Below are 51,003 nucleotides of genomic sequence, written 5' to 3'. Positions count from 1 at the left end.
GTGAGCCGCCACATCCGCTTGTCGGCTGGCCGGGTCGACGTAGAGCGCGACGTGGACTCCGGCGACGGTGATCGTCGGCCGTTCGTCCTCGTTCGTCATCGGCTCGAAGGTGGCTTTACGGTTGGCCGTATCGGCGATGGTGGGCAGATCGGTGTTGTCGGTGCTGTTCATGATGATCTCCTCGGAAGGCGGGCGGCCGTCATCGCCGGCCCGCGCGGACGCGGGTCGGTGTGGCGTGGGTGCGGGTGGGTAGTCCGGCCGCGTGGCCGGGGAACTGCGGTGCCTGGTGCTAGCGGGCGGCGTCTGGGCCGCGCTGCGCCGTGGTGATGTCGCGGTGGTCCGTGCTGCGGTAGCTGGTGTCGCGGTCGGTCGTGGGCGTCCAGCCCAGTGCGGCCAGCAGCGGCCGGACACCGGCCCACCAGCCACCAGGAAACCGCCGGAAGACCCATTCCTCTGCGGTGTAACGGTCTAAGTCGGCATTGGGCCGCGGGATCACGATCGAGGTGGGACTCAAGCTGAACAGTTCGATCGTGATCACGAGAGCGCGGAAGGTGCCACCCGACGCGGTGCCGACCGTGGTGGCGCTGGGTGCTGCGTTTATCAGCGTGGCGTGGTACCGGGTGGCGTCACCGGGGCCCACCAAGCCCAGCGCGGGCGTTCCGCGGGGACGTTGATCTCGGCGATGAGTTGCCGGGCATCGTGAATGTCGTTGGTAGTCATGGCGGTTCGAGCTCCTTCGGATGTGTGTCAGCCCATGCAGCGCGATGCCCTCCCCGTGGCGAGTTGGTGCTGAGGAGGGCATCTCGCTGAGTTGCGTAGCTGGTTGCCGGAGTGGCCAGGAGTGGCGGTGTCTCCGGATGGCATGCTCGACAGCGTTGGTGATCGTGTCGCCATTGGTCTGCGCGTTCGCGTGCTGGTAGAGTGGCCAGGACCAGACGCAGTCGCGGCCGTCGCAGTAGATGCGGACGTGCCCGTCGTCGTTTTCCTGGAGTACCAAGGGAAGTCGGTGCCGCTCGGACTCCGGCCACCGGGGCGCGCTGCCCGGCAGGGTAAGGCGTGAGCCGTCTTGAAATCCCACGTCGACCCCGCGCTCGGCGAGGTGCTGCACGACGTGGCTGACCAGGTCTTGCGCGTTGACCTTGCCGACGGCCGAGCCGGGCCGAGCGGGATTTTCGAGGTAGTTGTGCACCAGGTCTTCCAGCGTTTCGACCAGAAACATCGGATGAGTCCTTTCGCGAGAACGGGTTGCCTGACGGGAGCGATTAGCCCCAGTTGCGGTGTTCGCGGTTCCACTTGGCTTCGACCTTCGGCGCCAGTTCGGCGCGCAGGTCGTCCACGGTCCGGCCGTGTTTGGCGGCCAGCGCGGCCAGGATGAGCTGCGCATCCTCGCGGTACTCGGCGATGGTGTCTCGGTGGTGGGCGATGCTTGCCCTGGTCAGATACCGGGCGTAGGCCAAGGCGTCCGCGTAGGAGCGCCGCGCGGTGAACTCGGTGTCGATCTGCCCATACCCCTTGGTGCGCAAGGGCGTTCCGTCGGGTGCGGTGATCGCTTTGGCGGCTTTGGCCTTCGCCCGTTCGGCCTTCTCCGCTTCCCGCGCGAGTTGCTCGGGGGTCTTGATCCGGCTGGGCCGGTTGCGGACGTCGACCGGCGCGCTCGGGTAGCACTCGGTGCACGCGGCCTTGCCAGCCTGCTCGACGATCTCGGTCTCGTCGTGCCCGGAGAGCTGGGTGAGCCAGGCGAACCGGGTGGACGGGAAGCAGGTGCGGCACGCCATGGTGCGGTGCACGTGGCGACCGCTGTTGTCGACCAGCCAGGCGCGGGTCCAGCCGCCCCGACGCTCGAACTCCGCATCGAGGGGCCGCGCGGCGGCCTCGCACCCGGCGATCGTCTGGCGGGCCTGCTCGATCCGGGGCCGCAACTCAGTCGCGTACTCGGCCATGCCGTCGTTCACCAGACGCTGGACGCGGGCGGTGAGCCCGTTGAGGGTGTCGGTGGCCTTGGCATGCTCGATACCGAGCCGGGCGAGCTCTTCGTCGATCTCGGACGGGGTTGCGGTCGTGGGGTCGTCGATAGGCATGGTGTTCACCTCGGAACGGGTTCGGGCCAGGCCGTGTCGGCCAGGCGCGGGCGTGGGAAGGCGTCGCCGGTACGCCAGGCACGGACGGCAGGCGCGAGTTCACTGGTGACGGCGCGGTCGAGGTCGCGGATGTCGATCGCGGGCCGGCCGTTGCGGCGGGCGTCGGCCCACAGGTCGAGGACCTTGGTGAGGCTGTCGGCCAGCAGCGCGGTCAGCGCGGTGGGCGGGTAGTCCTCGGCGACCGCGGCCAGCAGCCCGGCCATCTCGGTCAACGGCATGCCGGGGGTGGTGTAGTGGTCGAGCTGGCGGACCGGCAGCGTGACCACGTGCTCGGGTCCGGGCTCGGCGCCGGCCAGGGTGACCGTGCCGAGCTGGACATCGGCGCCGAGTTGGAAGACGTAGACCCAGAAGCCCATGCGGGTGGTCGCGCGGGTGAGCGACTGGCGCGGCAAGTGGCGCTCCCGCGCCACGTCGAGCGCCTTGGCGCGGTTCGCGGGCACCGTGAGCACGTCGTCCAGGCGCGCCCGTGACAGATCGAGGCGGTCGTAGAACTTCACGAACACGAGGGACTCCTTTCCTTGTGGTGGCGCGGTTTCACGCGCCGGTCTGGGCGAGCGCGCGGGGTGACAGGGCGGTGGTGGTCCAGCCGTAGAGGTCGAAGACCTGGCGGGCGTGGGTGCGGCAGTAGAGGTCGAAGGCGCCGCCCTGGCCGGCGTGGGTGGCGCGGCGGTGGCAGTAGCGCGGGGGCCGGCCGTTGCCGAACTCGGTTTGCCAGGTGCACACGCGCAGCCGGTGGACGCGGATGACGAGGCCACGGCCGCCGTTGACGCCGGTCCAGCGGCCTCCGTCGACGTCGGTGGCGTGCCACACGTAGCGGGTCCACCGTCCGCCGAATGGGGTGTAGGTGCGCCGGCCGACCTGGTGGGCGTCGGCGGGGTCGATCGTGGCCAGGTGCCCGCCGGGCCAGGTGGTCAGCGCGTCGCCAGCCGAGGACACGTAGGCGACGAACGTGTTCGCGCGGGTCATCGCGTGGCGTTCGCGTTCGTTCGAGCACGGGTAGCAGCTCGTGGCGCCGGTGGTCGGGTCGATCGCACGGCCGGTGCCGATCCCGCTGGGGTCCGGGGTGGGCGGGTGGCCGCAGTCGAGAACGTCCGCCACGGGGGCGATGGTGGAGGAGGTGGTCATGGCGGTATCGGTCCCTTCGGGCCGGAGGTGAGCGGAATCGGCAAGGCACAGTCCGGCCGTTCGGCCACAGGAGGGGGTGGACCGAACGGCCGGAGGTGATCAAGGAAGGTGTCCGAACGTGGCCAGCAATCGGGCGAACTCGGCCACCCGGTCGTGCGGGACGCGGACGGTGAACACCGAGTCGGACGCGCCAGGCCGCACGCAGACGCGTCCGTGGACGCCTGCGTCGACCGTGCCAAAGTGGAAGTCGGTGTCCTGGTCTTGGCGCTGCACGCCCAGGCGTGCCGCGACGGTCGCCGCGAGTTGCTCACGGGCGGCGGCGATGCCGTCGCTGGCGTGCTTCTCGTCCCAGGCCGCGTGCAGCGCGGCCTCATAGTTCGGCAGCAGCCGGCGCCGGATCTCGTGGGCAATCACGTCGGGCGGTTTGCGCTGGTCCACGGTGATCTTGTGGTCCTGCTCGTGGTCCTGCGGGACGTGGTTGCGCAGGAAGCCGAGGTGACCGGCGATGATCAATCGGCCCTGGTCGGTCTTGCGGCCGGTGGTGGTGCCGTCGAACAGGTCGAGGACCTGATCGTTCGGTCCGGCGAGATGGGCTTCCGAGCCGTCGGCGGCCTTGCCGGTGTAGGCGCGCCACCCCGTGCCGAGGTGCTCGGCGACGGTGTGTGCGAGGTCGAGGGTGGTCATGGGGTTCTCCCGTGGTTGCTGGTTGACGGCCAGCCCGAGTCGAGCTGGCCGACCTAGTGGTGAGGTGTGGCGGTAACCGGCGCACGACGAGGCGCCGGCCGACCGTCGACGGGGACGGCCGACCGGCGGGAAAGGAGAGACGGAGGTCAGCGGCAGTGGCCGGTGATCTGGACCAGGTGGGCCATGTCGACCACGGGCCCGGCCCAGTAGCGGACGTGGGCCGGTTTGTTGCCGATGCCCCAGACGTAGAGCCGGAAATCGGGGTCGCTCGGGCAGGCCCACACGGAGCGCTTACCGGGCCCATCGGGCGCGGGGGCGCCGTGTTCGTCGCACCGATCATCGACAACCAGGCCCCCACCCCAGGACGACCGCAGGTGCGCGAACACCCGGACGTACGAGGCATCGAACGGCACCGTGTGCGCCTGCTGCCGGGCCGCGACCCACTTCATCAGCGCCTCCGCGGACAACGGCCGGCGGGAGGTGATCACGGCGCGCACGGCGTCGACGTCGGTGAGCCGGCCGTGGTCGCTGATGTCCGCGTAGGCCAGTGCACACGGTCCGGTGAACCACAACGTGATCCACTGCGGGCCGCGATGCCAGCCGCGCGCATAGCCGCGCCGGTCGCCCAGCTCGGTGATCGGGATCGGCGGCAACACGCCGTCCAGGCCCCGGTCAGGTCGGGGCGTCCACCCGTGTGCGCGGAGGTCATCGTCCACGGACGGGTAGATCATGTCCGTGGTCCGGGCGCCGGAGTAGCCGCGCGCCGCGCGGCTCAAGGTCTCCGCCAAACCGTCCATGCGGCCGGTGACGTTGCGCAAGCCCTGCACCGGCATCGGGCGCGAGCTCAGCGCATCGTCGTGCAGGTCGGCAACCTGGCAGCGGAGTTCCTCCGCGAGCCTGGCCAGGCCGGTGAGGCTGCCGGCCTGCACACGGTTCACCGTCTCCAGAGAATCGGCCCGTGCGCGCTCCCGGTCGAGCTCCGCGCGCAGCGCGTCCAGAGTGGTCGAATGGTCGTTGGTCATCGTGGTGCTCGCTTTCGTCGGTCGAATTGCGTGAATGTGCGGAGGTGCTGGGAAAAGGGAGTCACTGTTCGGCGAGCACGCGGTCGAGCTGATCAAGGAAGTAGTCGACGTCCGTGTTCGGGCGCATCGCGTCGCCCGACGGCATCCAGTCGGAGTCGTCGACGTAACCGGTGCCGGCGACCTGGTCGAAGGTGTCGACGTAGTCGGTGTGGTCGCACTCGCAGCAATCCGGCGCGGTCACCGGGTACAACTGACTTCCGACATTCAGGCAGGCGGTGGCCAGAGCGCGTTCCCGGAACGTGGCCGCGGTGTAGGTGGCGACCGCCGTAACCACACGGGCGGCCGGAAATCGGGCGAACAACTCAGCCAGCACGTCGTAGTGGGCGTGCCAACACGCGGAAATCGTGCGGCGCCTGCCGTTCGGACCGGTGCCCTTACCGAACGCGGACGCGCTTCCCTTCGCGCCGGAACCCGCTGTGTCGGTGGCGCGAAGGGTGAACGTGGCGCGGGGGCCTGCGCGGTTGCTGCGATCCTCGCCCGTGCGCACGGTGATGTTTCCGTCGTAGAGCGCGCTGGACACGTCGCGTACGACGCTGTGAATATCGGTGAGGGACACGCCGTACACGAACATGGTTGAACTCCTTTACTGATTCGGGAAACGGAGGTGATGACGTACGCGCGGATGAGTCGAACAATCCGCAACGGAAAGCCGAGCCGTTGCAACCGTTGCGCGCGGGTGAGAGCTGCGCGGCGCCCGTATGAACGGGCGCCGAGACACGCGGCTGACTATCAGTGAAATTTCCGGGGATGCGCTGGACGATTGCGCTAGATCCAGGAATCGACTCGGCGGACCGTGGCGCCGCACTTCTTGGCGACGTACTCCGCAGCGTCCGCCAGGCCCGAAAATCGGTACCGGTAGGCGGACAGCGGCACCGGACCAGCCGCGCCGTCGGTGGACTCGATACGCCAACGTCCGCGCGGTGCGCGCTCGCAGGCGACAAACGCACACCCGTCACGAGTGAACGCGACCGCGCTATCGGCGTCCTGTTCGCCGTACGTGTCGTCTGTCATGACGTAGCCGTTTTGGGCGTACTGAAAGTGAAGCTCTACGACGTTGTCCGTGTCGGTGGACATGTGATCTCCCTTGACGTTGGCCGATCGGGTCGGTTACGTGCGCGGGTTTCAGGCCCAGCGCGGTTGAAATTCGTCGCGCAGTCCGTCAAAGGTCCACGCGCCGAAGATGCGGAACTGTCCGCAACGCACGCGGACGTGTGCGCGCGGGACACAGCCACTCGGGGCGAATGTGGTGTGTTCGCCACGGCGGTAGGCGCCGCGCGTGGCGGTCACCAATACGGCGATTTCGCCGCGCGGGGTGTACCCGGTCACCTTGGCCGGTACGAGTCCGGAGAAACTGTCCAGAAAGATAAGGTCACCGACCCGAATAACAGTTGTCGGAATCGAACGGTTCTGCGTGTCAGTCATCGTGAGACCTCACTTAGGCAGCCGACTGGTAACCCGTACCGGGGCACGTGGCCAGATCAGGCAGGTAGACGGTCCGGAATTCGTTCCACGCGCGTTCGGAATTCGCGCGGGCATGGTTGCGTCCCCTGTCCAGCCGGTTGGGGCCGCGCCGTTGCTCGGCTTCCTGATTGAGCCGTTGACGGACCAACCAGGTCACGGCCTGCACCTGGTGCGCCGAGACCCGTTCTCCCCCGCGTGCGGAGATCAGCTCCGCGGCACGGCGGTACAGGCTCACCACGTGGTCGTACTGCCGACGGGAAACCGATCCGTCCTTACGGCGGAACCCGTTGACCGGCGCCGAGTCGTACTCCTCGGAGGTGAGCGCGCGACCGTGCGCCACCGACAGCGCGTGCCGATCGATCACCACGCGCGGGTCATCCGGATCTTGATCTCCGCCGAACTCGATCAGGTGGGCAAAGTCGCGGATTTTCGGACCGTTGAGGATGTCCTCATACCGCTCACCGACGAGCAGCCGATCCGCAGCGCGTTTCTGGCCGGTCGTGGCGAACATTCCGGAACCGGGCCCGCCGATTCCCCTACCCTCGCGCAATACGCGAGCGGCATTAAGGACGTTGCCGATCCATCCCTGTTGTGGTGAGTAAATCGCGAGCATTCCGGCGCCGAGATGGGCGTCACCGTTCGCGATGGCGGTTGCCACGTGGTGCGCGTCGGCATACCAGCGCATTCCTTGCGCGATTTCGTCGGGTGTGGCCTGTTCCCAGTGCCACACGATGTTTTCGTGACTCACAGGGTGCGCCCGGAACCATGGGTGATCGCTGGGGGCAGGCATGACAATTCAGTCCTCTTAGGTGTGATTCACGGTCACCGGCGAGTCGTCCCACAAGCGGGACCATCCCGATTGCGCGGGACGCGCGCCGGCCGTTCGTACGTACTTGTCCAGGGCGAGCAATTCGCGTCGCACTTCTCCGACGTCCAATTGCCACAGCTCGCGGGAGATCTCGTCCCGTACGCGGTCAAGGTCAATCGCACCCGATGACGCGAAGGAATACAGAGCGGACGACATACCGTCGTGCCAATCGGACGCAATCCGTCGCGCTTGCCCGTCGCTGATCATGACAATGACTGCACTCATCGGTTTTCACTCCTTGATTCACGCCGCGACCGTGACCGGAATGGATTCCATGGCGGAAAAATCGAAAACGGCGAGCTGTGCGGTTTCCCGCGCGAGGGTCATTGCGTCGGACAGGTCCGCGGTCACGACGGAAACGTCCAGGTAGACGCGACCGGTCGCAGGGTCGCGCTACCCACCGAGAACGCGACCGGGTAGCGAAAGAGCGTCTTTTGCTTGCGCGATGTACTCGTGAAGATCGTTACTGGTCACGGAACCGTCGAAAACGCGTTCGTGTTCCGGATGTACGGCAACCGCATAGCCCGTGCTGATGTCGGAACCGTCGCTCGGGTTGACGGAAAATCCGCCATCCGGAACGGACAGAGCGTCCGCCATGGCGCTAATCCGGGCGGACCAATCGATCAGAGTCGTAGTCATGGCGGTACTCCATTTCGTGTGCGAAAGTGGTTGACTGGCAGCGATTCAGGCCAGTTGTGAACTGGCACCGAAACGCGCAACCCTCGCCGTTGTGAGATCTCCGCAAAGGGGACAGATCCTGTATCCGGGCAATACGGCACTACTCACGGGTGAGGGTTGCGCGTTTCGATGGCACATTCCCTGAATCTCTAAAACACTGTTGGGATAAGCCGTTATGTCTAGCGCGCAACGCAAGGAACCATGCCCGTAAGGGTTTGGCGTGCTATGGGCAGGCGAGAGTGACGCTCTCAAGCCAGAGAAACCCAATGTCGGCAACCGCCTAAAACAACCTCGAACGCCTACACGTTGCGACGTTTTTCGGTGCTGGACCACCATTGACTTATCTTGGGGACACACCTGTGGCAGGCATGCCATTTATGCGCGCTTCTCCGCTTTATAGCAAGAACTTTACGTCGCGAAGCTGCAAGCGCAGTTACTACGCATTCCAGACTAGAAATGCGCGTTTGGCTACGCGTCGTTCTTCACGCTGCTCTGCACGGTTTCGCTGCTGTCCGCACGGCCCAAGCCGTTGCCCGCGCTTTACGGGACTACTGTCATCTCGACACCCGGAAGGAGGTACTGACCGAATCGGAGAGCTCGCAGGGACGCCGTGCCCTGGTCCTCACCCTCTCGGTTCGATCCGTTTACTTCCTGGTGTGGAGTCGACATGTAGAAGTACACACCTTGGGTCCACACTTTGCAAGCCCAAGAGGCCCCGTCGTTACCGTTCCGTGACCTTGCGGTGCAAAACGGCTGGTCAGAGTTGCGCAGCGTCAGCCGGGCCTCTCGGTCTCCACTGCCCAAACCGGGGCATAGAAGAGCCACAGCAGCCGGCACGGCGGAGCCCAGCGGAGCGGACAGCAGCCGGCACGGCGGAGCCCAGCGGAGCGGACAGCAGCCGGCACGGCGGAGCCCAGCGGAGCGGACAGCTCATCTCTTGCTTTTCTGGGTTTATGAATGGCGAAGTGCCGAGAAATGGTGAATCGCGAGCATGTTTAATCCAGCTTTCGGCTCATGCGATTCACCCCGAGAGAACTCAAACAAAGTTTGAGTATTGACACGCCGTCGAAATTGTGATTGTCAAGCGCAAGTGGCAATCCGATGCAAATTGATACAGCGTCGAATTCGAGTCAAGTTGATCAGCGGCGACTGCACAGCAGGAGGCTGCCACCGTAACGAACAGAGCAGCGAGATGCGGGCAATGCATGACGATCAGACAGCGGGAAGTGGGGTACGGATGGATGGTGACCAGCGCAACCAGGGGGACCACGGGGTCACGAGTAACGGCAGGTGACCACCCACCCAAGTCGACTGTTCATGTGCCTGCCGGCCACCGAGTCGGGCGTTACATCGGTAGCCCCTGCGGGGCCGGTGACCAGGCAGTTCGCGGACTCGGAGGGCTACCGCTCTAGTAGGCAGTTGAATCGGACCGTCGTCCGGTAGGTGACCAGGACACTACGAGGTGATCACTGATCGTACTGTTGATCTACTAGTTGGTCACTCGGTGTGGTGACGCCGGTTCGTCCTAAGTAGAAATACGCTGCACCGGGTACCCCGTTTGACGTAGCGTTGACAACCTTGACACTGATCAACCGAGGTGGCCGATGACGGAGACGATTATACGCCCTCTGGCCAGAAAGGAGGCGATTCTCACTTTGAATTTCAGGGCTCGCCTGTGCCGCGGGGGCGGAGTGTAGGCGAGCCGTCACGAACGATTATGGGGGCGTACATGGTAACGGGGGACGCTAGGTACCTAGCGCGGTCGCGGGATCTCCGTCACGTGCTGAACGGGGAATGGATCACGCACATTCTGGTGGCGTTGAATGCTGGGCCGCTGCATTACAACGAGCTTCATGCCGCCATCCAGGAGATGACCACGTTCGATCCGTGGACCGGGTTGGTCCGCAAGATTCAGAGCCGGGCATTGGGCCGGACCTTGCGAAGGATGGAGACCGCCGGCCTGGTGGACCGGGTCGAGGAACGGACGTTTCCGCGGTCGGTGGTGTACTCGCTGACGCCCGCGGGCGCGGATTTGCTGGTCCGGGCGCGGCCTCTGATCGACTGGGCGGAAGAGAACCTCGATCTGATCGAGCGCCTGCAGAAGGCGCCGGACGACGGCGATCAGCCGCAGGACGACGAGGATCAGCCTGACTGAGCTACCGCTGCACTGGCGGACGCGGTTCAGCTGGCCGCGGCGTTGTCGGTGGAGACCGGCCGCCGAGTGCTGCCGCGGCGTTGGAGGAAGTCGGCGAGGTTGAGCGTGTCGGGGCTGGGATGTTGGCCGATCTCGTCGAGCGTGGTGGTCAGCAGCGCGAGGGTGCGGGGGATGGCGGCGTACTGGTCGAGGCGGGCTTGGGTGCGGATGATGTCGCGGTAGACGCCCTCGTTGTAGCGGTCGAGCTTCCGGGTGCGTTCCAGGAGCGTGAGCATGGTTTCTGGGGCGCTGTCGCCGTGCGCGCGGATCAGGGCGCCGAGCGCGTCCAGGACGTCGCGTCGGGTGGCCTCGCGGACCGGTTCGATCCAGGGCACGAGCAGGTCCTCGGCGAGGTCGCCCTGGTAGAGCTCGACGGCGTCGTGCAGCTGGGCCTGGGCCGCGGCGTCGGGTGGGCGGGGCGCCTGCAGGGCGTGCTGGAGCTGCCAGTAGTCGACGACGGCGAGTTCGTCGTTGAGCTGGTAGCGGCCGTCGTCGTTGACGACGAGGTTGTTGATCCTGCCGTCGGTGGCGTCGGTGAGCGCGCGGCGCAACATGGACAGGGTGTTGTGGAACGAGTTGTACGGCCGCGGTGGCCGGCTGTCGGGCCAGACGGCCTCGTTGAGGACTTCGCGGCGGACGCCGTGGGGGTGCAGCGCGAGGTAGACGAGCAGTTCCCGTTGCTTCGGTGTCAGCGCGCCACTGAGCTCGCGTTCTCCCTCGTCGCCGCGCAGGGCCAGGTGCAGGCGTCCCAGCACACGCACAACCAGCGGGGTTTGCGGTGCTGCCACGTCACCGTTGTCCGGTTTCCGGGGTTCCTCGGCGGCCGGTGCCTGCTCGGCGGCCGGCTTGACGTCCTCGGCGGCCGTGCGGCGCTCGTCGGTGTCGTCCGGGGTGGCTGCGGCCGGGGCCTTCGGCGGGACGTCCACGGGGATGGGGTGGACGTCCAGCAGTTGCAGGCTCGGGGCCGGTGGGGTCTGCTGGTTGTCTTCCTGTTCCGGCGGGCGGGTGGATTCGAGCTGGGTCATCTCGTCGACCGAGCGCTGCTCGGGGACGGGCGGCGTGGGTGCAACGTCGTGATCGTCTGCGGGCGGTGCGAGTTCGTCGCCGGTGAAGCCGCTGGTTGCGTGGTCGGGTGTGGCCAGGTCGGCGGGGCCTTCAGCATCGCGGAGCACGGCAAGCAGTTCGGTGGCATCGGTGGAGGGCAGGCTGAACAGGCGTGTGTCGGCGAGGGCGTCGCCGAGGCCAGGGCTGGTCGCGCTGACGGTGCCGTCGTGGCGGACGCGCACGGTCGCGCCGGGGCGCCATTGGCCGAGGAGCACGCCGGCCAGGCCGAGAGTCGAGCCGTTGTCGAGGACGGCTTGCAGGCGGCGTTCCGCGTGGGGCGTGGGGCTGGCGAGCAGCACGAGCGAGGCCGGAGTGAGTCGGGTTTCGGTCTGCTCGATGGCGTGGCGGGTCCGGGTGAGCAGGGCCGCTTCCATCTCGTCGAGGGCAGCGTCGAGCGTGGCGACGACGTGGACGGTGGACGGCAGGTTCTCGACGTCGGTGCCGTCGAAGACGAGGTGCAGGTCGTCGGCGGGGACGAGCACGCGGATGCCGTCGCCGGGCTGCTGTTCGGTGAGCAGGTGCAGCAGCAGCGCGCGGGCAGCGGCGGTGGCGCCAGGTCCGGCGAGACCGAGGCCGCGGGTGCTGGCCAGGTTCAGGGCGAGTTCGCGACCGCCCCGCACGCCGACCTTCGCCGGTACGGGGACTGGTTTGTCGTCGGGTTCCAGGTCCCCGGCGGCGGTGATGTGGATCCGCGGTGGGGCCGGCGCGAGGTCGACGAACTCCACGTCGTCTACGGGCCTGCGGTCGCCGTCGTCCTGGTCGTAGGCGGCCCGCAGGGCGCGGACCACGGGCGCGATCGGGCGCTGCAGGTCGGCGCGGTCGCCGCTGCCGATGCGGTAGCGGCGTCGGCGCCACATCCGGACCGACACCATGGCCGTCGTGATCGCTCCGGCCAGGCCAAGGCTGACGAACACGCCGGTCAGCAGGTCCAGCCCCGGTTCGGCCTGGTCGTCGTGGTGCTGGCCGGCCTCGTCCGCCGTGGCCGGCGCCGGGGTCGTGTTCGGCGCGGGCTGTGTTGACGGAGGCGTGGTCGGTGCAGTGCTCGTCGGAGGAGGTGGCGGCTGCGGCGGCGGCACCTGCGGCTGCTGCTCGCCGGGAGGATGTTGTTCGGGCGGGGCCGGGATGTAGGCGGTGATCTTCCAGCCGGGGCGCACGAGGTTGGGTTGGGTCAGCGCGCGGCCGTCGGGCTGCTCCACGCCGCGGTTGAGCTGGAACAACTCAGGCCACCGGGTTCCGCCGCCGGGACCGTAGATGCGTTCGGCGACCCGCCACAGGCTGTCGTAGATCCCGTCCTCGGGGAGCCGGACCTCCTCGGTGACCTGGACCATGCCCGGCGGGGCCGGCGCTGCCCGATCGACCACCAACGTGGCGGCCGGGACGACGGCCGCCTGCGGAGCCGCGGCCTGCGCGGTCGGGCCTGGGGTCAGCGGTGCGACGACGGCGACCGGCGTGAGATCGGCGGCCAAGACTGCGGTGGCCGGGGTGGGAGCCGTGTACGGGGTCCGGTTGCCGAGCAGGGTCAGCACGATGGTGCCGATCAGAGCCGCGGCGAGCCCGTGCAGCGGGCCAGGCGGGCGGACCTGCGGCCAGGTGATCCCGCGCGCCGCGTCGACGGTGCAGCGCAGGACGTCGAGCGCGAAGAAGAACCAGACGATCCAGCACAGCACCGCCAGGGTGTTGAGCAGGAACTGCGCGCTCATCGGGTTGAGCAGCGTCGCCTGGATCTCGTCCCACGTCGGCACGTCGTCAGGCAGGGGCCACCCCACGAAGTGCACGAGGGCCCAGGGCAGGCCCGCCACGAGCGCGAGCAGGACGACGAGGGCGAGCAGACCGCGCACGAACCGGAGCACCGCGGCCAGTGCCCACCACGCGGGGCGGCCTGTCCTCGGCCGTATCGGCTTTCGGTGAGGGGAGTGCGAGTGTGCGGTCATGGCGTGCTCGATTCCTTGGACGTACAGGTTTACGGCTCCGCGGTCGCCAGCGGAGCAAGCGGCGTCATGTCACCGGCGTGGGAATCCGGGTGGAGGTGTCCGCCGCGCCGTTGCGAGGTCCGGCGAGCTCGGGTGACGCGGACTGCTGGGTGGTCGGCGCCGGGTTCGATGTGGACGATGCTTGGCTCGCGTCCCGTTTCGCGGTGGCGGTGCCGGCGGTAGACCGCTTGCGCTTGGGGCGAGTCGTCTTGCGGCCGTTGAGCCACTGGGTGAGGTCGGTGGCCGGTACGTCGGTGAACTTGGCCAGCTCGTCAACGCTGATGACGTCGCTGGACTCAGCGAGGACGTCGCCGAGTTCTCGCTCGACGTCGCCGAGTTTCTCGGCCACCTCTGCCCGCAGCAGTGCGAGTTCACCGACGCGCTTGGCAGCAGCTGCCCGCTTCGCGCTGCGGGCCGCGTCGGCTTGCTCGACGCGGCGTTCGATCTCTTCAGTCGTCGCCATCCTGGTCTCCTTCCCCGGTGTGGCACTGAACTGGGTACGAGCATGTGAAGGTCGTCATGGGAGTACTCCGGAGATTCCGCGTTGCGGTTGGGCCTGCCCGGTTCCCGTGACGGTGATTGAGCCGATGCTGACCAGCCCGAGCAGCTGGGTCGGCTGGTCGATGCTGACGGTCACGTTCACGGTGGTGCCGGCGACCGAGACGGTGCCGGTGTGGCCGGCGGCGGCGAGGTAGCTGCGGGCCGCGGCGCTGGCTTGGTGTGGGACCAGGCGCAGGGTGCCGTCGGTGCGGTAGGCGGTCAGGTCGATTTCCTGGGCGCCGGCCCGCGCGGCTTCCTGCGCCTCGCCCATCGCACGGACCTTGGCGGCCAGGGCGAGCCCGCCGTCGAGCACGAGCCCGGCGAACAGCAGCGCGGCGAGGGCGATGATGACGACGAAGGCGGTCACCCGGCCGTCCTGGTCTTCGCGCAGCCGGCCGGTTCGGCGGCGCAGCGATGCGGCCACCCTCATGGCGCACCTCCCGCTTGGGCGTTGGGGGCGGTGCCGCGCCAGACATCGACCGGGGAGGAGAAGCTGGATTGGAACGTCCGGCTGCCGGGCACGCCGAGCGAGGTCAGGTCCCCGAGGCCGACGCTGCAGGACACGGTGACGGTCACCGTGGAGCCCGGCTTGAGTCCCTGAGTGTCGGTAGACACCGACAACGACTGGCAGGTGATCCCCGCGGACGCCAGGGCTGCGCTGGCGGTGGCTTGGGCGTTGGCGGTGGCCTGCGATGGGGTGCGGGCCAGGGTGGCGGCGCGGGCCGCTTGGTGCGCGACGTCGTTGATCCGCAGCTTGGTGTCGGCCAGCCGACCGCAGAACACCACGAACAACAGCAGCAGGATCAGCAGCGGGGTCAGTAGAGTGAGCTCGGCCGCAGCGGAGCCTCGTTCGTCCCGGCGCAGCGCGCGAATACTCGCGCGCATCGAGCGCGCGAACGCGGGAAGACGGCGGGCCGCAGTCATGGTGCCACCGCCCCTGCACCGGTCGGCGGGGTGAATTTCTCAACGGGCCCAACGGCTTCGGCGTGCACCGTGAAGGTCGCGAACGGAATCACGTTGATCACGGTTCCGGTGACCGTCACGGATGCTTGGTTCGGTCCTCGCTGGACGTTGACCGATGTTCCTTGCAGCGGGCCACTTCCGAGTTGGGTGAGGACTCGTTGTCCTTCGGCATTGCCCGCGGCAGTGCTGCCGCCGTACACGCGTGCTGCGGACAGGGCTTCGGAGGCGGCGGCTTGGGCTATGTGGGTGGCGTGCATGTAGAGCGCGAACTGCGCGATCAACAGGATCAGCAGCAACAGCAGGGGCGTGGCGATGACGAGTTCGACCGTGCCGGCGCCACGCTGATCCGTCCGCAGCCGGCGCAGCGCCGCCCGCACACGTGTCCGGTGTGGACGCTCGCGTGTGTTCGGCGTGCGGGGTCGGCTGGGGCGTCGAGGCATTGTGGTCACCGGCCTACAGGTTGATGCCGTTGGCTTTCTGGGTGACCTTAATGACGATGATCGCGATGACCGCGATGGCCAGCGCCGCCAGCAGGGCGGTGACCACGACCGCTTCGGTGGAGTAGCCCGCCTCGTCGCGGCGCAGCCGCTCCAGCTCGCCCCGGATGCGGGCGATGAGGATCTGAACTTCGGTGAACATCAGCTTCTCCCCCGTGGTTCGGGGTCCGGTATGGACAGTTCTTGTGGAACTCAGAGACCTCCCAGCACGCTCGCGAGGGCTGGGAACCCGATGAAAATCAGGAATCCGCCGAACAGCATCACCACGGGAAGGCTCATGCGTTCGGTGGCTGCTTGCGCTTCGCCTTCAGCGTCGGTGAGTTCACGGGTGCGCAGCGCCGCGGCCTTGGCCGCGAGGCTGGCGCGAACGCGGGCGCCTTCGGTGCCGGCGAGGCTGACCGAGGCGGCTAGCTCGGACAGCTGATGCACGTCGAGCTCGGTGCCGAGCTGACCGAGGGTCGACCACGGTGTGGTGCGGGTCAGCTTGGCGGTGACCAGCGCGCGGCGCAGCTGTTGGAAGGCCCAGCCCTTGCCGATGCCGACCGCGTCCGACAGCGCGCCGTCGACTCCGGCGCCGCCGGCCAGCAGGACCCGGATCAGGTTCAGGTAGGCCGACAGCGCGTGCCGGAAGGTCGAGCGCCGCCGCTCGGCTTCCTGCCGCACGCTGATATCCGGCAACAGGAATCCACCGAGCGCGAAGAGCAGGCTCGCGACCGCGGGGACTTCCCAGCCGAGACCAACGTCGGCTACGACGAGCAGCAGTTGCATCAGGATCGGCAGCAACAGCCCGGTCAGCGCCAGCGTGGCCTTCTCGGCCAGGTGGTGCTCGATGCTCTTGCCGGTGACCGCGAGGTCGTTGCGCAGCTTGCGGTTGGGCAACCCGAGTGCGGCCAACGGCTTGATGAACGGCCGGCCCACGCGCAACGCCCAGCCGTCGGAGTCCGCGGTGAGGATCGGTGGCGGCGCGGGCGTCGCGTGCAACCGGTCGACCAGAGCGCGCAGCGGCGGCCTCGGCGGGAACACGTAGATCACGAGCGCCCACAAGCCGACGCCGAGCCCGGCGCCCCACAACAACGCGCTGATCATGACGACGCCCCCTTCCCGGTGAGCAAGTCATCGACGTCCACGTCGGCGTCGTGGGGCCGGATCGTGGCCAGCTCCGTGAGGAAGCGCTCCGGCTCACGCATCCGCGCAATCCTTGCCAGCCAAGCAAAAGCTGCCGCGAACAGCGCGCCGACGAACAGCAACATGATTTGCCCGAACGCGGAGTCGTAGGGGGCGAGGTAGCCGCGGTTGAGCAGCACCAGCCCGATCGCGAAGGACAGCGTGGTGATCACGATGACGCGCACGCTGGTCCGGGTACGGGCGCGGCCGGCCTCGACGCGCATCCGCATGGACGCCTGCTCGCGTGCCTCGCTGGCGAGTTCGCCGAGCAGGTCGGCCAGCTGCCGGGCCTGGTGCTCCGCGGCCAGCACGAGCGCGGAGATCACCAGGTCCGCGGTGGGGTCGCGCAGCTGGTCGGCGAGGTGGCGCAGCGACGGTGCGAGGCGTTCGCCGCGCTCCAGCCGGACGGCGAGCTCGGTGATCTCCTCGCGGATCGCCTCGGGGCAGGCCGGGGCGGTGGCGAGGATGGCCTGTTCCAGACCGGCCGCGGCCACCAGGGTGTCGCGCAGCATCTCGGTCCACCCGGCGATCGCCTCGATGCGTTCGAGGTGGCGCTTGTGGTCGACGTTCGAGCCGAGGATTCGCGGCAGGCCGACGACGGCGAGCGCGGTCAGGATGGCGGCGACCACCCAGCCGGTGACCGCGCCGACGGCCAAGCCGGCGAGCACGGCCACGACGAGCCAGCCAACCCGCTTGCGGTCATGCCGGGCGGCCAGCCAGGCGCTCAGCCGCGACGGCGTCGCCGGACGGGCGGGTCGGCCGCGCAGTCCGGCGGCGATGAGCAGGACACCGACGGCCACACCGGCACCGAGTAGGCCGAACAGGGCGGCGGTCGTGGTCATGGCGTCCACCACCCTTCGCGCCGCTCGAACAGGTCCGGGTCGTAGCCGGCCTCGACGAGCAGGCCGACGGTGTCGGTGCGCAGCGGCGCGCCCGGTACGGCGCGCAGGTCCGGGCCGGGGCGCCAGACCTCGTTGCTGATGATCTGTGCGCCGTCGGCGCCGACGACTTCCCGGATCGAGGACACCACGCGCTTGCTCGGGTCGTCGCGGGGCTTTTCCAGGTGCACCACGAAGTGCAGCGCCGCGGCGACGAGCAGGTTGGTCGCTTCCATCGGCAACCGCTCGGGGCCTTGCACGGCGTAGGCAGCCAGCTTGGTGAACGCACCCTGACTGCTGGAGGAGTGCAGGGTGCCCATGCTGCCGTCGTTGCCCATGGACATCGCGTTGGTCAGCGGGATGACCTCCGGGCCGCGAACCTCGCCGACGATGACCCGGTCCGGGCTCATCCGAAGGGACTGCCACACCAGGTCCGACAGCGAGATCTCGCCCTGCCCTTCGATGTTCGGTTCGCGGGCCTGCAGCGCCACCACATCCGGGTGCGCCTCGGCGTCCTCGCCGAGGCCGAGCTCGAAGACGTCCTCGATGGTGATCAGCCGCTCCCACGACGGGATGGCCGAGGCCAGGCCGCGCAGCAGGGTGGTCTTGCCGATCGCCGTGCCGCCGGTGACCAGGACGTTGCGCTTGGCCCGCACCAGGGCCTTCAGGAAGCTCTCCAGCGCGACGTCGATGGTGCCGTTCTCGCGCAGCTCGGCCAGCGTGACCTTGGCGAACCGGTGCCGGCGGATCGACACCGACGGGCGCGCGGTGACCGCCATGACCGCCGAGACACGCTCGCCACCGGGCAGCTGGAAGTTCACGATCGGGCTGCCGCGGTCGAAGCGGCGCTCCTCCACCCCGGAGCGGGTCGCCAGGTCGCGGATGAGGTCGATCAGCTCGGTGTCCGAGCCGACCACCGGGGGCAACCGCTTGCGGCGGCCGTCGGCGTACTTGACGAAGACACGGTCGCCGTTGATGTTGATGTTCTCGATGTCGGTGTCGGCCAGCAGCGGTTCCAGACCGGCCAGGCCGAAGACCTCGTCGAGGACCTGGCGGATCAGGCGCTGCTCGACCTCGGGCGCCACGAGCATCCCGCCGGTGGCGGAGTTGCGCAGCTCGGCTTGGGCGTGCGCCTCGGCCGCGTCGGTCAGGATCGCCTCGGCCAGCCGGCGGCGTGCTGGGGCGTCCATCGGCGGGCGGCCGGCAGTCTCATCAGCCCGGATGCGCCTGCTGAGTTGGGTGGACAACTCCTCGCGCAGGTGCTGCCGCAGCCGTTCCACCGCGGCGGCTTCCCCGGCGGGCCGGTGTGGCAGATCCGCCGGTCCAGGCGTGTGCTGGGCAGCCAGGTTCGGGCCGGCGCCGTTGGTCGACGCCGCCAGGCGCGGATCACCGACGTCAGGCCGCGTCATGGCGTCGCCCCGTTACGGGTTTGCGGCCCGAGCGGTTGCAGCGCCGCACCCGAGACCGGCTCACCCGGAACTGCCAGCCGCAGGTGCGGGGCACGGGCGCCGTTGCCGGTCGGCTGGTGCCCGTGCGCATAAAGGTTGAGCGCGATCCTGGCGGCAGCCCGCCCCAGCGCGGACTTGTCGGGCCCACGTCGGCCGGTGCCCTGGCCACCGAGCACCGCGGCGCCCTTGTCGTCGCGCGGCACGCGACCCATCACCGGGATGCGCAGCGCCTGGGAGACCTCCGCGGTCGGGTAGCCGTCGCCGACCAGGACGAAGCACGGGCGTCGTGACCACTGTTGGGCGGCCTGCAGCTTGAGCGCGACGTGCGCGAGCTCGTCGTCATGTGGGCGGGCGACCAGCAGCATCGCGTCCGCGCTGCGGATGATCGGGAAAGCGGGTGAGTCCGGATCGACCCGGCCGCAGTCGGCGATGACCGTGGTCTCCGGCTGGTCTGTGGCCCGACGCAGCGGCGAGGACGGGCCCGAGGCCAGCACCGTCAGGGCGGCGCGAGCTTGTTCGGCACCGACCGGGCCGAGCACCACCCGCAGGCCACCGGGGAGACGCTGCGTGTGCTGGACGAGCAGATTCGGATCGGCACCGCTGCGGCCTCGTGCCGCCGCGGCCAAGCTGACCAGACCCGGTGTGTCGGGCAACCGGAAGCGGGCCATCAGGTCACCGCCGGCAGGGTCGACCTCGACCACGATCGGGTTCTCCTGGCCCGGCCAACGGGCCCCGAGCGCGGTCGCCAGGGTGGTCACACCCGGCGACCCTTTCAGCGAGCAGACGGCGATGAGCATCAGCGGCCTCCTCCCGCGATCGCGACCAGACTGAGTTGCCCCGCCGGAGCCGAGGCCAATGCGCGAGCGTCCGATTCGGACAGTTGCAGCGACACCACCGTGGTCTGCTCGGTCTCGCGCGTGGCAATGCTCGTCACCACCGCGGTCCACGACGACGTCTGCCCGGAACCGGTCGACGTTCCGGTCGTTGTGCCCTGCCCTGGAGTCGTGAGCACCGCGACGGTGGTACCCGGCGACAGGTCGGGCGGGAACTGTCCCGGCTTCAGCCCCACCGCAGCGATTGCCTTGCCCTGCAACGGAATCTGCGGTGCGCCGAGCACCGAACGGGTCACCAGCGAGCCAGCGGGCAGGCTGAACGCAACCGGCTGACCCACCACTGTGGACGCAGCCGATGCGGGCATCACGTCCATGCCGGAGTCCGCGGCCATGCTAACCTGCTTGAGATCCTGCGCCGTCAGAACTTGGCCCACGGCAACAGGACGGGCCAGTGCGAGCACACTTTCCCGGTCACCCAGCTGTATTCCGGCGAACACACCGCCGGCCGCGCACACCAGGACCAGCAGAACACCGAGCAACAGGTAGGGCACGCTGCGTCGCCGGCCGCTGCCGCTCAAACGCGAAGGAGTCTTGCCGTCACGACCGGCCCACGCGTTCGGCGACGCCGGTTTCTGCGCCGTCGTGTCCGTGCTGGTCGAACCTGCGGTAGTGGTCACCACCGACCTCCTTCAGGCATGACGCCATCGCGACGCGTCGACTCGGGTGTTCGACGTGCCTTGTTCGCAACAGGGTGTTTCGTTGTGCACGCCCGCCCTCATGAGGCGGGAGGCTTCGCTCAGCCGGTCGCGATTCCCTGGCTCTCCGCCACGCGGAACGCCACCGAGGCCGAGGTCGTCATGTTCGGGAACGTGCCGCCCTGGCCCGCGCCCGACCACGTCACGGTCCAATTCACCGTGGCGGTCACCGGGAACGCGTCCGCGCGCTGCCCGGCTGAAGACGTCTTGTAGGTGTAGCCGCAATCCGGCGAGGCGCTCTTCGGATCACCACCGGCAGGGAACGGCGAGCCAGGGCCGGTACAGGTCACCGAGCCGCCATCACCCATCGACCACGTCACCGAGGTCGGCCTCGCGACCGCAGTCACCGACACGCCCGGCACCGACGCGGTGGCCGAAACGTCACCCCAACTGCTGCGGTCCAGCCACAACCACGTCGGCAGGCTGACCAACTGGTCGCCAGCCGGGTTCGCCTTGATCTTCGGAGTAGGAAGCCGCAGCTGGTTCCGCGCCTGCGCCGCGAGCTCAGCCGGCGACGGCAACGGCACCGGGCCGGGCTGGCCGTCCGTGATCCACACCGGCGGCCGGTACAGCGCATCCGCGAAGCCGGGCCCGGTGCACTTGTAGACGTACCAAGCGCCGGACGGCGGTTGGGCCTGCGCGAACCGCGGCTGCGCGACCGCGAACTGCGCGGTGGCCGGCGCGCTCTGCGGCCGGTACACCGCGGGCACCGCGGTGACCGCACCCGACTTGGGCGGCACGTGGAAGGCCGCCGGCTGCGCGCCTCCCGGTGGCGGGCCCTGATAGTCACTGCGTTCATAGCCGCACTGGGCCAGATTGTTGTTGCCGCCGATGATCGTGTCGCCGTTGGCGTTGGCCTGCCCCGTGCCGGGATTGGTCTGGCCAGGGTTGCTGGGCTTGCCGTTTCCGTTGCCCTGGTTTCCGGTTCCAGGCCGAGGGTTCTTGCCTGCGCCGAGCTCGCAACCAGGGTTGGGGTACTGGCTGCAGTCGGTGAATCCCCAGCCGCCGTCCGCGAACGCGGGTACCGCGGTCGCCACGAGCACGGCCGCAGACAGGCCGGCAACGACTCCTAAACGTTTCAACACGAGCCCACCGCCTCTACTGCGAAGCGGGTGACCCTCCACGTGCCGTCCTGCTGCTTCTTGACTTCCGCGGTGATCGAGCGTCGCCCGCCCGGTGTGTCGTTGACCAACTGGCCGTTCTTGTACTTCAGCCAGCCGCTGTCATCTCCGCAGTCCGAGATCATGACCGTGGTCGGGTTGTCCGGCGGATCCACCTTGGACACCTGGGGGTTCGTCTTCGGCTCGCCCTTCGTCACGACACCGTTGAGATGGTCCGTGTACAGGCTGCGGTTGATCACCCCGAGCGCGTCGCCGGTCGCGTACTTCGCGAGCTCAGGCGACTGCCAGTCGGCGGTTTCACCGGCCTTGGCCATCTGCCGCCACATGCCCGTGTAGGCAGCCGTCGCCTGCTGACGTGCCGTGTCCGCCGGAGAAGCCGACGACGGCGGAGCGCTGGTCGTCGATGGCGGCGTTGCCGCCCCAGTCGTGCCCCCAGGCGTCGAAGACGAGTTCGAACTACAGGCCGCGAACGTCAGCGCCGCGAGTCCAACTACTGCCAGTCCCACCCTGCGCCGGCCGTTGCGGCCGTGTACGTTGCCCCCGACCACGTGCACCCCCTCGGATCTGCGAAAATTCCTTTCGATCTAGTGTGGTACTCCTCACGTCTACCTGGCGCCCCCTAGGAGACCGCAATGTCCCTATGAAGGGACACAAGTGTCGGAACAGCAAAAACAGGGCAAAATTCACCCGAATGGGCTAATGACAGCGTGTCCAAATGGCGCTGAGTAGTAGGTTCGCTACACCGGAAGGCCGTAATCAGGGGGCTACAGGGGGTAGATCGTTGGCAAACTCCGTCACTCGTGCGAACCGGCGAGCGGCACGAGATCCACGGTGACGCCGGTCAGCATCGCCGGCTGGGGCCTGGTCGGGCTCGCACTTGCCAGCGTCCTGCGTATGGCCGTCCAACGGAGCTCGATCCTCCCAGCGAAGGGCGAGCGGCTGGCGCCACCAACCCTGCTGGAAGTGGTCACCGCCGCCCTGTTCTCGGTCCTCGCCTGGCGCATCGGCGCGGAACCTGACCTGTTCGCCTACTCCTGGCTTGCCGCTGCCGGTGTTCTGCTCGCCGCGGTGGACTGGAACTCCCGCACGCTGCCCACCAAGCTGATCTGGCCCAGCGGAATCATCCTGGCCGCGCTGTTCAGCCTGGCCGCCGTCCTCAACCGCGACGCGTACCCGCTCATCCGCTCCGCGGCCGGCATGCTCGCGCTCCTCGCGTTCTACGGAGCGCTCTATTTCCTTCAGCCTGGCCAACTCGGCGGAGGAGACCTCCGGCTCGGTGCCCTTCTGGGCCTTGCCCTCGGGTGGGCTGGCTGGTCGACGGTTCTGGGCGGCACGCTGTTCGGATGGTTCAGCGCTGCCGTCGCTCTGCTCGTGCTGCGTATCGCTCGGCGATCGGAGCCTGGCCGTGACGTGCCGCTAGGTCCGTTCCTGATCATCGGTGCCTTCGCCGCCTTGCTCATCCAACCGACGAATTGACGTCGTCCACGGTCGGTCTGTCGACCGCCTCTTGGCAACGCCTCTCCCGCGCTGGAGCCGGGCGTGTCACTCGGAATAGTCTGTGGCGCCTGTGGCGAGGGCATCGTGAGCACGGGCCAGTCGTTGCGCCATGTCGGGCCGCAGCATGGCCTTCGCCTCGGCAAGTTCGACGAACGCGAAGTCGCTGATCTCTGGATCGGAGATGCTGATGGTCTCCACCTGCGTGGCAGACAGCGTGCCTCCGTCGAAGATGAACACCAATTGGTCGTCCCACGGCCCGTGAGGTCCGATCCAGTCCAGAACGAGGACGCGGCCAGCGACCACGGTGAGCCCGAGTTCCTCGGTCAGCTCGCGCTCGCCTGCTGCCCTCGGCGGTTCATTGCTTTCCGCCATACCGCCAGGCAGGTCCCAATTCTCCTTGTAGGTCGGATTTACCACCAGGATGCGTCCGGCTTCGTCACGGATCAGCAGGTCGGCGGCCACACGCTTGCGTGCCTGCTTGGCGTTCCCTTCCGCCAGGTAGGCGAAGCGTGCCTCGTCGTCGGTCATACCGGCCACGACGAGACCGCGCCGTTGTGTTCACCCGAGGTGGCGGATAGGCCGGCCAACGCGGCGAGAAACGACGAGACCTGCCTCGACCGCGGCGCGAGGCTGAGCACGCCGCCGAGGGCACGGAGCTGGTGGACAACCCTGGCTGAGCTCAATGAGACGGTCGTGCTGCAAGCTTCGTGGCCGATCGCCGCTGCCTCGTCAACCCGGCCCGCATGCACCAGAACGTTGGCCAGGGTGAGCTGGGCAAAGGTCCGGCTTCGGACCCGATCGCCTGACCGCAGTCGGATGACCTCGCGGGCACGGCGCTCGGCTTCATCGAGTTCCGCCAGTTGCAGGAAGCACAGCGCGGCTTCGCTTGCGAGTGACGCTTCGTCGAACGCGGCGATCCATTGGGCGGGTTGCTCCGCCGTCGCTTCGTCCAGGATGCTCTCGGCGTCCTCCAACGCCTTACTGCACCCGGCGCGGTCACCGATGAGGGCGAGACCACGGGCGCGCATTGTGTGCAGTCGGGCGACGAGACGCGAGGTGCCGTAGGCAGCTGTGGCTTGCCCGAGCCCTTCGACGGCGATGCGGACAGCGTCGTGGGGCTGCCGCAACTCGATGGCCAGATGCGCCATCGAGGCGCAGCTGTTCGCTGCCAGAGCCCGGTCGTCTCCTGCCATTGCCAACCGGAAAGCGCGATCGAAGTACCTTCGCGCGTTTGCGTCGTTCCCGCTGTCATGTGCCATCCATCCGGCAATCTCGGTGACTGACGCGGCGGCTGCGAACAACCGAGGAACCGACACTCCGTGGGAGGGTGACATCAACTGCGGCCCGATCTGCTGCGTTAGGTAGTGCGCAACTGACGGATACAGTGCGCCCCCACCGATTCGGCGGTCGGCGATTTGCAGATCTTGAGCTGTCGTGAAGATGCTGTCGACGACTTCCGCGCCGTCGAGATCGCTCAACCGCGCCGCGTCTCCCGGAGCAACTGCCGAAGCGAGTGCGCGGTCCGGGGCGCTTCCACCCAGCATTGCGGCCAGGCTGGCAGGTGTCAGCTGAAGAGCCTTCGCCAGGGTAGGCCGCATCCACGGCTGAGGTGATTGGACGCCGCGCTCCCAGCGGGCAACCGTAGATCGGTCGACCCCCATCTCTTGTGCGAGCGTCTCCTGTGTGTATCCCAGGGCTTCGCGACGTTCCGCGAGGCTTTGTCGCCGCACAGCCATACCGTCTCCGTCCGCACCGATAGCCCCAGGATCGTCCCGCTGCCGTTTGCCCAGGTCAAGCCCGGGCTTACCTAGCGAGGCCATTGCACCCTAGTCGATCTTCATTGCCCGCGGAGCACCGCGCGATGACCACTGGTCGACCACCCAAAAGGGGCGCCAACTATCACAGGCCGCCCTGTGGTGTCTCGCATTTCTGCGGCCAGTACCCAGAGTATTGCGCGGTTTCACCCGTTCGGCACAACCACGCCCGATCGAGATTTCCGCAGGTCACGACACCTGCCGCCCCGTGCACGCCCCATCGCCGCCGCGCTCGCGCTCTGGTTCGTGTCGGGCGGCGGACGTTTAGCTGCATTGGCGGGTTCGCAGCGGTCCTACCAGCACCGTTGCTGTTAGAGCCCACCGTTCGCCCGGCTTCGCCGAGCGAACGACTAAACGCTCGACGCTATGGGAGTAGCAGAAGTTCGGGACATAAGTAAATCGGGACTCGCTGAGTATCGGAGTAGATGATGAAACTCTCCCAGCGATTCGCGGAGCTTTCGGTTCCGCGATGCCCACAAACAAAGCTCGCTGTGCCGCGTTTCCTCGTGCAGCCGGTGTGGGTACGGAGTTGGGCCACCGCACGAGGCGGTGACGCACGATGAACGACCGCGGACCTTGGGCGGTGACGTGCCGCGATGTCGCCGGCCGCCCTCGGAGCCTGACGGTGCTCGTGCGCGGCTCGGAGGTCGTAGTGGTGGCGCCTGCGGGTGAGGCCGCCTCGCTCGACGCTGCCGAGGCCGAGCAGTTCCGCTCCGCCTTCACCAAGGCCAAGGAGGTGGCCGCCACCCCGGCCCCCGGTGGACTTGGCGCCTCCGAGGGAACCGGCACGGCGAGCACGGTGAAGCAGTACAGCGGCGGTCATCCCCCAGCCGTCGTGGGGCGCCCTGCTTCACCGCCATGTCGCGGCGGAATCACGACCCCGATACCTGGTTCCGCTGCGATCCCCGCCCTGCGAGGTGAGATTGCATGATCCCGCTGGCCCCGGTGATCACCGCGGTCGCCGCCGTGGTGTTGGTCAGTTGCCTGCTGTGCCGCGCCTTCCGGCAGCGCCGCCGTTCCGATGTGACTTCTACTGGCAGGCACCGACTTGCCAAGTTGCCGCCCGTTGGAAGGCACTGGCGCGAACCGCACCAACATCCGTCGCCGGTACTCGTGCACGCGCTGAAGACCGTTGGCACACACGGCCTGGGTTTCATTCGAGAAAGCGAAGCCGTATGAGGTGGCCGACATCAAGGCGTCGCGTTCACTCGGCACTTCCCAGGCAGTTCCGAGCATTGCCTGACGTTGCCTGACCTGAACTGCCTCGCGCCGCCTGTCGTCCAGCGCGATCTCGCGCGGTGTCACCACCGCCTCCTCGATCACGGCGGAGCTGGAGTTTTCCCGTTGAGGCGCTCTGGCTCCGCCGCACCATCCCTTGCATTAAGGAGCACACCATGTCCACCGCCACAGCAGCTGACGTTCAGCAGCGTGAAGCGGCTCACGAAAGTTCGCAGTCGAAGTACACCAAGTTTCTCAGCTGGCCGACCACCATCGAGCCGTCGACCGGCGAAGTCCGGCTGCGTCTGGGTGACACCGTGGACGCGCTGGTCATGCGGGCCGGGCTCGGTGGCCAGGTAAACCATCAACTCGTCCAGGCGATTCTCACGGCCCCGGTCATCGTCGTGCCCGGCATTCCAGGCACAAAGCCCGACGACTGGATCTTCCTGACCCAGCCACGTACGCGCATGCGGGAGTCCACCATCGCCGACCTGATGTCCATACAGGTCGGTTGGTATGAGTCCGATACGACGATCCCGTTGCCCGCCTTCGGTTGCACTGAAGGTGGGCTGCGCTGGCTGGCGTGGCCCGAGGCCGGCCTGGAGTTGCCGACCTGGGGAGTCGTCGTCGGTGCTGTCCGGCGCACCTTGTCGCGGGCATGGTGAGCATGTCGACTACCCAGGCCGAGCACAGGCACCCCGAACACGTCGTCGTGATCGCCTCCGGCGGACTGGATTCGACGGTCCTGGCCTACTGGCTGGCGGCCCGACACTCCCGCCTGACGCTGCTGTCGTTCGACTACGGACAGCGGCATCGCATCGAACTCGATCACGCCGCCGAGATCGCGCGGCTGCTCGACAGTCCACATCGCATCATCGATTTGACCAGCCTTGGCACGTTGTTGACCGGATGCGCGCTGACTGACACCTCTGTGGCGGTACCGGACGGGCACTACACCGATGAGTCGATGGCGGCCACGGTGGTGCCCAACCGCAACGCGATCATGCTCGACATCGCCGTCTCGGTCGCGACCTCCGTCCGCGCCGACGCGGTGGCGTTCGGCGCACACGCCGGAGACCACGCCATCTACCCCGACTGCAGGCCCGAATTCGTCGAGCGGTTCGCCCGCAGCGTGCAGGCCGCCAACGAGGGCCTACTCGTGCCGGACTTCCAGGTGCTCGCACCTTTCCTGACGTTGTCCAAGACCGACGTCGTACGAGTCGGGGAAGCACTGGAGGTGCCGTTCGCGCGAACGTGGTCGTGTTACCGCGGTCAAGACGTCCACTGCGGCACTTGCGGAACCTGTACGGAACGGCGGGAAGCCTTCCGTGGCAACGACATCATCGACCCCACCGTGTACCGGGCCGCGTAGAGGGGCGTGACGACCGTGGACGTAGACGCCTCCGGGGCCGGGCCTGAGCGGGGCCGTCTTTCCTCGGGTCACAGCTCGCGCGTGTTGGGTTGCGAGCCTGACGTCAGTGACCGGGGGAGCGTGCCTGCCGCCCAAGCAGCGCCGACGCTAGCGCACCGCTGTGCCGCGCCGCCACCCCGCGGCCCGCAAGCGCACTCGCTGATGCCGATGCTGGATGAGAAGCACCTGCGAACGGCCTTGAGGCAGTGCGGTCGGCGCACCTCGGCGCCCGGCGTGGACCGGATGACCCTGGCGGAGTTGCGTCGGCGCTCCGGCGAACTGCTGCCTCGGCTGGCAGACCAACTGGCCGATGGCACCTGGCGACCAGGACCGCTGCGGGAGGTGCGGTTCCCGACCTACACGGGTAAATCGATGGTGGTCTGCGTCCCCACGCTGCTCGACCGGCTCGTACACCGCGCACTGCGCAACGCCATCGAACCGATCCTCGAAGCCCGTGTGCTGCGCGACTGGGTGTCGGGTTACCGACCTCGCCGCAACCGCATCACCGCGCTGCGGGCCGCCGCGGCCCACGCCGAGGCCGGTTTCCGCGCAGTGGCTGACGTGGACGTGGCCTCGGTGTCCGAGGGCGTCACAGTCGACCAGGTCGTGGACTGGTGTGCCCACCACGTCCATGACGGCACCTTCCTCGGCCGTATGCGCACCGCGTTGACCGCGATGCCGTATCCAATCGCTGCTGGGTCGGGACTCGCACCGATGCTGATCAACCTGCGGCTGTCGAGGCCGGATGCGCTGCTGGACGGATTGCGGGTGGTGCGGTTCGCCGACAACTACGCGGTCTTCTCCGCCGATGAGGCAGGAGCACGAGACGCCTTCGCGGTCATCAATGCCGCGCTCGCCGAGTTCGGGCTCCGTCCCAACGAGTCCAAGAGCCGAGTGCGGCTACGCGCGAACGTCGAAGACCTCTTTCTGATCGGGGGCTGACTGAGGTGAACGTCGAGTGGATCGAGGTGCCCGGTGGGACTTGCGCGTTCGGCGATGACGCCCGACCTGCCGAGATCGGCACCTTGCTGTGGACACGCACCCCGATCACCTACGCCCAACTGAGCGGCGGACGCACCAGTACACGCAGCCTGCACCCGGTCACCGGCCTCAAACACGACCAGGCCGTTCAGGTCGCGCACGCTCTGGGCGGCAGGCTGCCGACCTCGGCGGAATGGGAGTGGATGGCGGCCGGGCCCACGGGCCGACATTGGCCATGGGGCGATCAGGAGTGGACTCCGGAGCTGGCGAACCTGAATGGCTCAGGGCTGGACGCCACGAGTCCGGTCGACACCCACCCCGCCGGCGCGACCCCTGAAGGGCTGTTGGACGTAGCGGGCAACGTGTGGGAGTGGACCGCTCGCTCGACGATGGGCAACGGGGCGGTCCTGCGTGGCGGGTCCTACGCCTCGCTTCCGCTGTACGCGCGGTCAACGTTCCTCAACGCCGCGCCCGCCGAGCTGGCCTCGGAGGGCATCGGGCTTCGGGTGGTGCGCCGACCATGACGTTCGCCGCCGCCATCGAGCCTGAGCAGGGCCTGGTCATCGTCTCTTGCAGCCGCGAGAAGCTCGTTACCACCGATCCGACTCCGGCGCTGGAGCTGTACCAGGGCGCGCTGGTGCCTCACTTGCGCGAACACCTGGCCCCCAACTACCAGGTGCGGATCAGGATCCTGTCCGCGGAACACGGCCTGCTGCACCCCGAGGACCTGGTCGGCACGTACGACCACAAGCTTCGTAGCCGCGGCGAGGCCGAAGCCCTCCGGGCTCGGGTGACCTCGCGCCTCGCCAACGACCTGCGTGGCAAGACGCTGCGGCAGGTGCTCGTGGTGTTGGAGCCGCTCTACGTGATCGCCGCCGAATGCCTGTTCGATCACGTTCCGCCGCTGGAGTTGGCGGTGTTGCCGGAACCGACCGATTGGTTGGGCGCAAGGCGAGTGCTGTCCCGTTGGGGCTGGCTATGATCGACAACTCCGTACCGCTGCGGGAGGAGTTGCTGCGGCACGGCAACAACCACAGCTCCAGCACTCATGCTTGGGAGGCTCTCGCCGACGGGATCGGCTGGCACCAGCCCACTCCGTCGGACTGTTGGCTGGCGCGCTCGCGCACCGTCTCGGTGGTCATCCCCGCCCACGAGGTCGGTTACAGCCTGCCCACCGTGCTCGACGCTCTGGACGCCCAGCATCGCCAGGACGAGTTCGAGGTCATCGTCGTCGACGATGCCAGTGCTGACGACACCGCCCAGGTCGCCGCGCGGCACCGGGTGGTCGACCGGTTGGTGCGGCTGCCGGAGCGGATGGGCGCGGCCACCGCCCGCAATGTCGGTACCGCGCTCGCCCGAGGTCAGACGGTGCTCTACCTCGACGGCGACATGGTGGTTCCCCCACACGTGCTCACCGACATCGCTGCTCGCGCCACCGATACCAGCGTGCTGGTCGGGTTCCGCCACAACCTGCGCCACGAGGTCCACTCCCACGACGCGGCCATCCTGGCGCGCATCCCGAATCTCGCGGCCGATCACCGGGTCGTGTGGCGGCCACCGCCGAACACCACGCTGCCCTACAGCGGGATCACGCTGCCCGAGCCGCTCGACGGCCGCCCGCTCGACGACACCCACGACTTCATCGACCTCGGGTACGGGCAGTCCTACTACGACTGGGACCTGCCCCGCATGGTCGTCACCGCGCTGGTCGCCGTACCGCGCGCCGCCGTGCTGGACGTCGGCGGGTTCGACGCGGAGTTCGGCCGCCTTGGGTGGGGCATGGAGGACACCTACCTCGGCGCCTGCCTGATCGCCGCCGGGCTGCTGGTCATCCCGCTGCGCCAGGTCGTCGGCTTTCACCTCGATCCACCCGACGCAGCCGAGCAGTGGCAACACAAGCTCGCCGGCTGGCCGCGCACCCTCGCCCGCTACCGCGATCTGCTGGAGCTGCCCGCTCCGCGAGGACGCTCCGAAACCTTCATCGCCGCCATGTCCGAGCTGCTCACCCACTGCGAGGTACGCCCATGACTACGACAACGACGACCATCGGACGTGCCTCGGGGCGCCGGATGGTCGGCTGCGGCACGCGCGGCGGCAGCGGTGTCGCCTACGACCCGCTCACCGGCATGACCCACCGAACCGGCCAGCCGATCCTCACCGGACGCACCGCCCTGGCCCACGAGAGCATCACCGCACTACCGGAAGTCCACCCCGGCGAACTGGGCGACGTAATGCCGGTGAGCGTGTGCTGGTCGCCCATCGTGCGCTGCAACCTGGCCTGCCCGCAGTGCCTGGACGACAAGACCGTCGCGGAGCTCGGCCGCGGCGAACGTGCCGACGTCGCGGCCAGGATCGCTTCTTCCGGGGTGCTCGGCGTGGACGTCTCCGGCGGCGAACCGCTGTTGATCCGCGACCTGCCCACCCTGCTCGATGTGCTGGTCGACGGCGGCTGCGCGGTCAGCGTCACCACCAACGGCACCCACCTGCCTCGCCGCGCCGAAGCCCTCGCCCGCCGGGTCGACGCGATCCGGGTCAGCCTCGACGGCCCCAACCCCGAGCGTCACGATCGCTGGCGCGGCGAGGGCAGCTTCGCCAAGGCCGTCTCCGGCATCCGCGCCGCCCTCGCCCATGGCATCCCGACCCAGATCCAAGCCGTGCTCATGCGCTCCACCGCCGCCGGACTACCCGCGCTGGTCGAGCTGGCCGACCGGCTCGGCGTCCACGGCCTGACCGTCCTGCAGTACCTGCCCTTCGGCGAAGGCGCGTCGCTCGCCACCGCCGAACAAGTGCCGGACGAGGAGGCCCACGACCTGATCGGCGCGCTCGGCACGCCCCCGGTCCCGGTGCGATTGCGCACCCGCGCCGACGCCGCCGGGTTCACCGTCGTGCGCGCCGACGGGCAGGTCTGGCGCAACACGCCGGATACCACCGCCATCGCCGCCCTGCACCCGCTGACCGGGCCGGTCAGCCTGGCCGTGACCGGACGGGACGGTTCGGCATGACCCGCACCGCACTGCGCGTGTTCGAGCACCAGCGCATCTGGCGGGTCACCCCCGAGGCCCTGAGCGACGCCTGCCTGCTGCTGTTCGCCGCCATCAGCCGCGACCACCCGAAGGTCGACCACGTCATCGGTATCGCCAACGGCGGCGTCGCCCCCGCCCGCATCCTCGCCGGCCGCCTCGGTGCGAAACCCCGAACCGTGCAGGCCCAGCACAACGCCGACGACGGCCTGTACCGCCAGGCCACCGGCAAGGTCACCGTGGACGTCGACGCCTTTCGCCGGAGCATCGGCCGCAGCAAGCTCCACGGCGCCATCCTCGTTGTCGACGACATCTGCGGCAGCGGCGCCACTCTGCACAAAGTCCGCAACGTCCTCACCCCGGTCCTCGCGCCGGACGCTCACGTGATCACCGCGACGTTGTGCTTGAACACCGGGGCCGAGACCTGCCCGGACTACTCGGTGTGGACGGTGTCGGACTGGGTCAGCTTTCCCTGGGAGAAACGCCCCGCCCAGCCGACCACCGACATACCCATCCCCGCGCAGGTGACCAGCCATGCCTGACGCCACCAAGCCGGTCACCGTCGCATTCGTTCTGGCTTCCTACGCCCCCGACGCGCCGGCCGGGATGGAACGCGCGACCGCCGCCCTCGCCCGCGGACTGCGCCAGCTCGGACACCGGGCCCTGATCATCACCGCAATCGAGCCCGACTCGACCGAGGACGAGGTCGACGAGGACCTGGTCGTGCTCGGCTCGGTCGGGGTCACCTTCCCTGCCAGCGACGACGAACTGCGCGAGGCAATCAGCACCCACGGCCAAGACAAAATCATCGCCGCTGACCTCCGCGCTCTCTACCGCCGCCATCACGTGGACATCGCCGTGTACGTCGACGCCTTGTGGGGACTCGGACGCCTCGCCCCAGCTTGCGACGGAGTGCGCACAGTGCTGGCGATGCACGTCGTCGGCCACGACCAGGACCTCGTACCGGCCTTGGAACGCACCGACCTGGTGATCGTGCCGTCGACCACGGTCCTCGGCCATGCCCACGACCGGGACTACGACAGCACCTGCTGGCAGATCGTGCCCAACGCCCTGCTCGGCAACCACAGCGCACCCGATGCCAGCCAGCGCGAGGCGCTGCGGCGGAGCGGGCCAGTGCGGGTGCTGGCCCGGCTCGGGCCGGAGAAGAACGTCCGCGCTCTGCTCGACGCCGGCCGCCTCGTCGACCGCGGCGTCGAGGTCGTCCTCGCCGAGGCCGGGTTCGAGCACGCCGCCGGCGCACAGGCCGCCGAGTATCGTCGCTGCGCCCACTCGGCCGCCTACCTGTTCAGGGGCAGCGTCCGCGACGACGGCCTGCCCTGGGACCAGGTCCAGCCGTGGCTCGCCAACGCCGCCGTGGTCATCGTGCCCTCGACCAAGGAGACCTTCGGCCTCGTCGCCTTGGAGGCCATGAGCGTCGGCACCCCGGTCGTCGCCTTCGACGTGGACAACCTGCCCACCCTCATTGGCACCGGGGAAGGAGCGGGCGGGATCGTGGTGCCTCGCGCCCACGGCGAGTTCGGGCTGTGGGGTGCCGCCGAAGTCCTCCTCGACGATCCGGTACGCTACGCAGCGCTATCACGGGCTGCGTACTACCGCTCGCGGGACTATCTGCCCACCACAGTCGCCCATGACTTCCTCAAGGCGGTGCGGTGATGAATGACGTCCCTCTTCTGCTGGTCGACGGCCACAACCTGCTCTGGCGCGGAGCCTTCGGCTTCCCGGCCGCGATCTTCTCCCGCGACAAGACACGCGAGCTGACTGCCGAGTTCGCCTTCTTCGCACTACTGCGCGTAGCGATCCGCGAGGAGTTCACCTCCCCGCCGGAGGTGATCGTGGTGTTCGACGGCCAGAACGGCGCGGCCGAACGTCAAGCCACCGACAGCGACTACAAGGCGAACCGCGTCCTCGACGAAGCCGCACTCAAACCCATCCGCGCCATCCCACACGTCCAGGAAGCGCTGACCGCCTACGAGCTGGCCTGGATCGAGATCGACACGGCCGAGGCCGACGACGTGATCGCATCCCTCGTCGCTCGCGTCCGCCGCGACGACCCCGAGCGCCGAGTGTGGATCATGTCCGGCGACCGTGACTTCTACCAGCTCATCGACGAGCACGTCCGGGTGGTCAACACCGCCATGAAGCGAGGCCGCCGCCACATCGAGCCCGGCACTGTGTTCGACCGCTACCAGGTTCAGCCGACCCAGTGGGCGGACTTCCGGGCCCTCACGGGCGACCCGGCGGACAACATCCCCGGCGTGCGCGGGGTCGGCGCGGGCACTGCAGCCAAGCTTCTGGCCGGTGGCCTCACTCTCGACCAGCTGGCCGACGCGGGACGGCTCATCGGCACCAAGGGCAAGGCCGTCCTCGAAGCCTGGGACCAGGTCCTCGGCTGGCGCGACCTGATCAGAATGCGCACCGACGTCACCCTGCCCCTGCTACCCGCCGGCCGCAGCAGCCGGAGCCTGCCCAAGCCTGCCGACGTCATCGACAAGCTCGGGCTGTGGTGATTCCACTGGTCGCGTTCATCCCGCCCGCCTCGGTGTTGACCGTGATGGCCCATCCCGACGACGCCGAACTCTGGGCCGGCGGCACTCTCGCCCTCTGCGTCGCCGCCGGGGCCGACGTCACCATCGCCGTCCCACGTCACCCCGAGCCCCGCGCCAGCGAGGCCGCCGCCGGGGCCGCCGCACTCGGCGCCGGGCTTCATCAGATCAACCAGGCCACCGCGGGGACCGTGCGCGAGCTGCTGCTGGATACAGGCCCCGAGGTTGTCCTCACCCACCCGGTGCGCGATGTACACCCTGACCACCGGCGCATCGCCGAAGCAGTGTTGGAAGCCCTTCCCGAGGTCGTCATCGCCACGGGACACCCCCGCCGGGTCTACACCACCGACACCTACAACAGCCTCACCCTCGACGGCCCCGTTCCCGCGCACACCACCGTCGACATCACGACTACCTGGGTCACCAAGCAACGCGCCCTGGCCGCACACGCGTCCCAGCCCATCACCGAGCACTTCGGACCAATGGCCGAGATCCTGGCCCGGCTGTGGGGCGCACGCATCGGCGTCGACCACGCCGAGAACTTCGTCCCGCTTCCTGTCCTCGGACGTCTTCCCGCCGCGCTGACCCTGTGACGCCGTCGGACGATGGTGTCAGTCTGCACGTAAGGACGCCCTCGCTTAGAAACTACGAGAACAGCGCGCACACACGATCGAGTTGGGCGAGGAACTCGGGCTCACGTTCGTCGCGTCGTCGCCAGAGGACGGCCAGCCATCGCAGGGCGATTGTGCGTCGGGCGGCAGCGAACCTTGACCGGTTCTGCCGGTTCACGCCGAAGTCGTCCTCTAGGGTCCGCCAGGTGCTGTCGGGAACTTGCCGAGCGCTGATGTGCTCGATGTGGTCTGCAGCGTCCACCGCCCGATCGCTCCAGCCGCTGAACTCGAAGTCGACGACGTGGAGCCCTTCGTTCTCAGACAGCCAGTTCAGCAAGTTGGCGTCGCCGCGCGAGAACACGGCTGGCGTGGGGCGACGCAAAAGGCCGACATCCCCGCTAGCCTCCCAGCGGTCGAGCAAGGTCCGCATTTTCCCTGTATGTGCGTCGTCGGCGGCGGCCAACTGCTGTGGCCAGATGTCGGTCAACCGCGCGATGTAGTGGGTGATCGAATCGACTCGTGGCCAGGAGGCCAACGGCTCAGCCATCGGCAGTGCTTGCATGGCTCCGGTGGCGGCGGCAATCCACGGCAGCACCAGCTCGGGATTCGTCAGCTCGGGTATCGGTCGGCCGGGAACGAAGCTCATGCCGAGTGCGGGTTGGTCTGGATGATCGTCCCGCCATAGTGGCTGCGGAGCGAGACCAAGTCCAGCAACATGGTTCAATCCGTGCCATTCCCGAGCCACGCGGTTCTTGTCGGTCTTGCGGTAGAGCTTCAGGCAGACTTCGCCCCATTGGAAGACATCGCTGTTGCGACCGCCGCTCAAGGGGCACAGCCGCCACTCGTGGAGCACGGCTTCGAGTGGCAGCTGTCGACCGCGCGCCGCTCGGAGGTCGGCCAAGAGTTTGTGAGGCACGACGCGGCTGGCGGCCGAGAGTGATGTCAACGTGTACTCCGGTCTCAGAAGGCGGACCACGACCACGGCCGTTCGATCTCGCCTCTCAGGCACGCCACCCGATGGCGTACCTGTTCCGCGGCTTCTGGGCTGGTTGTGGCTTTGCCGAGGACGAAGGCAGTCCACCGGAGTTCTCTGATCGTCGCCAGGGTGCGGTAGCCGGGCCAGGCGGTCATGTCGTAATCGCCGTAAGCGTCCACAAAAGCCTGGTAGTCCACCTCCGTGATCCGGGCGAAGTCGGTGTAATCGACCGCCAAGGAGACCAGGTCCCACTCAGGAGGCCCGATCCCGACATGGTCGAGATCCAGCAGCACGGGGGCGCCGCCTGCCCTGGGGACAACAACGTTGCCCTGCCAGGCATCGCCATGGATGACGCGCCGAGGCAGTTCCGGAACCAGCACCAAGTACTCACTGTGCAGCTGCCCTGCGAGATCTCGAAGCCAGGCCCGGTCATCCTCGGGCAGGATGGTTCCGCCGTCGATTGACTCGCGTAGCCCTTCGAAGGGGTCAACAACGGGGAACGAAGGCGATTCCGGCACCTCTAGGGCGTGAAGGCGCCCCAGTACCGCGCCGAGTTCGGCCGGCGTGGCGTGGCGGTGGTCAGGAAGCTGTACCCACCATGTGACGGGCCGATTCCCAACAACCGTGGGCTGGTCGATGTCGTCGACGGCACGCACGACGGGGATCCCGGCATCAGCCAGCCAACGCGACGCCTGGATTTGACGGGCGGCCACGAGCTGCGAGCCCGGAGGGCCCACACGAGCGACGACCCTACCGGCCACCTGGTAGATGACGTTCGTACCGTCGCGGATCAACATCGCTTCCGCGGTTGATACGCCGGCCTTCCTGCCCGCTGCCGTTAGCACGTCACGTGGATCTCGCGACAGGACCAAGTTCGTGTCCACATCAGACATTGGTCATGGCCGATGTCGCGAAGTCCGAGAGCTCGGCCACTTCTGGTATTGACAGGTGAGGTTCACACGCTCGTACCAGTTTGGACAGTTCCTCGCTCATCCGCCGCGAGTGCAACATCGGCGCATCGGCGATGGCTTGCCGTCCAATGTCGACGGCCTCCCACGGGTCGCCGATCGTCATGTTCAAAGTCGCCAACCGCGTCCTGGAGAATGCCCGTGAGCGAGGGTAAGCGTCGCTGTGCAAGCGGATCGCCGTTTCGAGGCGTCCGGCGGCGTCACCCGGCCGCTTGTCGGTCATAGCGAGTGGAGTGAGTGCTCGCGCGCTGCTGCCCGCATGTTCAGCCTCGTCGTAGTAGATCAGCCAGGGCGGGTCCGTCTCCGCTTGACGCCCGACGAAATGCTCGTCGGCGCGGTCGACCTCAGCTCGCGCTTCGTCGTGGCGGCCCAGCATCGCCAGCAATCGAGCGCGGACGACGCCGATCATCGCCCTCGCGGTGGCGGTCAGCCGGTCAGCCCGGACTTGGGCGAACTCGATCAACGACAGGGCGTCGTCCAAGTTGCCCAAATAGATGGCTTGGCGCGCCATGTCGGCGAGCGTCGCGGCGCGTAGTTCCCACGACCCGCCCTGTTCTGCGCACCATAGGCCGAAACGGAAGCATCGTGCTGCGGCGTCCTGGTTTCCGACGTCGAACGCTGAGAAGGCCACAACCCCCGCCAGGTTCCCGACGGCCTCGAACATCCCTGCTTCGACGCTGGTGCCGGCCTGAGAGCTCAGCAGGCGGCTGGCCCACCGCAGGTGGGCGAGTCCTGCCTCACCGGCCATGCCGCCGCCGTAGAGGTTCTCGCTGGCGGCCAGCGTGCGCGTCATCAGCCTTACCTGCTCGACCTCGGCCCACCCGACACGCCGAGGAGGCTGCACGTCCAAGGTCAACGGCTTGAGGAACTCGGCTGGGCTGGCTCCCACGTCAACATGTGCAGTCGGGTCGTATCCGGCCACGCCAGTGGAAGCGGAGCCTGGCAGCGCCAGGGAGGTTCCGTGGGATTGCCCTGGGACTTCTTGTCCGGTGCTCAACTGTGACGGACTTGTCGGGGCGTCAGCCGAGACCGGTCCGAGCAGGGCGTCCAATTCATCGAGGGAAACATCAAGCGCTGTCGCGATGCGGGGCCTGCGCCATGGCTGAGGAGTCAGGGCACCGCGCTCCCACCGGCCAACGGTCGAGAACTCCACACCGACGGCAGCAGCGAGGCTCTCCTGGGTGAAGCCCATCGCCTCGCGTCGAGCTGCGAACGCTTCACGCCTGTTTCCCACGCGTTTACCTCACTCCACCCGCTCACACGTCCGCTACGCCTGGGCTTAAAGACGATGCTTGCCTTGCCCCGGCATAGGGGTTACACGTCCTGTTCGATGCGCTCGAAGATGTCGATGTCCGTCGCCCTCTGCCAGTCCGGCAAGTCGTCCCAGTCCGCGACGTAGGACGCCTTCGGCTCGGGGAAGTGCTTGAAGATCTGGCCAATCCAGCACAGCGCGACGAAACGGCCTTTCTGGTCTCGGGTGAGCTTGGCGGTGGCGCCATCGGTAGCCTTGATGAAGGCGAAGACCTGGTCGTATACAGCGGTCGCGGCGTCGCGCTCCCAGTCCGGGGTCTGGTCCCACGGCGTGATGTATCCGGGCTTGGGCTCGCCGGGGTAGTGCTTGGTGACTCCAGCGATCCACGCCTCGCGGAACACGCGGCCTCGGTCATCCTGCATCCTGTTGTCCTCCATCAAGCGGCATGGCTGCCGATAAGGCTGTTGATCTCAGCATCGAGTTGTTGGATCTGCTGGTTGGTGAGCAAGGGTGCCAAGTGCGGCTGTAGGCCACGCAGCTTGCGCACGACGACTCCAGAGCCCGTCTGGCGAGCGGTGGCCAGGACGGCGGAGGCGTAGTTGACGATCTGGTCGGGATCGCGCCGGTGCACGCCGATCATCGCCAGATCAGTGAGGACGCCTGCTTTTCGCCGAGCGGTCAGGTTGCCGGCCAGTGCGTCGGTCAAAGCGGCCTCGGCGAGATCAGGGCGACCAAGGGTGACGTAACAGGTGCCGCGTTCCTCGGCGAGACGGGAGCCGTCGAACCGGAGCCAGCCGCCGTTGTGCACCGGCTCCTGCAGGTGCTGGACCTCGGCGGCGGTGTCGAGTGCACGCTGACAGGCATCGAGGTCTCCGAGTCCGGCAAAAGTCTCGGCCTGTACGACGGCGATCCAATGCCGAGTCGAGAGACCGGGGTTGCCGCGGCGGGCCAGGTCTGCAGCCAGTTCCAGGATCGGGGCGGCTTCGTTGAACCGGCGTTCGTAGACGGCGATGAAGGCGTGTCTGGTCAGCGCGCAGGCCCAGAGGTCAGGGGTATTGGCTTCTTTGCTCGCTGTCGCGGCGAGGGTGTAGCAGTGGGCGGCGTCGGTGTAGCGATCACCGTCGAAGAAGATCTCGCCCGCCAACTGGAAGAGATCGGCGGACAACTCGCAGAGTCGCTGCCGGGTAGCCGGTGACTGTGGTCGACGCAAGCCTTCGGACAGTACGTCGAGCTGGGCGCGGACCAGGGGAAGTACCTGGCTCTTGGTCGATGCGAAGGCATATACACGCCACAGATGGCTGTTGAGCTGCTCAAACTCAGCGACTGCCGTCGAGTCCACGGCACCAGTTCGAGCCGCCGCAGCGAGCCTTTCCGCGTCGCAGACAGCCGACTCGGCCGCTGGCAACGCCAGCAAGGCGCCGGTCATGCTGAACAGGCGTAGCAGGTCGCGACGGTTCATGTCGTCTGTCTCCGCGAGGTCTGGCTGAACAGGGAGGACATCCGCTCCCGCGATCTGGGCTAGGGCGACGGCCGAGGTGCCGTTCGGCCCGGACGGTGTCGGTGCGAGCAACGTGCCCAGCTCTTCGAGGGTGAGACCGAGTGCCTTCGCGATGCGGGGCCGCCGGTACGGCTGCGGCGTCAGATCACCGCGTTCCCACCGGCCGACGGTGGAGAACTCCACACCGACGGCTGCTGCGAGGCTCTCCTGGGTGTAGCCCATCAGCTCACGCCGCGCGGCGAACGCCTCTCGCCGGTCGCCCATGAACATCACCTCGCTCCGTCGGTCCAATGCCACGATAACCAGCTACCGGTCAAGCCTGATCACCCGCTCGGCGAGCAGCACCCGTTCGGACTACTGCCGTAAAAATGGCGTTTGCGCAGGTCAAGTCGGGTGCCGCCTCATTGCCGCCTCATTGGCGCCGCGTCTCCGCTCTGGCCGTCGTTGATCATCCCCACTTGACTGGGGTCGCTGCGGTCTGGGCGAGTTTCCGTCTTCGGCGGCAGCCCGAGTACCTAGAAGCACGTTCACCAGAACGCACCGCTGGGGATGCCGGGCGACGAGACCACCCTCCACGTCTATGGGGAGTTCCCGTTCCCGCGGACGTGCTGGCGGGGACGCTCGACGCACCGCATTGAGGTCTCGGACCAAGTCGTAATTCGAGGGCGTGACCGATGAGGAGATCGTCACCAATGCAGTTGTCGTGTCTGAAATCGAAACCCTTGGCATCGTGGCTCTAGCCCAACTCGGTCTCTACGGTCTGGCGGTACAACAGCTCATACAGGTGTGCGCCCTTGATGAGGACCGAGGCTTCGACGGGGCGCTCGTTGTCGCTGTAGATGACACGCAACTGCCGGATCACCGGCGTCCCATCTGGAAGGTCCAGTGTCTCGGCTTCCTCCACCGTCGGGGATCGTGCCGAAATCCGGTCGACGAAGGTCCGCTGAGGAAACCCGAGGTCGGCGAGGGCTTGGGGCGCGCCGCCGCGGATCTTCGCGGCCTTGGCCAGGCTGCTGTTGTCGGCGATCTCGGAGGGGTAGTAGGACGCGGACAACTCCACGGGCTGGTCGTCGTGGAGGAGGATTCTGGTGCGGAGGATCGCGGTAGCGCCCGGCGTCAGCTGCAATCCGGCGACGATGTCCGCCGGTGGAACGACGTTGTCGACCTTGAGCAACTGGTAGCGGAACCGGCCTGGTTCGGGCGTGATGTAGGCGGAGGCGTCGATGACGAACGGCTGCCGGTCGCGGACGTAGACGCCTTTGCCGACACGGCTGTCGAGGAAGCCTTCGTCCTTCAGGGCCTTCAGCGCGTGCTGGATGGTGGCGTTCGCTGCGCCGTACCGCTCCACGAGTTGCGCGGTGGACGGCAGTTGCGTACCAGGGCTCAGCTCGCCACGCATGATGAGATCGCGCAGTTCCGCTGCGATTTGCTGGTGCCGGGGCCGGCTGTCACGGGCGCGAGGCAAAGTCGGCTCCTGGAGACGTCGTTAGAGCGATCATGGCGTCAGCTCGTATCGCAGCCGTCGTCCGTCGGCCACCATCGTCATCAGGCTGGCTTCGACAGGCCGTTCGTCTCCGGTGAGGAGCACACGGGCGAGCAGCAGCACGCAGGACGGGTCGTTCAGTTCCAGCGTGGTCCGTTCGTGCGGCGTGGCAAGCCGCGCGCTGACGTCTTCACGTACGCGGCGTGGCCGATGTCCGAGGTCAGCCAGGAGAGCGACGGCTCCGCCAGGGATCTTGCGGGGCTCGGCCAGCCGGGTGCCCCGAGCGATGTTCACCGGGTAGTACGAGTCGACGAGCTCGACTGGGTGGTCGTTGAACAGCATGAGGCGGCGCCGCACGACCACCGGCTCGCCTGCAGCCAGGCCGAGCATGTCCGCCACCATCGCGGAGGCGGACACCTCCTCCACACCCAGCAGCTTCTGGGTTCCCGTACCTCCGTGCTCTGCCGCCTCGGCGCTCCAGGCGTCGCCGCGGTGGCCGCTCACGTACGGCATCGACACGCTCGTCCACGGGCCGGCATCGGTCATCGCTCGCCCTCCTTGCGTCTCCTGGTGGGGGGTGCTCCCACCGTTGACCTTAGTCGTAAGGCAGCAAGGCTGCCCTCGACAGCGAGACCTCAACCTTATTACCTTTCTGATATCGCAGTAAGGTTCACCGGTAGCGAAGGTACTACAGATCGTCACGGCTCGGTTCGGCCCCCGGACTTTCCGTCGCTGCGTCGTTCGTGCCGGTACGAGCAGTTCCGCCGCCAGCGCACATCGGTCCGAGTGCTGTTCGGCATGACCGACGAAGGAGGGCTACATGAAGGCCGCTGAGGAGAAGTGTGTGGCGGACGGCCAGATCACCATCTCGCAGTCGTTCGGTTTCAGCGCCAGCCATGAGCTGAGACTGTTGCCGGCCAGTCACAAGTGCAGCCGCAACCACGGCCACAACTACACGGTGACCGCATCGGCGCTCGTGCACAATGACGGCCCCGGTGACCTGACGCCTCTTGGGGACTATCTGGCCGCGACGTTTGACCACCGATTGCTCAACGAGCAGGTCACCTTCCACCCGACGAGCGAGCTTCTCGCTTCTCACCTTGCCGAGTGGTTCCGGGACAACGTTGAGTCCGCGGTGCCGATCACGCTCGTCGCGATGGTTGTTTCGGAGACCGCGACCACGTCGGCACGCTGTGACGGTGTCACCGGCGAGGTCACGATCTCGAAGACCTTCAAGACCGGCCACGGTGACGTCACGCTGGTGCTGGGGGCGGACGGGCTGGACGAGGTTGGGTTCATCACCGATTTCGGCGACCTGAAGCCGTTCGGGGCTTACCTCCAGGCCCCTGCCGCCGACGCGGGGCTACGTGCCGCCGGCCCTGCGCTGGTCGCCCACCTGGCTGGCTGGTTCGTCGACAACGTCGAGCCGGAGATCCGCGGTCGACTCGTATCCGTACGGGTCGACTCGGGGACCACCACTGGCCTGTGGGAACGAGGCGATGCCTCGTGAACACGCTGACCTTGGCTCCCGAACGGGTAGAGGGTTCTGCAATTCTCACGGAGAAGTTCGAGTCGTTCCAGGGCGAAGGCCCCTGGACAGGGCAGCGCTGCGTGTTCGTCAGATTCTCCCGCTGTAACCTCCGGTGCGGCTACTGCGACACCCCGGAGAGCTGGGACTGGAGCAGGTACAACCCGGTCGAGGTCAGCGACCGAGTCCCCGTCGCCGAGCTGGTGTCGTGGGTGCGCGAGCGCGGCGTGGACATGATGGTGATCACCGGCGGGGAGCCGATGTTGCAGCAGCCCGCCATGACCGCCCTCGCCCGCGGCCTGGCCGACATCCGGGTGCAGGTCGAAACCAACGGCACGGTCGCACCCACACCGGAACTCACCTCCTTGGTCGATCTCTGGGTGGTGAGTCCGAAACTCGCGAACTCTGGCATGACCTACTCCACCCGCATCAAGCCCGAAGCCCTCTCGGCGTTGGTCGCGACAGACCGCGCAGTGTTCAAGTTCGTTGTCACCGAGCCCGACCGCGACCTCGACGAGATCGCCCAGCTCGTCGAGGAACACCACCTGGCTCCGGTGTGGGTGATGCCGGAAGGCACCACCCAGGAGAAGGTTCTGGCCGGCATGGACGCGCTCTACGGCCGGGCCACTGAACGCGGATGGAACGTCTCCACCCGCCTGCACATCCTGACCGGAGCGCGGTGACACCGACTCCCAGACCGAGCACTGGATCGCGGTGCTCGCGGTCACTGTCGCTGCGCCCGGCATGTCGTCCCCGCACCTGCGGGCCGTGGCGCTATCAGGAGCCGCCGCCGCTGACGTCCTTGACCCATTCACCACTCCCGGAAGCGAGGCGAAGTCCGTGACCAACACCCTCGACAGGCTTGCTCCCAGCGAAAGCCAGGACCTGGTGTCGCCGGGCCCGGTCGACACTGAGCGCGTTGCCGATCTTGTCGGCCAGCTCCTCGCCGCGATCGGCGAGGACCCTGGACGGGAGGGTCTGTCGGACACGCCGGCCAGGGTCGCCGCGTGGTGGCGCGGGTTCTTCTCCCCGGAGCCGTCGGCCGCCCCGACCTGCTTCCCCGAGCAACATCTGAGCGGCCAGTTGGTGGTGATCGGCGGCATGAGCGTCTGGTCGCTGTGTGAGCACCACCTGCTACCCATGAACCTGGACGTCGCCATCGGTTACGTACCGGACGGCGAAGTAATGGGCCTGTCGAAGTTCGGTCGAATCGCACAGCAATACGCGGGCCGCCTTCAGGTGCAGGAGCGCTTCACCCGGCAGGTAGCCGACGAGATCGCCGTCGTGATCGGCAGTACCGACGTGGCCGTCGCGGTTCGTGGCACGCATCTGTGCATGAGCGCGCGGGGCGTGCGGATGGAGGCAGCTCGTACCACCACACTGCAGGCCCGCGGCCGATTCGAGAGTGATCCTGTGCTCTCCCAACAGTTCCTCGCCCTCGCCACGGACAGGTGGAGGGTCGCCTGATGGCCAAGAGCATCGCCTTCTCCGCGATCGCCCCGCCCGACTACCTGAACGTCTTCGTCGCGCAGGAGCCCGCCAGCGTCCACCACGTGGCGGCCCAGCGTGTTCTGACCGACGCTGCCTACCGCGCGTTCTTCCACCGCGAGGCGCAGCGGGGTGCGGAGATCATTGTCGACAACGGGGTCTTCGATCTCGGCCACGCCCTGCCGGCCGCCGACCTGATCGCGGCGGCCCACATCGTGGACGCCCGCGAGATCATCCTCCCGGACGTCATGCGCGACGGGCTCGCCACCATCAAGGCCAGCGACGAAGCCGCTCGCGAGATCCTCGACCTCAGCGACGAGTTCCGCCTGTGCGTCGTGCTGCACGCGGCAGACGATCAAGAGTGGCTGCGCTGCTACGACTACTTCGCTTCCAACGAATACGTCGGAGCGATCGCGCTGCCCGCATCACGACGTCCCGCGCCCGAAGACCAGCTCTGCCGCACCCGCTGGGCGGCCACCCGGTACCTGGAAGACCACGGCATGGTCGAGGACCGGATCGTCTATCGGCTGCTCGGCCTCGGCCGCACCGGGCACCTGGAACTCGTCGAACAGCGCGAGCACGAATGGATCGCCTCGGTCGACGGCGCCGCCCCGGTCATCCTCGGCGCGATGGGCATCGAGATGCTGCCCGACGGTCCCTACGAGAAACCCCCGACCCCTCGAATCGAGAATCTGGGTCGGATCCCCGAAGAGCGGTTCGACTTGATCCGGCGGAACATCGCCGTCGTCCGCGAAGCGGCGGGTAGTAGCGTGCGGATCCCGGAGGCGGCCTGATGAGCCTCCTCGCCAACACAATCCCGACCGCGGGAGCCAGCTCGGCGTTGCAGACGTCCCCCATCGCGGTGGACGGGCACACGATGGCCCCGGACCGCCTTCTGCGCTACCTACAGATCAAGGTCCACCACCTCATCCAGGACCACGACTGGGACAGCATCCACGTCGTCGGCGGCTACGACCGCGAAGCCGTGATCTCCACGCACGAGAAGACCGGCAAGCTGTTCAACTTCGAGCGCCCCACCGCCGAGGTCCACGGCCGTGACCTCATCGTCAAGGCGTTCCCCGGTGCCGACTACGTCCACCACTACGCCCTGATCATCGCCACGTACCTGTCCATGACAGGAAAACCGGCCGACACGGTCACCTACGAGTTGCCCGACCCGATGTTGTCCCGCGAGGCGGTGGCGAAGCTCGGCCTCGAACTCGATGGCGACCTCGTGATCGTCGGCTGGGGCCTGGCGCACCTCGCTCCTGCCGACGGAGCGTGGACCTACGGGCACGGCTACGCCTGGCAACGCGCTCAGATCCACGGCCGACGAGTGGTCTACCTCGGGTTCCTCCACAGCATCTGGGGCGACGTCGCCGGACGCGTGGTCACGCGCCTGGCCGAGCTCGGTGCCCGCGACGTCGTCTACGTCGGCAAAGTCGGTGCGCTGAACCCCGACATCGAGCCCAACACGCGGCTGGCTACCGGAAACACAAGCCTCGTCGGCGGCAGCCTCGTGGCGTGGCCTGACTTCTTCGGCGACTTCGCCACCGCCCAACCAGGCGTGCACACCGGCATCCACGTCACGTCACCCTCGATCCTGCTGGAGAACAGGGACTGGCTGACCGAGCACGCCGAGCACGCATTCGTCGATCCCGAGATCGGCCCTATGGGAGTTGCAGCACGCGACGCCGGGATCGATTTCGGCTACCTGCATGTCATTTCCAACAACCTTGCTCGCCACTACCCCGCGGACTTGTCCAACGAGCGTCACAGCGACGTTGTCCGGCGGCGCACCGTCCTAATTAGACAGATTCAAGACATCGTCGCCAACCGACTGGCCGCCCGGCCGATCTGATCCCTTGGAGCGCACCAACATGACGAACGCAGCACCACTTTTCAACCCTGCGCGCGGGCGCGAGATCACGGTCGTCGGCATCGACGGCGCGGGCAAGTCCACCCTCGCCACCCGCCTGCACCAAGCGCTCAACGAGGCCGGCCACGAAACGATCCTGATCGGCAAGCACAGCACCGAAGTCCCGATGGACGCCGAGTTGTCCGCCTACGTCGACAGGCTCAACGCATTGGTCTATCGCCGCGACGCGCGCGTCGCCCAGGCGTGCGGCGATCACTACTGGCTGCTGGCGCTGGCCGCCTGGTACACCCTCCAGGACAAACTCGTCATCCAGCCCGCCCTCGCCGCCGGAACCCACGTGATCCTCGACAACGCCCACCACAAGATCCTCGCTCGCTACGCGGTGAATCCCGACGTCTCCACCAGCCTGGCCGAGCAGGTCTTCGCCCACCTCACCGAACCCGACCTGGTGTTCTTCCTGCGCATCAGCGCCCGCGACGCGCTCGCCCGCAAGGGCGAATTCAGCTCCCTGGAAACCGGCCACTCCGGCGGCGCGGACGAGGACTTCATCCGCTACCAGGACACCGTTCTCGCGAAGCTGCGCGAGCACGAGCAGCGCGGCGGATGGCTGTCGATGGACGTGACCGACATGGACCGCGACGCGGTCTTCAAGACCGCTGCCGAAGCGCTCGCCGACCGCCTCCAGCTCGCCATCTGACCCCGCCAACAGTCATCACGAGGAACGCACCATGCCAGCGACCCGACCAACCGGCGGCGAGTACGTGTGCCACGGCATCACCTGGGCGACAGGAAATCCCCGGCTGCTGCTGGCCCCGCTGCCCGACGGGCCGCTGGTCTACGCCGAGATCATGAACCAGCGACTCGGTTTTGCGGTCGGTACCGGCCGGTGGTGCACCGGCCGGTACCAGTTCGCCGACACGGTGCGCGTCGAGGCCCTCGCGTGTCCCGACCGCGCGCCGACCGAGCAGGGCGACCAGTGCGCTCGGTGCTTGCGCCAGGACGAGTTCCGCTTCGCCCACCAGTTCCACCAGGACGGCAACGTCCCCGCGGCCCTGCGCCAGTACATGGACCAGCCGCACTGGCTCTACCTCGCCACCTTCGCCGACGGCGCCACCAAGGTCGGCACTGCAGCCGAACCACGCAGGCAATCCCGCCTCGACGAACAAGGCGCCCTGATCGCGACCTATCTGACCAAGAGCGCCGACGGCCGCGCCGTACGCCACCTCGAAGACGCCATCACCCGCGGCCTGCAGGTGCCCCAGACCATCCGGGCCTCGACCAAGCTCAAGGCGCTGGCCAATCTGACCGACCTGTCCACCGCGAGCGCGACCCACGACCGTCACGTCTCCCGCGCCGCGGACGCGCTCGCAGCGATGAACACTCCGGCAATGCTGGAGACGTGGACTCCTCCTGCCGAAGGCGACCGAATGCGCGTCGCCGACGGCGTACGGATGCTGTACCCACACGATCTGCGCGACGGTGAGCACGGCTTCACCGTCGTCTCGTGCGTCGGCACCCAGGTGCTGGCCGCCCTGGACGGTGACGACGAAGTGGACTACGTGCTCGACCTCGGCACCCTCAAGGGTCGCCGCATCACGCTCGGCCCGTTCACCTCGCCCGCCGCCGCCTTCCAGAACTCCCTCTTCTAACCGACCCCGGCTCGTCGCGTCCGTCCGCAACGAGCCTGGCCTGCGCCCTGAAGCGAGGTACCCGCGATGGCACCACTGGACGCCCTTCTCGGCTGGGACGAGGACACCACTGCCGAGGCGTACGCCGCCTTCACCCGTGCCTTCCCCATGTATTCGGCCACCAGCCGGGACCTTGCTCGCCGCGCCGATCTCACCGACAGCCGGCTGGTGGTCGACCTCTGCGGCGGAGCCGGCGCGACCGCGGAGGCAATCCTCGAACTCGTGCCGATCGACGCCCAGGTCGTCTCCCTGGACAACGCCGCTGCCATGCAGCGCGTTGGCCGACGCACCCTGGCCGACCCACGCCTGAGCTGGGTCACCGCACCAGCCGAAGATCTGGTCGGCCACGTTCCCGGCGCGGCAGACGCGGTGGTGTGCAACTCCGCGATCTGGAAGACCGACGTGCCACAGGTGTTCGCCGCCGTCCACCAGGTCCTACGACCCGGCGGCCGGTTCGTGTTCAACGTCGGCGGCGGCTTTGCCGGCGTCCGCCACCCCGACGAGACCAATGTGCGCACCGGCCCCTCGCTGAACACCTTGATCCGTCAGGTCGCGGCCCGTGACCACGGCTACGCCCCGCCTCCAGCCGCCGAGCCAGCTCCGAAGCTGCCACTGGACACGATTGCCGACCACCTGTCGGTCGCCGGACTGACCGTGCTCGACACCGAGGTCGTCGCCCAGCGCAGCACGATGGCCGAGAAGAAGGCGTGGTTGTCGATTCCGGTCTTCGCTCGACCCGACGGGGACTTCACCCACGCTCAGCGGATGGACATCCTCGACAAGGCGTACTCGCTGACCACGCCCGACACGCCTACCGTGACGAGCTGGCTCGTGGTTGTCGCACAGCGACCCAGGGAACTACGTTGACCGCCCCGCCACCGACCAGTAGCCACGGCAGCAGGATCAAGTACTGCGACCACGCGGCCGTCGGCGTGCTCATCTCCTCACCGGACGGGCTGCTGGTCTTCGAACGCGCGAGGCCCCCTGCGGGGATCGCGCCGGTCGCTGGTCATGTCGACCAGCACGGAGGCCCCGAGCAAGCCGCCCGCATTGAGGTCGCCGAGGAAGTCGGCCTGACCGTCACCTCACTTCACCTGCTGCTGACCGCATGGCGGCCCAACCACTGCCGCCGACCGACCAGCGACCGCGTGGGCCATCAGTGGTGGATCTATCGGGCCCAGACCTCTGGCCCGATCCGACCCTCTGCCCAAGAGGTGCGCGCACCCCGATGGCTGCACCAAGACCAGCTCCAGCAGCACGCGCACCGCACCGCGGCCTACGCCGAAGGGCAGCTGAGCGAGGAGCAGTTCACCGCGAAGCCCGGCTTGGAGCCGGTGTGGGTTCGATTCCTGCACGAGCTCCAACTGGTGACGCTGCCCGACGACATCCTGAGTCTGATCGACAAGGTCCTCTGACCGTGCACCGGCGACGGGTCTCAGCGCGCCCCCACCACGTTCCCCGCTGCCAATCGGCGTACGTACGCGCGGATACGTTCGCGGTCCTCGGGGAACACGCTCTCCCACGTCTCGTCCAGGTCAACCCACCTCGATGGCTGCCCAGTCTCCCCGCCGAGCGGCACGTCGCGGTCGACGACGGCGCCGTAGGACAGGCTCAGCGTCGGCGCCCAGTCGGCGCGGAAGGAGCGGACAGCCACCGCGGCCGGCATAGGCAGCAGCTCGCCCGCTACGCCGGCCTCCTCCACGAGTTCACGAGCTGCGGCTGCCCGCGGCGTCTCGCCTGGCTCGACCTTGCCGCCAGGCGGCACCCATCCGCGCACGCGGTGCCGTACCAGCAAGACGTGGCTGTACGTCGGGTCGGTGACCCAGACCTCGGCCGCGAGCGGCTTCAGCAGCGACTGGTGGGCGTGGAGCCACGTCTGGGCGTCATCGAACTCCATCGCGGCAAGGCGAGCGTCCGCGACCGCCGCTTCCACGGTCAACTGGTCAATCACCTGACCCAGCCTAAGCCGACGTCGCAGCCGACCCGGACATTGCAGGGGGACAAGGCCCGCCGTGTCCTGGCCTGTGAAGGAACGACCCGGAGGTTGGATGCCCCGAATGGTGGAATCGTCAGCGACGAGTCGCGATATTCATGCAGGTCAAGCTTGGTGACGCCTCAACCGCGCCTCCACGGCACTGCCCGAACGCGCTTGATGACATGGCCCATTCGCAGTTGACTACCTCGGGCTGCGCCGAGAGGGAGGTGCTGCCTTAGCGGCGCGCTCTGTCGAGAGCATTTCTGCCCGAACAACCCAGGGTGTCCGCCCTGTCTCATATCTGGATGCGTCGTAACCGGGCCATGCTGACCATGGCCGTCCACATAGTTGATCGTTGAACTAGAAGGGAAGCGATGGGCACCGATACCACCACCGTGTCGCCGGGGTCGCTGCGCGCGGAGATGGTCGCCAAGGTCCGCAAGTCGGGATACGCGCAGCTCAGTGAGGTCGCGCGGGTCCTGCTGGACACACCACGTCATGAGTTCGTGCCCGACGCCCCACTGGCCACTGCCTACGACCCGTGGCAGGCGGTGATCACCCACCGGTTCCAGGATGGCCGGTCGTTGTCCTGCGCGTCGGCGCCGTGGCTGGTCGCGGCGATGCTCGACCAGCTTCACGTCCAACCCGGCAACCGCATCCTGGAAATCGGCGCGGGAACTGGCTACAACGCCTGCCTGCTTGCCCAGTTGACCGGCCGCGCGGACCTGGTGACCACGATCGACATCGACCCGGACGTCACCGCGAAAGCCAAGCGGGCCCTGACCGCCACCGGCTACGGCGACGTGCATGTGATCACCGGCGATGGTGGGCTCGGCTATCCCGACCACGCCCCGTACGACCGCATGATCGCCACCGTCTCGCCGTGGGACATTCCCGCGCAGTGGTGGCAACAGCTCGCGCCCGGAGGACGGCTGGTCGCCCCGCTGCGCTTCCCTGTCAAGTCAGCGTGTTGAACCGTTTCGTCGGGCGGTGGTGGCGTTCCCAGCCGCCGCTCGGACCGATTAACGTGGGTGCTGAGGGTGCTCAGCCGGTGCGCGAGCCGATGGTCAGGGTGACGGATTGGGATGTGTCTGCGCGGATGAGGGTGGCCGGCACCTTCTGTCCTGGCTGGGTGTGTCGGAGGGCAGCCAGGAGGTCCTCGACGCTGCGGATTGGTGTGCCGGCGAATTCGGTGATGACGTCGCCGGTGCGGATGCCGCTGGCGGCGGCGGGACCGCTTTGGTCGATGCCGAGGACGAGTGCGCCGTGGTCGGTGTGTACGCCGAGTTTTTGTTGGATGTCGGGGGTGAGCCGGCCGAGTGAGATCCCGAGGTAGGGGTGGGTCGCGGTGCCCTTGGTGAGCAGCTGGTCGGCGATGTCGGTGACGGTGGCTGAGGGGATGGCGAACCCGAGAGACACCGCCCCTGCGGCGGGTGGGATGTATGCCTCGTTGATGCCCACGACCCGGCCTTGCGTGTCGAGCAGTGCACCGCCGGAGTTGCCGGGGGAGATCGAGGCGTCGGTTTGAATGAGGTCCACAAGGGACTGGGTTTGGCCGGCGGATCCGGGGATCTCGCGGTGCAGCCCGGAGATGATGCCGGCGGTGACCGAGTTCTCGAAGCCCAGGGGGCTGCCGATGGCCAGGGCTC

The 51,003-nt window shown here is 67.9% G+C and carries 60 protein-coding genes and 2 pseudogenes; 24 read left to right on the top strand and 38 right to left on the bottom strand.

The annotated features are described in order from the left end of the window. Nucleotides 1-289: 289 nt before the first annotated feature. The 12 genes from H5411_RS33830 to H5411_RS33775 all read right to left on the bottom strand — a co-directional run bounded on the left by H5411_RS33830 (nucleotide 290) and on the right by H5411_RS33775 (nucleotide 7,997). The gene (locus H5411_RS33830; RefSeq protein ID WP_146240086.1) at nucleotides 290-1,219 is read right to left on the bottom strand and encodes a hypothetical protein; all 930 of its coding nucleotides are present in this window, start codon (nucleotides 1,217-1,219) and stop codon (nucleotides 290-292) included. 43 nt (nucleotides 1,220-1,262) lie between these two features. After that, complete coding sequence (locus H5411_RS33825; protein ID WP_110341358.1) at nucleotides 1,263-2,078, bottom strand: hypothetical protein; 816 nt, start codon at nucleotides 2,076-2,078, stop codon at nucleotides 1,263-1,265. A gap of 5 nt (nucleotides 2,079-2,083) precedes the next feature. Further along, nucleotides 2,084-2,641 (bottom strand): hypothetical protein, encoded by a 558-nt coding sequence (locus H5411_RS33820; protein WP_110341357.1) that lies wholly within the window; start codon nucleotides 2,639-2,641, stop codon nucleotides 2,084-2,086. A 31-nt stretch (nucleotides 2,642-2,672) separates the two neighbouring features. After that, complete coding sequence (locus H5411_RS33815; protein ID WP_110341356.1) at nucleotides 2,673-3,263, bottom strand: hypothetical protein; 591 nt, start codon at nucleotides 3,261-3,263, stop codon at nucleotides 2,673-2,675. Nucleotides 3,264-3,362: 99 nt separating this feature from the next. Then, nucleotides 3,363-3,947 (bottom strand): hypothetical protein, encoded by a 585-nt coding sequence (locus H5411_RS33810; RefSeq protein ID WP_110341355.1) that lies wholly within the window; start codon nucleotides 3,945-3,947, stop codon nucleotides 3,363-3,365. A 146-nt stretch (nucleotides 3,948-4,093) separates the two neighbouring features. Beyond that, nucleotides 4,094-4,969, bottom strand: a complete 876-nt coding sequence (locus tag H5411_RS33805; RefSeq protein WP_110341354.1) for a hypothetical protein — start codon at nucleotides 4,967-4,969, stop codon at nucleotides 4,094-4,096. Between the two features lie 61 nt (nucleotides 4,970-5,030). Beyond that, nucleotides 5,031-5,600, bottom strand: coding sequence for a hypothetical protein (locus tag H5411_RS33800; RefSeq protein ID WP_110341352.1), 570 nt, complete (start codon nucleotides 5,598-5,600; stop codon nucleotides 5,031-5,033). A gap of 194 nt (nucleotides 5,601-5,794) precedes the next feature. Further along, a complete protein-coding gene (locus H5411_RS33795; protein WP_110341350.1) occupies nucleotides 5,795-6,103 on the bottom strand; it encodes a hypothetical protein in 309 nt (102 codons plus the stop codon). A gap of 48 nt (nucleotides 6,104-6,151) precedes the next feature. Continuing rightward, entirely contained in the window at nucleotides 6,152-6,451 is a 300-nt protein-coding gene (locus tag H5411_RS33790; protein ID WP_146240085.1) for a hypothetical protein, read from the bottom strand. Between the two features lie 13 nt (nucleotides 6,452-6,464). Then, nucleotides 6,465-7,280, bottom strand: a complete 816-nt coding sequence (locus tag H5411_RS33785; protein ID WP_146770628.1) for a DUF7178 family protein — start codon at nucleotides 7,278-7,280, stop codon at nucleotides 6,465-6,467. Nucleotides 7,281-7,295: 15 nt separating this feature from the next. Then, nucleotides 7,296-7,583, bottom strand: coding sequence for a hypothetical protein (locus H5411_RS33780; protein WP_110341346.1), 288 nt, complete (start codon nucleotides 7,581-7,583; stop codon nucleotides 7,296-7,298). Nucleotides 7,584-7,751: 168 nt separating this feature from the next. After that, nucleotides 7,752-7,997 carry a hypothetical protein gene (locus H5411_RS33775; protein ID WP_146240083.1) on the bottom strand — a complete coding sequence of 82 codons (246 nt, stop codon included), beginning with the start codon at nucleotides 7,995-7,997 and terminating at the stop codon, nucleotides 7,752-7,754. 1,819 nt (nucleotides 7,998-9,816) lie between these two features. Here H5411_RS33775 and H5411_RS33770 point away from each other — a divergent pair. After that, the gene (locus H5411_RS33770; RefSeq protein WP_158559785.1) at nucleotides 9,817-10,191 is read left to right on the top strand and encodes a winged helix-turn-helix transcriptional regulator; all 375 of its coding nucleotides are present in this window, start codon (nucleotides 9,817-9,819) and stop codon (nucleotides 10,189-10,191) included. A gap of 26 nt (nucleotides 10,192-10,217) precedes the next feature. Here H5411_RS33770 and H5411_RS33765 read toward each other — a convergent pair whose 3' ends face one another. The 13 genes from H5411_RS33765 to H5411_RS33705 all read right to left on the bottom strand — a co-directional run bounded on the left by H5411_RS33765 (nucleotide 10,218) and on the right by H5411_RS33705 (nucleotide 21,817). Further along, on the bottom strand, nucleotides 10,218-13,265 hold the full coding sequence (locus H5411_RS33765) for a BTAD domain-containing putative transcriptional regulator (protein WP_146240082.1): 3,048 nt from the start codon (nucleotides 13,263-13,265) through the stop codon (nucleotides 10,218-10,220). Between the two features lie 64 nt (nucleotides 13,266-13,329). After that, a complete protein-coding gene (locus H5411_RS33760) occupies nucleotides 13,330-13,767 on the bottom strand; it encodes a hypothetical protein (RefSeq protein ID WP_110341339.1) in 438 nt (145 codons plus the stop codon). 54 nt (nucleotides 13,768-13,821) lie between these two features. Beyond that, entirely contained in the window at nucleotides 13,822-14,274 is a 453-nt protein-coding gene (locus tag H5411_RS33755; protein ID WP_237338358.1) for a pilus assembly protein TadG-related protein, read from the bottom strand. Continuing rightward, nucleotides 14,271-14,768 carry a TadE/TadG family type IV pilus assembly protein gene (locus H5411_RS33750; RefSeq protein WP_233520034.1) on the bottom strand — a complete coding sequence of 166 codons (498 nt, stop codon included), beginning with the start codon at nucleotides 14,766-14,768 and terminating at the stop codon, nucleotides 14,271-14,273. Before H5411_RS33750 ends, H5411_RS33755 begins: the two co-directional genes overlap by 4 nt. Then, nucleotides 14,765-15,184, bottom strand: coding sequence for a TadE/TadG family type IV pilus assembly protein (locus tag H5411_RS33745; RefSeq protein WP_233520033.1), 420 nt, complete (start codon nucleotides 15,182-15,184; stop codon nucleotides 14,765-14,767). Before H5411_RS33745 ends, H5411_RS33750 begins: the two co-directional genes overlap by 4 nt. 76 nt (nucleotides 15,185-15,260) lie before the next feature. Beyond that, a complete protein-coding gene (locus H5411_RS33740) occupies nucleotides 15,261-15,446 on the bottom strand; it encodes a hypothetical protein (RefSeq protein ID WP_112277136.1) in 186 nt (61 codons plus the stop codon). A 50-nt stretch (nucleotides 15,447-15,496) separates the two neighbouring features. Further along, nucleotides 15,497-16,390 carry a type II secretion system F family protein gene (locus H5411_RS33735; protein WP_112277132.1) on the bottom strand — a complete coding sequence of 298 codons (894 nt, stop codon included), beginning with the start codon at nucleotides 16,388-16,390 and terminating at the stop codon, nucleotides 15,497-15,499. Then, nucleotides 16,387-17,310 (bottom strand): type II secretion system F family protein, encoded by a 924-nt coding sequence (locus H5411_RS33730; RefSeq protein WP_110341582.1) that lies wholly within the window; start codon nucleotides 17,308-17,310, stop codon nucleotides 16,387-16,389. Before H5411_RS33730 ends, H5411_RS33735 begins: the two co-directional genes overlap by 4 nt. Continuing rightward, entirely contained in the window at nucleotides 17,307-18,755 is a 1,449-nt protein-coding gene (locus tag H5411_RS33725; RefSeq protein ID WP_110341331.1) for a CpaF family protein, read from the bottom strand. Before H5411_RS33725 ends, H5411_RS33730 begins: the two co-directional genes overlap by 4 nt. Beyond that, nucleotides 18,752-19,591 carry a chromosome partitioning protein gene (locus tag H5411_RS33720; RefSeq protein WP_110341329.1) on the bottom strand — a complete coding sequence of 280 codons (840 nt, stop codon included), beginning with the start codon at nucleotides 19,589-19,591 and terminating at the stop codon, nucleotides 18,752-18,754. Before H5411_RS33720 ends, H5411_RS33725 begins: the two co-directional genes overlap by 4 nt. After that, nucleotides 19,591-20,205 carry an SAF domain-containing protein gene (locus H5411_RS33715; RefSeq protein ID WP_183126141.1) on the bottom strand — a complete coding sequence of 205 codons (615 nt, stop codon included), beginning with the start codon at nucleotides 20,203-20,205 and terminating at the stop codon, nucleotides 19,591-19,593. The genes H5411_RS33720 and H5411_RS33715 overlap by 1 nt, the downstream gene beginning before the upstream one ends. Before the next feature lie 218 nt (nucleotides 20,206-20,423). Beyond that, nucleotides 20,424-21,506: a hypothetical protein gene (locus tag H5411_RS33710; RefSeq protein WP_312878672.1), complete on the bottom strand. Its 1,083-nt coding sequence runs from the start codon at nucleotides 21,504-21,506 to the stop codon at nucleotides 20,424-20,426. Then, the gene (locus tag H5411_RS33705; protein WP_233520032.1) at nucleotides 21,461-21,817 is read right to left on the bottom strand and encodes a hypothetical protein; all 357 of its coding nucleotides are present in this window, start codon (nucleotides 21,815-21,817) and stop codon (nucleotides 21,461-21,463) included. The genes H5411_RS33710 and H5411_RS33705 overlap by 46 nt, the downstream gene beginning before the upstream one ends. A gap of 517 nt (nucleotides 21,818-22,334) precedes the next feature. Between H5411_RS33705 and H5411_RS33700 the strand changes: the two genes are divergently transcribed. After that, nucleotides 22,335-22,979 carry a prepilin peptidase gene (locus tag H5411_RS33700; RefSeq protein ID WP_110341324.1) on the top strand — a complete coding sequence of 215 codons (645 nt, stop codon included), beginning with the start codon at nucleotides 22,335-22,337 and terminating at the stop codon, nucleotides 22,977-22,979. A 66-nt stretch (nucleotides 22,980-23,045) separates the two neighbouring features. Here H5411_RS33700 and H5411_RS33695 read toward each other — a convergent pair whose 3' ends face one another. The 3 genes and pseudogenes from H5411_RS33695 to H5411_RS48625 form a co-directional block, all read right to left on the bottom strand. Beyond that, entirely contained in the window at nucleotides 23,046-23,528 is a 483-nt protein-coding gene (locus tag H5411_RS33695; protein WP_110341322.1) for an NUDIX domain-containing protein, read from the bottom strand. Next, the gene (locus tag H5411_RS33690; RefSeq protein ID WP_233520040.1) at nucleotides 23,525-24,478 is read right to left on the bottom strand and encodes a tetratricopeptide repeat protein; all 954 of its coding nucleotides are present in this window, start codon (nucleotides 24,476-24,478) and stop codon (nucleotides 23,525-23,527) included. Before H5411_RS33690 ends, H5411_RS33695 begins: the two co-directional genes overlap by 4 nt. A gap of 78 nt (nucleotides 24,479-24,556) precedes the next feature. Then, nucleotides 24,557-24,736 (bottom strand): annotated as a pseudogene (locus H5411_RS48625) (helix-turn-helix transcriptional regulator); the annotation flags it as partial. A gap of 1,005 nt (nucleotides 24,737-25,741) precedes the next feature. Between H5411_RS48625 and H5411_RS33685 the strand changes: the two are divergent. From H5411_RS33685 to H5411_RS33630, 12 genes are all read left to right on the top strand, one after another. Beyond that, nucleotides 25,742-25,993 (top strand): hypothetical protein, encoded by a 252-nt coding sequence (locus H5411_RS33685; RefSeq protein WP_146240081.1) that lies wholly within the window; start codon nucleotides 25,742-25,744, stop codon nucleotides 25,991-25,993. Between the two features lie 215 nt (nucleotides 25,994-26,208). Next, nucleotides 26,209-26,697: a hypothetical protein gene (locus tag H5411_RS33680; RefSeq protein ID WP_110341316.1), complete on the top strand. Its 489-nt coding sequence runs from the start codon at nucleotides 26,209-26,211 to the stop codon at nucleotides 26,695-26,697. A 2-nt stretch (nucleotides 26,698-26,699) separates the two neighbouring features. Then, nucleotides 26,700-27,404, top strand: coding sequence for a 7-cyano-7-deazaguanine synthase QueC (gene queC / locus H5411_RS33675; RefSeq protein WP_110341314.1), 705 nt, complete (start codon nucleotides 26,700-26,702; stop codon nucleotides 27,402-27,404). Nucleotides 27,405-27,686: 282 nt separating this feature from the next. After that, nucleotides 27,687-28,385: a reverse transcriptase domain-containing protein gene (locus H5411_RS33670; RefSeq protein ID WP_246369555.1), complete on the top strand. Its 699-nt coding sequence runs from the start codon at nucleotides 27,687-27,689 to the stop codon at nucleotides 28,383-28,385. 5 nt (nucleotides 28,386-28,390) lie between these two features. Continuing rightward, the gene (locus H5411_RS33665) at nucleotides 28,391-28,948 is read left to right on the top strand and encodes a formylglycine-generating enzyme family protein (protein ID WP_110341310.1); all 558 of its coding nucleotides are present in this window, start codon (nucleotides 28,391-28,393) and stop codon (nucleotides 28,946-28,948) included. Then, nucleotides 28,945-29,406 carry a DUF6884 domain-containing protein gene (locus H5411_RS33660; protein ID WP_110341308.1) on the top strand — a complete coding sequence of 154 codons (462 nt, stop codon included), beginning with the start codon at nucleotides 28,945-28,947 and terminating at the stop codon, nucleotides 29,404-29,406. Before H5411_RS33665 ends, H5411_RS33660 begins: the two co-directional genes overlap by 4 nt. Continuing rightward, complete coding sequence (locus H5411_RS33655) at nucleotides 29,403-30,452, top strand: glycosyltransferase family 2 protein (protein WP_110341306.1); 1,050 nt, start codon at nucleotides 29,403-29,405, stop codon at nucleotides 30,450-30,452. Before H5411_RS33660 ends, H5411_RS33655 begins: the two co-directional genes overlap by 4 nt. Then, nucleotides 30,449-31,426: a radical SAM protein gene (locus H5411_RS33650; protein WP_233520030.1), complete on the top strand. Its 978-nt coding sequence runs from the start codon at nucleotides 30,449-30,451 to the stop codon at nucleotides 31,424-31,426. The genes H5411_RS33655 and H5411_RS33650 overlap by 4 nt, the downstream gene beginning before the upstream one ends. Continuing rightward, the gene (locus H5411_RS33645) at nucleotides 31,423-31,986 is read left to right on the top strand and encodes a phosphoribosyltransferase (protein WP_110341302.1); all 564 of its coding nucleotides are present in this window, start codon (nucleotides 31,423-31,425) and stop codon (nucleotides 31,984-31,986) included. The genes H5411_RS33650 and H5411_RS33645 overlap by 4 nt, the downstream gene beginning before the upstream one ends. After that, entirely contained in the window at nucleotides 31,979-33,118 is a 1,140-nt protein-coding gene (locus H5411_RS33640) for a glycosyltransferase family 4 protein (protein WP_110341300.1), read from the top strand. Before H5411_RS33645 ends, H5411_RS33640 begins: the two co-directional genes overlap by 8 nt. Next, nucleotides 33,118-33,972, top strand: coding sequence for a 5'-3' exonuclease (locus H5411_RS33635; RefSeq protein ID WP_110341298.1), 855 nt, complete (start codon nucleotides 33,118-33,120; stop codon nucleotides 33,970-33,972). The genes H5411_RS33640 and H5411_RS33635 overlap by 1 nt, the downstream gene beginning before the upstream one ends. After that, nucleotides 33,966-34,601, top strand: coding sequence for a PIG-L deacetylase family protein (locus H5411_RS33630; protein ID WP_233520029.1), 636 nt, complete (start codon nucleotides 33,966-33,968; stop codon nucleotides 34,599-34,601). Before H5411_RS33635 ends, H5411_RS33630 begins: the two co-directional genes overlap by 7 nt. 52 nt (nucleotides 34,602-34,653) lie before the next feature. Here the strand turns inward: H5411_RS33630 and H5411_RS33625 are convergent, their stop codons facing one another. From H5411_RS33625 to H5411_RS33595, 8 genes and pseudogenes are all read right to left on the bottom strand, one after another. Next, nucleotides 34,654-35,472 (bottom strand): phosphotransferase, encoded by an 819-nt coding sequence (locus H5411_RS33625; RefSeq protein WP_168214097.1) that lies wholly within the window; start codon nucleotides 35,470-35,472, stop codon nucleotides 34,654-34,656. A gap of 107 nt (nucleotides 35,473-35,579) precedes the next feature. Further along, complete coding sequence (locus tag H5411_RS33620; protein WP_237338361.1) at nucleotides 35,580-36,479, bottom strand: phosphotransferase enzyme family protein; 900 nt, start codon at nucleotides 36,477-36,479, stop codon at nucleotides 35,580-35,582. A 1-nt stretch (nucleotide 36,480) separates the two neighbouring features. After that, the gene (locus H5411_RS33615; RefSeq protein ID WP_233520039.1) at nucleotides 36,481-37,356 is read right to left on the bottom strand and encodes a hypothetical protein; all 876 of its coding nucleotides are present in this window, start codon (nucleotides 37,354-37,356) and stop codon (nucleotides 36,481-36,483) included. Nucleotides 37,357-37,614: 258 nt separating this feature from the next. Then, nucleotides 37,615-37,797, bottom strand: a pseudogene (locus H5411_RS48620) (helix-turn-helix domain-containing protein); the annotation flags it as partial. 80 nt (nucleotides 37,798-37,877) lie between these two features. Beyond that, nucleotides 37,878-38,237 carry a hypothetical protein gene (locus H5411_RS33610; RefSeq protein WP_110341576.1) on the bottom strand — a complete coding sequence of 120 codons (360 nt, stop codon included), beginning with the start codon at nucleotides 38,235-38,237 and terminating at the stop codon, nucleotides 37,878-37,880. 14 nt (nucleotides 38,238-38,251) lie between these two features. After that, complete coding sequence (locus H5411_RS33605) at nucleotides 38,252-39,583, bottom strand: helix-turn-helix domain-containing protein (protein WP_233520027.1); 1,332 nt, start codon at nucleotides 39,581-39,583, stop codon at nucleotides 38,252-38,254. 466 nt (nucleotides 39,584-40,049) lie between these two features. Continuing rightward, nucleotides 40,050-40,778, bottom strand: coding sequence for a GntR family transcriptional regulator (locus H5411_RS33600; RefSeq protein WP_110341290.1), 729 nt, complete (start codon nucleotides 40,776-40,778; stop codon nucleotides 40,050-40,052). A gap of 30 nt (nucleotides 40,779-40,808) precedes the next feature. After that, the gene (locus tag H5411_RS33595) at nucleotides 40,809-41,342 is read right to left on the bottom strand and encodes a GntR family transcriptional regulator (RefSeq protein WP_110341288.1); all 534 of its coding nucleotides are present in this window, start codon (nucleotides 41,340-41,342) and stop codon (nucleotides 40,809-40,811) included. Nucleotides 41,343-41,616: 274 nt separating this feature from the next. Between H5411_RS33595 and H5411_RS33590 the strand changes: the two genes are divergently transcribed. The 9 genes from H5411_RS33590 (at nucleotide 41,617) to H5411_RS33550 (ending at nucleotide 48,794) form a co-directional block, all read left to right on the top strand. Further along, nucleotides 41,617-42,306, top strand: coding sequence for a 6-pyruvoyl trahydropterin synthase family protein (locus H5411_RS33590; RefSeq protein ID WP_110341286.1), 690 nt, complete (start codon nucleotides 41,617-41,619; stop codon nucleotides 42,304-42,306). Beyond that, nucleotides 42,303-43,007, top strand: coding sequence for a 7-carboxy-7-deazaguanine synthase QueE (locus H5411_RS33585; RefSeq protein ID WP_205215108.1), 705 nt, complete (start codon nucleotides 42,303-42,305; stop codon nucleotides 43,005-43,007). The genes H5411_RS33590 and H5411_RS33585 overlap by 4 nt, the downstream gene beginning before the upstream one ends. 157 nt (nucleotides 43,008-43,164) lie before the next feature. Continuing rightward, entirely contained in the window at nucleotides 43,165-43,791 is a 627-nt protein-coding gene (folE, locus tag H5411_RS33580; protein ID WP_199542610.1) for a GTP cyclohydrolase I, read from the top strand. Further along, nucleotides 43,791-44,606, top strand: coding sequence for a hypothetical protein (locus H5411_RS33575; RefSeq protein ID WP_110341284.1), 816 nt, complete (start codon nucleotides 43,791-43,793; stop codon nucleotides 44,604-44,606). Before folE ends, H5411_RS33575 begins: the two co-directional genes overlap by 1 nt. Then, the gene (locus H5411_RS33570; protein ID WP_199542608.1) at nucleotides 44,606-45,673 is read left to right on the top strand and encodes a hypothetical protein; all 1,068 of its coding nucleotides are present in this window, start codon (nucleotides 44,606-44,608) and stop codon (nucleotides 45,671-45,673) included. The genes H5411_RS33575 and H5411_RS33570 overlap by 1 nt, the downstream gene beginning before the upstream one ends. A gap of 19 nt (nucleotides 45,674-45,692) precedes the next feature. After that, nucleotides 45,693-46,388 carry a dTMP kinase gene (locus H5411_RS33565; RefSeq protein WP_098087045.1) on the top strand — a complete coding sequence of 232 codons (696 nt, stop codon included), beginning with the start codon at nucleotides 45,693-45,695 and terminating at the stop codon, nucleotides 46,386-46,388. Nucleotides 46,389-46,419: 31 nt separating this feature from the next. Next, nucleotides 46,420-47,340: a DUF2797 domain-containing protein gene (locus tag H5411_RS33560; RefSeq protein WP_098085328.1), complete on the top strand. Its 921-nt coding sequence runs from the start codon at nucleotides 46,420-46,422 to the stop codon at nucleotides 47,338-47,340. A 66-nt stretch (nucleotides 47,341-47,406) separates the two neighbouring features. Beyond that, nucleotides 47,407-48,246: a class I SAM-dependent methyltransferase gene (locus tag H5411_RS33555; protein ID WP_098085325.1), complete on the top strand. Its 840-nt coding sequence runs from the start codon at nucleotides 47,407-47,409 to the stop codon at nucleotides 48,244-48,246. Beyond that, nucleotides 48,243-48,794: an NUDIX hydrolase gene (locus H5411_RS33550; protein WP_098085322.1), complete on the top strand. Its 552-nt coding sequence runs from the start codon at nucleotides 48,243-48,245 to the stop codon at nucleotides 48,792-48,794. The genes H5411_RS33555 and H5411_RS33550 overlap by 4 nt, the downstream gene beginning before the upstream one ends. A gap of 20 nt (nucleotides 48,795-48,814) precedes the next feature. Here H5411_RS33550 and H5411_RS33545 read toward each other — a convergent pair whose 3' ends face one another. Next, nucleotides 48,815-49,330 (bottom strand): NUDIX domain-containing protein, encoded by a 516-nt coding sequence (locus H5411_RS33545; protein WP_269467510.1) that lies wholly within the window; start codon nucleotides 49,328-49,330, stop codon nucleotides 48,815-48,817. Nucleotides 49,331-49,728: 398 nt separating this feature from the next. On the opposite strand from H5411_RS33545, the gene H5411_RS33540 reads away from it, so the two are divergent. Further along, nucleotides 49,729-50,328 carry a methyltransferase domain-containing protein gene (locus H5411_RS33540; RefSeq protein ID WP_098085319.1) on the top strand — a complete coding sequence of 200 codons (600 nt, stop codon included), beginning with the start codon at nucleotides 49,729-49,731 and terminating at the stop codon, nucleotides 50,326-50,328. A 70-nt stretch (nucleotides 50,329-50,398) separates the two neighbouring features. On the opposite strand, the gene H5411_RS33535 is transcribed toward H5411_RS33540, so the two are convergent. After that, nucleotides 50,399-51,003 (bottom strand): S1C family serine protease (locus H5411_RS33535; protein ID WP_183126140.1); only part of this gene is annotated, 605 nt, incomplete at its 5' end.

This window comes from Amycolatopsis echigonensis, from assembly GCF_014174495.1.
GTDB lineage: Bacteria > Actinomycetota > Actinomycetes > Mycobacteriales > Pseudonocardiaceae > Amycolatopsis > Amycolatopsis echigonensis.
The sequence above is the reverse complement of the archived record's forward strand: the minus strand, read 5'-3'. Positions and strand labels throughout refer to the sequence as shown.

Bases quoted from the DNA above. Each gene is read 5' to 3' on its own strand.
- H5411_RS33830 (WP_146240086.1), bottom strand. From the start codon at position 1,219: ATGTTTCTGGTCGAAACGCTGGAAGACCTGGTGCACAACTACCTCGAA.
- H5411_RS33825 (WP_110341358.1), bottom strand. From the start codon at position 2,078: ATGCCTATCGACGACCCCACGACCGCAACCCCGTCCGAGATCGACGAA.
- H5411_RS33815 (WP_110341356.1), bottom strand. From the start codon at position 3,263: ATGACCACCTCCTCCACCATCGCCCCCGTGGCGGACGTTCTCGACTGC.
- H5411_RS33810 (WP_110341355.1), bottom strand. From the start codon at position 3,947: ATGACCACCCTCGACCTCGCACACACCGTCGCCGAGCACCTCGGCACG.
- H5411_RS33805 (WP_110341354.1), bottom strand. From the start codon at position 4,969: ATGACCAACGACCATTCGACCACTCTGGACGCGCTGCGCGCGGAGCTC.
- H5411_RS33800 (WP_110341352.1), bottom strand. From the start codon at position 5,600: ATGTTCGTGTACGGCGTGTCCCTCACCGATATTCACAGCGTCGTACGC.
- H5411_RS33795 (WP_110341350.1), bottom strand. From the start codon at position 6,103: ATGTCCACCGACACGGACAACGTCGTAGAGCTTCACTTTCAGTACGCC.
- H5411_RS33790 (WP_146240085.1), bottom strand. From the start codon at position 6,451: ATGACTGACACGCAGAACCGTTCGATTCCGACAACTGTTATTCGGGTC.
- H5411_RS33785 (WP_146770628.1), bottom strand. From the start codon at position 7,280: ATGCCTGCCCCCAGCGATCACCCATGGTTCCGGGCGCACCCTGTGAGT.
- H5411_RS33780 (WP_110341346.1), bottom strand. From the start codon at position 7,583: ATGAGTGCAGTCATTGTCATGATCAGCGACGGGCAAGCGCGACGGATT.
- H5411_RS33775 (WP_146240083.1), bottom strand. From the start codon at position 7,997: ATGACTACGACTCTGATCGATTGGTCCGCCCGGATTAGCGCCATGGCG.
- H5411_RS33765 (WP_146240082.1), bottom strand. From the start codon at position 13,265: ATGACCGCACACTCGCACTCCCCTCACCGAAAGCCGATACGGCCGAGG.
- H5411_RS33760 (WP_110341339.1), bottom strand. From the start codon at position 13,767: ATGGCGACGACTGAAGAGATCGAACGCCGCGTCGAGCAAGCCGACGCG.
- H5411_RS33755 (WP_237338358.1), bottom strand. From the start codon at position 14,274: ATGAGGGTGGCCGCATCGCTGCGCCGCCGAACCGGCCGGCTGCGCGAA.
- H5411_RS33750 (WP_233520034.1), bottom strand. From the start codon at position 14,768: ATGACTGCGGCCCGCCGTCTTCCCGCGTTCGCGCGCTCGATGCGCGCG.
- H5411_RS33740 (WP_112277136.1), bottom strand. From the start codon at position 15,446: ATGTTCACCGAAGTTCAGATCCTCATCGCCCGCATCCGGGGCGAGCTG.
- H5411_RS33735 (WP_112277132.1), bottom strand. From the start codon at position 16,390: ATGATCAGCGCGTTGTTGTGGGGCGCCGGGCTCGGCGTCGGCTTGTGG.
- H5411_RS33730 (WP_110341582.1), bottom strand. From the start codon at position 17,310: ATGACCACGACCGCCGCCCTGTTCGGCCTACTCGGTGCCGGTGTGGCC.
- H5411_RS33725 (WP_110341331.1), bottom strand. From the start codon at position 18,755: ATGACGCGGCCTGACGTCGGTGATCCGCGCCTGGCGGCGTCGACCAAC.
- H5411_RS33720 (WP_110341329.1), bottom strand. From the start codon at position 19,591: ATGCTCATCGCCGTCTGCTCGCTGAAAGGGTCGCCGGGTGTGACCACC.
- H5411_RS33705 (WP_233520032.1), bottom strand. From the start codon at position 21,817: ATGGCCAAGGCCGGTGAAACCGCCGACTGGCAGTCGCCTGAGCTCGCG.
- H5411_RS33695 (WP_110341322.1), bottom strand. From the start codon at position 23,528: ATGACCGACGACGAGGCACGCTTCGCCTACCTGGCGGAAGGGAACGCC.
- H5411_RS33685 (WP_146240081.1), top strand. From the start codon at position 25,742: ATGATCCCGCTGGCCCCGGTGATCACCGCGGTCGCCGCCGTGGTGTTG.
- H5411_RS33680 (WP_110341316.1), top strand. From the start codon at position 26,209: ATGTCCACCGCCACAGCAGCTGACGTTCAGCAGCGTGAAGCGGCTCAC.
- queC (WP_110341314.1), top strand. From the start codon at position 26,700: ATGTCGACTACCCAGGCCGAGCACAGGCACCCCGAACACGTCGTCGTG.
- H5411_RS33670 (WP_246369555.1), top strand. From the start codon at position 27,687: ATGACCCTGGCGGAGTTGCGTCGGCGCTCCGGCGAACTGCTGCCTCGG.
- H5411_RS33660 (WP_110341308.1), top strand. From the start codon at position 28,945: ATGACGTTCGCCGCCGCCATCGAGCCTGAGCAGGGCCTGGTCATCGTC.
- H5411_RS33655 (WP_110341306.1), top strand. From the start codon at position 29,403: ATGATCGACAACTCCGTACCGCTGCGGGAGGAGTTGCTGCGGCACGGC.
- H5411_RS33650 (WP_233520030.1), top strand. From the start codon at position 30,449: ATGACTACGACAACGACGACCATCGGACGTGCCTCGGGGCGCCGGATG.
- H5411_RS33645 (WP_110341302.1), top strand. From the start codon at position 31,423: ATGACCCGCACCGCACTGCGCGTGTTCGAGCACCAGCGCATCTGGCGG.
- H5411_RS33640 (WP_110341300.1), top strand. From the start codon at position 31,979: ATGCCTGACGCCACCAAGCCGGTCACCGTCGCATTCGTTCTGGCTTCC.
- H5411_RS33635 (WP_110341298.1), top strand. From the start codon at position 33,118: ATGAATGACGTCCCTCTTCTGCTGGTCGACGGCCACAACCTGCTCTGG.
- H5411_RS33615 (WP_233520039.1), bottom strand. From the start codon at position 37,356: ATGACGCGCACGCTGGCCGCCAGCGAGAACCTCTACGGCGGCGGCATG.
- H5411_RS33610 (WP_110341576.1), bottom strand. From the start codon at position 38,237: ATGCAGGATGACCGAGGCCGCGTGTTCCGCGAGGCGTGGATCGCTGGA.
- H5411_RS33605 (WP_233520027.1), bottom strand. From the start codon at position 39,583: ATGTTCATGGGCGACCGGCGAGAGGCGTTCGCCGCGCGGCGTGAGCTG.
- H5411_RS33595 (WP_110341288.1), bottom strand. From the start codon at position 41,342: ATGACCGATGCCGGCCCGTGGACGAGCGTGTCGATGCCGTACGTGAGC.
- H5411_RS33590 (WP_110341286.1), top strand. From the start codon at position 41,617: ATGAAGGCCGCTGAGGAGAAGTGTGTGGCGGACGGCCAGATCACCATC.
- H5411_RS33575 (WP_110341284.1), top strand. From the start codon at position 43,791: ATGGCCAAGAGCATCGCCTTCTCCGCGATCGCCCCGCCCGACTACCTG.
- H5411_RS33570 (WP_199542608.1), top strand. From the start codon at position 44,606: ATGAGCCTCCTCGCCAACACAATCCCGACCGCGGGAGCCAGCTCGGCG.
- H5411_RS33565 (WP_098087045.1), top strand. From the start codon at position 45,693: ATGACGAACGCAGCACCACTTTTCAACCCTGCGCGCGGGCGCGAGATC.
- H5411_RS33560 (WP_098085328.1), top strand. From the start codon at position 46,420: ATGCCAGCGACCCGACCAACCGGCGGCGAGTACGTGTGCCACGGCATC.
- H5411_RS33555 (WP_098085325.1), top strand. From the start codon at position 47,407: ATGGCACCACTGGACGCCCTTCTCGGCTGGGACGAGGACACCACTGCC.
- H5411_RS33540 (WP_098085319.1), top strand. From the start codon at position 49,729: ATGGGCACCGATACCACCACCGTGTCGCCGGGGTCGCTGCGCGCGGAG.